This is a genomic window from Pseudoalteromonas sp. S3431 (assembly GCF_000690035.1).
GTDB lineage: Bacteria > Pseudomonadota > Gammaproteobacteria > Enterobacterales > Alteromonadaceae > Pseudoalteromonas > Pseudoalteromonas fuliginea.
In genome coordinates, this window is sequence record NZ_JJNY01000063.1 from 1 (window position 1) to 42,510 (window position 42,510).

Genomic DNA, 42,510 nt, shown 5'->3' on the forward strand with positions numbered 1-42,510 from the left:
AATTTAATTCGTTAAATTGATCAAAGATTTATGTAGGTTGGTATACGTCGTATGTAATTAACTTAGCCGTAAGAAAAAGAGCATCGCCACCCTTTACAAATAATGGCGAGGGTCACAGGTATCAAGCCAAGTAATCAACCATCACACATAAATCCCATTCGATAGTTTCTTTAAAAATATAAATTTTCATATCAAAACACTCATCATTTAATTATGTTATTTAGATCCTTGCTTTTATAGTTAGCAAAAACGTATTAGGAAAAGTTAAATACCTAATAAATACTGCTATCATTTGAATTTTCTTGTAAGCAGCTAAAGTGTTGATTATAGTCAGTACTAAACATAATAACTGTTAAGCCAATGCCAACTAAGATTTATTCAAAAGCAAAAATACTTATAGTCGAGGAGCAACCACTTGCTCAAAGCTATATGAAACAATCGTTAGAAAGGCTTGGCTTTCAGCAATTGCACTTCGCTGATCATGCAAACTCAGCAAAAGAGCAGTGTTTAAGTGAAGAATTTGATTTGATCGTTTGTTCATTTAATTTAAGCAAACAACAAGACGGCTACCAACTTTACGAAGAGTTACGTGTTAAGCACCTCATAAAAAGCTCTACAGGCTTCATTTTTATATCTGCTGAAACAAATGGCTCGCTAGTTCATAGTGTTCTTGAGTTACAACCTGATGATTTTTTAGTGAAACCTTTTACCGTTCAGGAACTACAAGTACGTATTGAGCGTATTTTAAGACGCAAACACGATTTGCAAACGGTTTATACTCTAATTGATGATGGTAACGATTCAAAAGCAATTAAATACATCGACACCGTTCTAAATAAAAAAAACAATAGTTATAGCCCTATCTTACTGCGTTTAAAAGGTGATGCTCTTCTTCGTTTAAATCGCAGCGAAAATGCAAAAGACTTTTTTAAATCTGTTCTCGATATACAAAAATTTGCTTGGGCAAAAGTAGGTTTAGTAGAAGCACTTACAGCAAATAATGAACATATTTTAGCTCAGCGTATGCTAAAAACGATGCTTGAACGACAAGAAACTCGATTAGTTGCGCTTGATTTACTCGGCCGTTTAGAAATAAAACTTAATCAGTTTGAACTAGCGCAAAGTTTTTTAAGCCAAGCAGCCGACATTGCACCGCGAAATATTTCACGCCAAAAATCACTAAGTAATGTGTCATTAATTAATCACGACTACGAAAAAAGCTACTTAACTCAAAAAGACATTGCAAGTTTTGCAAAGCACTCAATACATGACCACCCCGATGTGTATTTAAATGCTGCACGTGCCGGTATCGACTTTGCATTAACAACAGATCAAACAGATCAAATACAGAGAATATCTAGACAAACTAATCAATATATAAGCGATTTAAAAAAGCAGTTTCCTAACAATGCCAATCAAGCTCAAATTGATGTGCTTAACGCACGGCTTCATTATTTAAAAGATGAGCATAAAAAAGCGAAAAAACTCATTGAGCAACTCGAAGATGATGATACACATATTCGCTCTGTCGATGGTGCACTTGATAAAGCGAAAGCGTTCCATGAGTTGGGCTTTCATCAAAAAGCGCAAACTCTCTTCACTCAAATTATTGGACACTGTGAACGCCATCCAAGTGTTAGCGACACAACTTACTTACGTTATATCCAGCAACAGCAAAGTGAGCGACGCGATATTAAAATGGGGCCAAAGGAGCTCAACAACCATGCTGTTACTCAATTTAATAGAGGACAGTTAAACACTGCACTTGAAGCTTTTACGCAAGCATTTAGGGTTATGCCTCGTAATCAGAGTATTGCGCTTAATTTATTGCAGTGTTTATTTGATTCCACTAAGCAACACAATGGCTCATTTAACCTTGAACTTGCTAAAAAATGCTACGCCTTACTTACCAAAACTCAATTACCAGCAGATCAGACGCAGCGGTTAGATAAAATTTTGCACATAGCAAAAGAAATGAATTTAGATATTGGAAGTTAAAGCTTTTTCATTGATGCCGCATTAACGCAATAGCGTAGACCGGTCGGTAATGGACCATCAGGGAAAATATGGCCTAAATGTGAATCACACACGTTGCAAACCACCTCTATGCGCTCCATACCATGACTTGTATCACTTACGTAGCCAATTGCTTCAATTGTCGCCGGTTGTGTAAATGACGGCCAACCAGTGCCACTATCGAACTTTTCATCTGCATCAAACAATAAATTATCGCAGCAAATACACACATACTTACCAGGTTCCAATAATGTGCAACTACCAGAACTACTTGGACGTTCGGTTCCCTTTTTACGTGTTATGTAATACTCATCTTCTGATAGTTGCATCCGCCACTGCTCGTCCGTTTTGACTACTTTTTTACTTGGAGTAGGATTGCCATTGGTGGCAAAGTTAATAACATCATTCCACTTCAACATGATAACCTCATTGAATAGTTAATTAACCGTACTTAATAAAATTATAAAAAGTACGGTTAGTTATTACGTTATTGAATACACTAAAGATCAGCTAAAGAGTGTTGACCGTTTAAAACTAAAACTTGTTCAGTTTTAAGGTGATTTTCCTAGCTAAAGGTAATATTTTGTTTCTCTGAGTCGGTAAATATTCGTTTAATAAAACTATCTAGTTCTGCTTTTTTTGCAGGTAAGCTAACACTCATTTGGCGCTCGTTATTACTGTAAATTATTAGCTCGTCATCCTTCGTCGTTATGCGTTCAATACTCTCAATTACTAACCAATCTGGACCGTGCTTTTTATCAAAAAAACCCATTAAACTAAAAAGTAATAAGTGTTGGGCGTCTCGCTGAATAAAATCCTCTAACCGGTTTCTTGATTTAAATAGAGGCGTTAGCCTATAAACGCTTGAGCAAAAAACAAATACCCATAAACCAAATAACGCTTTAAACCACATAAATTCTAAAAGCTCAGTGCTAATCATTAAAATAATAAGTACTAACCCTATTAACGATATAGCTATCGCTATTTTTTTATTTACAGCGTCCACAACTAATCCCTTTTAAGTCGCTTTTTTTCTTCTGATGCTTTTTCTGTCGGCTCAGGCCAATCATTAAAAAAAACGGTTAAATAACGGCTTTTCACCAAATACCACAATACCCATAAAACAATCATCATTTGTACTGCTAAAAATGATGAAAATCGATAATGGCTATGCGCGGCTTGAATACTTAACCATGTTAAATCAACAACAGCACATAAAATAAGAGGCCAGCGCATATGTCGCCATACTTTTGCTAACCTGTCGCTCGCACTGTGGGAGTCTCGCGGCCGACGTAAACAAAATAAAATAGTCGGTATTATTGCAATACTTCCAATTGCTATTGCGATAAAAAAATCATTTTTATTTTTAAAAAATAACGACATTAAATCCAGTTCAGGCCTGCGGCTTAAAGCCGCAATAACCCAAATAAAATAGCCACGTAAAAGCACCAGCAAACTTAAATGAAATGCTATAGGTGTACGGTAACTTCCGTACTTATCCCAGTATTCTGGCCCATATCGGCTCATTGTCGTTTTCCTAGCCATTATGCTTTTTAAGCAGCTCAATTAATTCATCTTCCGTGAGTATGTCGATACCTAAATCTTGCGCTTTAGTTAGTTTTGAACCTGCTTTTTCACCTGCGACTAACGCATCTGTTTTAGCCGATACGCTACCCGAGACTTTAGCACCTAATTGCTGCAAGCGAGCTTTAGCATCATTACGGTTAAGTGTATTAAGCGTGCCGGTAAGTACATATGTAAGTCCTGCGAGTGGTTGCTCTTCCTCAGAAGGCGCACTTAACGCTGGCCAATTTACGCCTTGCTCTATTAATGCGTTTACTACCGCTAAATTATGCTCTTCAGCAAAAAAACCGCGAACATGCGCTGCAACTATTTCACCGACATCACTTACCTGCGTTAAACTATCAATGCTGGCATTAATTACATTTTCAAGGGTTAAAAAGTGATTAGCTAAATTTTGTGCTGTCGCTTCCCCCGCTTCACGAATACCTAGTGAGTATAAAAACTTAGCGAGCGTAGTGCCTTTAGCTTCATCAAGTGCTGTTACTAAGTTTTTAGCTGACTTAGGTCCCATACGTTCAAGTGATTCAAAATGCCCTTGTTTTAAAACGAATAAATCAGCGGGCGTTTTTATAAGCTCTCTATCTACAAGTTGATCAACAATCTTATCGCCAAGGCCATCTATGTCTAGCGCTTTTCGTGAAGCAAAATGTTTTATCGCTTGTTTGCGTTGTGCAGGACACACAAGCCCGCCAGTACAACGGGCTACAGCTTCACCTTCCACTTTTTCAATATGCGAATCACAAATCGGACAAGTCACTGGAAATTCAATATCTCTAGCATCATCAGGACGGCGTTCAAGTACAACTTGTGTTATTTGCGGGATTACATCTCCTGCGCGACGAATAATAACCGTGTCGCCTACTTTTACACCTAAACGTGCAATTTCATCGCTATTATGAAGTGTTGCATTTGATACGGTTACACCACCGACAAAAACAGGCTCTAAACGCGCAACTGGCGTAATTGCCCCTGTGCGCCCTACTTGAAAATCAACATCAAGTAATTGAGTTATTTCTTCTTGCGCCGGAAACTTATAAGCAATAGCCCAACGAGGAGCACGTGCTACAAAGCCTAAACGCTCTTGTAAGGCCTTTTGGTTTATTTTGATCACTACGCCATCAATTTCATATTTAAGCTCGCTACGGCGCGTTAAAATATCGCTGTAGTACTCAAGCGCGGCTTTAGGACCTTCAACTAATTTTGTTTCTGGGCACAGTGGCAACCCCCAGTCAGTCAGCTTTTCTAGTTGCTGATAGTGATCCTCTGGAATGCTGCCATCAGCAACAAGTCCAGTACTGTAAGCATAAAACATCAATGGGCGTTTAGCGGTAATTTTAGAGTCGAGTTGGCGTAAGCTACCTGCCGCTGCGTTACGCGGATTAACGAATACTTTGTCTCCACGTTTTTGCGCTTCCGAATTTAGTTTGTCAAAGCCGGCGCTGTTCATAAATACTTCGCCGCGCACTTCAAGCTCTTTTGGGTAATCACCACGTAACTTAAGTGGTACATTACGAATTGTTTTTACATTCTGAGTAATGTTTTCACCGGTAAAACCATCACCTCGCGTAGCCGCTTGTACAAGTACACCATCACGATAAATAATTGATACAGCTAAACCATCAAGTTTTGGCTCACAACAAAAAGTAAGCTCATCGGTACTCATTAAACGCTCTTTTATACGGCGATTAAACGCAGTGAACTCTTCTTCACTAAAGGCGTTATCAAGTGAAAGCATGGGTACTTGGTGCGCTACTTGCTCAAATTTACTCAGTGCTGCACCGCCTACTTTTTGTGTTGGGGAGTCGGCGGTTAAAAATTCAGGGTGCTCGGTTTCTAGTGCGCTTAGTTCGCGTAATAACCTATCGTATTCAGAGTCAGGAATACTGGGGGTGTCAAGCACATAATAGTTATAATTGTGTTGCTCTAATGTAGTACGAAGATGATTAACTTGCTCACTAATGCTGCTAGACATTTAAACCTCAATAAACATAAAAAAAGCCACTTTGATGAATAATCATCCAGTGGCTTATAAAAATATAATATGTGCGCTATTTACGCTGAAAAAGAACGGACCTGCTCAACATACTGCCTGACGCGTTCTACGGTCATTTCATTTCGCTCTGCATCTAAAATTTGCGCACCAAACTCGTCAGCTAACTTTTTAGCTGCACTGTGCAACATGTTAAATGCTGCTAGGCCGTCACCGTCGCACGGCAATGTCATAAATAAGCTAACCCCTGCGGTACTAAACTGTTCCATATTATCAATATCAAACGTACCTGGGTTGTACATATTTACTAATCTAAATAATACAGGGCCTTGGCCTGCCGGATCTAAGTGGCGATTAAAAAAGCCTTCCTCAGAATATTTAAAACCTAACGTGTTAACGGCTGGTAATAATTTACTGCCCTGCATGCTAAGCCCTTCTGGCATTTGAATATGCACAATAACAAAGTCAGGCATTTGCGCAGATGATTTTTCATCATTTTGCTCTTTTGCTTCTAGATCATCAACTACTTCTAGGTCATCTTCAATGGGCACTGCTGGTACGCTTGTATCAATTTGTGGCTCATTCTCATCAAAGTTAAGCTCACCGAATTGTGGTTCATCACGTTCTTCTACCACAGGCTCTTTTAGCTCTGCCTCTGTAGGAAATGATTTAGATGAAGCTGGTGCACTTTCTTGCAATGGTTCAACCCGTTCGTTATTTAACACTTCTGGGCGGTCTTTTTTTCTAACAGACCACAATCCATGTATTAATAAACCACCAATGACAACTACACTGATAATGATTAAAACCCATCTTAATTGTTCGGCCATCCCCTCACCTTTTCTTATTTGATATGCCTAAAGCCTGTATATTAATTGAAACTAATATACTTGTTATAAAAATTTATACATGTGCAAGTTGCACTGCTTGTTCTATATCTACAGCAACCATACGCGATACGCCAGGTTCTGCCATAGTTACACCTGTTAATCTACCCGCCATTTCCATCGCAATCTTATTATGGCTAATATAAATAAACTGTACTGATTGTGACATTTCTTCAACCAAACGGCAAAAGCGAACAACATTAGCATCATCTAATGGTGCATCTACTTCGTCCAGCATACAAAATGGGGCTGGATTGAGCCTGAATATAGAAAACACTAATGATAATGCGGTCAGCGCTTTTTCTCCACCACTTAACAAGTGAATTGTTGAATTTTTCTTACCCGGTGGTCGTGCCATTATACTAACACCACTTTCGAGTAAATCGTCACTGGTTAATTCTAAATACGCACTGCCACCACCAAAAACTTTAGGAAATAGCTCAGCAAAGTCTTCGTTAACTTGATCGAACGTCGCTTTAAAGCGTGTTTTGGTCTCAATATCAATTTTACGAATAGCACCTTCAAGGGTATTTAACGCTTTTGTTAAATCATCTAATTGATTATCAAGATAATCACTACGAGCTTTGGCTAAATCAAACTCTTCTATTGCCGCTAAGTTTACTGCACCTAATTTATCTAACTGATTAGTAAATCCGGTTAACTGATTTTGCGCTGCGCTCAAATTTAATGAATCTGGTAATTCATCAAGTATCGCTTTTAAGCTTTGTTTCAACTCTTCTAATGGTTCAAGCGCAGCTTGTGCTTTTATCAGTAAGCTTTGCTCTTCAATTGTTAGCTTTTGGTGCTGCTGTTGCAAGCCCACCAGCTCACCTTGTGAATTTTTAAGGCTTACTTGCTTAGTGTTTAAGCTCTCTTTCGCCTGAGCTAATTCTTTTTGTAGCAATACTAATGCCTGCTCACCTTTTTGATGCTGTGCTAAGAGCTGCGTAATTTTATCGCTAAGTTCTTGCTCTGGTATCAGCAGCTCTTCTATTTCACTAAGTAGTTCTTGCGCACCTTCAGATGCACTAACGTGCTCTTGCTCTGCATGGCTCAATTTGGTTTGGCTTAACTGCCATTCACTGCGTGCCTTTTGCTCTGATAGCGTTGCCTTATGTGCTTGTGTTTTATATTGCTCAAGTATGCTTAATGCTTCGCTATAACTTTTATCACTTTGTGAGCGCAAACTATTTGCAGCGTCTACTTCATCCGCTAAGTTAAGTTGCTGATCATTTAACACTTCAAATTGCGCAGTTTGCTCATCAAGCACGGTATTTAATTGTAAAAGCTGATTTGTTAATTGCTGTTTTTGTTGTTGTAGCTTTTCTAGTTGTAACTTAAAGTACGCTACTTGCTGTTTGAGCATATCGCTTCGCGTACCGGCTACCGCTATATTTTGCGCAAGCTCATGTATCGCTTCTTTTAGCTCGCTTTGTTCGTTAATTAATTTTATTTGCTCAGCTGCATGTTCGTCACGAGTGTGTGTTACTTGTTGTAACTCGCCCTCAGTATTAGTTAACTGCTTAGCTTTATCTTGCAATTGCTTATGCTTTAAAAGTAATGAGTTTTCTGCATTACATTCTGCACTTACATGCCAATTACGACCATATAGAGCACCGTTTTTATCCATAACAGCTGTATAAAAACTATCTTTTAGTATTGCTAAATCACCGCCCTCGCTATAAGCAATACGTGCTAAATGCTCTGGATAAACACCGCTTGTTATGAATGCAGCTAAGCTATTTGTTGGCATGCGTTTATTACTATTTGGCCATACACTGTTATTAGCTTGCTGCTCACTTACATTTAAATGCTCTAAAGATTTAAGTGCTTGCTCTATCAGAAGCTCAAAGCCCTCTTTAACACTTAGCTGATTAAACAAACCATTAGTACGTACACTTTTCTCATCAAGCCCTAATGTACTTTTAAGCCCCGTTATACTGGCTTTTAACTCGTTTATTGTTTGAGTGAGCGTCGAATATTGTGTTTGTGAGTTATTAACAAGCTCATTTTGCATTTCAAGCTTAGCAGTGCACTTCGTATGTGCTGTTTGTTTAGCGGCAAGTTCTTGAGTTAAGGTTTGTGTTTGCTGTGTTTGCTGTATTAACTGCTGCTCTACATCACTACTTTGTAGCTCGCTAAGCTGAACAGTTAACTGATCAATTTGCTCGTTAACATGATCAATTTGCTGCTGAGTTTGTTTAATGTGACTACTATGTAGTTGCACGTTATTATTAAGCTGTTGCTGTTGATCACACAAAGCTTGCCAATGAGTATGGTGGCGCTGCTTAAGTGCTAATAATTCCTCAAGTTCATGCGTTAACCCACTAACTTGCTCTTCACATATTAAGGCATTTTCACTTGCCTCTTGCAGGGCTTCGTTGAGTTGCTCGCACACAATTTGCTGCTGCGATTTCACCTCAGCACTTTGAATTTGGCGTTGCTGTAATTTAATTAAACTTTGTTTAAGCGTTTGGGTTTGCTGCTTTACATTGATTTGTTGTTGCTCAGCGCGAGTAAGCTCTGTGTGTATTACATGTTGCTGATGCTGTGCATCGCTTAGTTTATCTTGCTGGGCTTGTACTTGCCCTTCTAAGCTTGCAAGTACATCGTCATGCCCTGAGTTAGCGGTTTTAAAAAACGATATTTGATCGTTCAGTTTTTTAATTTGGGCACTTTTTTCAAGTTGCTGCTGATGCAACTTTTGCCATTTTAAAACCGCAATTTGGCCTTTTAATGTACGTTCTTGCGCTTTTAATTCGCGGTATTTTTTTGCATCAACCGACTGCACAGCCAATTTATCGAGCTGGCTTTGTAGTTCTTTACGCACATCTAACAAACGTTCAAGATTTTCGCGAGTGCTTTTTATACGAGTTTGTGTTTCGCGGCGACGCTCTTTGTATTTAGAAACGCCAGCGGCTTCTTCTAAAAATACGCGCAGCTCTTGTGGTTTACTTTCTATTAAGCGCGAGATCATCCCTTGCTCAATAATTGCGTAACTACGTGGACCAAGACCGGTGCCTAAAAATATATCGGTAATATCGCGCTTACGGCATTTACTGCCATTTAAAAAATACAGTGACTGTCCGTCGCGCGTTACTAAACGCTTAATAGCAATTTGGTTTCGATCGGCAAATGTGTTTGAAGGACTTCCTTTATCGTTATCAAAAACAAGCTCTACAGAGGCTTGTGATATGGCTTTTCGATTAGTTGAGCCATTAAAAATAACGTCGGTCATGGCATCGCCACGCAGGTTTTTAGCAGAGCTTTCACCTAGCACCCATCGTACTGCATCAATAACGTTAGATTTGCCACAGCCATTGGGGCCAACAACACACGTCATTTGATCAGGAAATGGAATTTTAGTGGGCTCTACAAACGATTTAAAGCCCGCTAATTTAATAGTGCTTAAGCGCATCTTATTGTTATTACCGATTATTATTGTTATTGATTACAAACAATTTAACTCATTAACAGTTAAATTGTTAAGCTTGTCGTTTAAAATTATCTAAAATAATACCGGTCGCCATTGCAACATTAAGCGATTCTGCACCACCAAAAGCGGGGATGGTGATTTTATTAGTTACTAATTTTGCACATGTCTCGCGTATTCCATGCGACTCACTGCCCATTAGTAAAACGCCTGAGCCCGTAAATTGGGTTTTATGCACGCTTTGCCCATCTAAAAAAGCACCGTAAACAGGTAAATTTAAAGACTGTAGGTAATCAGGTAAATCTACTTGGCTTACCGATACCCTTACAAATGAGCCCATCGTGGCGCTAATTGTTTTTGGGTTGTAAGCGTCTGCGCTGTCGGTGCTAGTTACTATATGTTTAATACCGTACCAGTCTGCCACTCTTATTATCGTGCCTAAATTACCAGGGTCTGATACGCCATCAAGTGCGAGTATTAAGCCACTTGCTTGTGGTAAAGCCGCCGTTGGCATATCAACAATAGCAATGGCTGCATTATTGCTAACTAGCGTGCTGGCTTTGGTGAGGGCTTCTTCATCCGCTTCAATAAAATTAGCGTGCGGATACTTACCTTGGTACGCATTTATAAATTCGTTTGTAGCAAAAATATTAACCACATTTAATGGGCTGTTTAATAACTCAAGTACGTTTTTCTCACCCTGTACAAGGTATTGATTATATTGCTTTCGGTACTTTTTTTGGCCAAGTTGGCGAATAAGTTTGAGTTGGTTTTTTGAAATCATAACAGCCCCATAAAATTATCCAGCAAGTATAACAGATTTCGTTATAACATCTGAACTCGAAAAGCAGCGAATGGGGCTAATTTATCTTACTCGCACTTCTTTCGAAGGTCAGATTAATTCGAATAAACATGCCTTTTATTGCCTCTAATTGATTTGAATCGTCAACCGTCTGAGCCAATTCCTCATAAAGATTATCTGACGCTTGCTTAAACTTATTATTAAACTTGCCCTTGGTTGCCAACATAAATGCATCGGCTAATGTACGCTGCCACTCATTTAAATACTTTAGCTTTGTATTACCAGCCAAATTTTCACAAATTGAGTTTAATCGAACCGACGCATGCCCTAAGTTTAGAGCGGTTAGTGCAAGGTCTGTAATAACGCGTGAGTGTGAACCTTGATCGTAATTAGTTAAGCGTATTAACCTATCGGCCATGCGGCGGTTATACCAAATACTTGGGGTTGGATGGTTATTTATTTCGAGTAAATCTTTATAAGTAGCCTTAAAAACACGATGAACAAGTAATTGTACACTCGGACCTGTAAATAACTGAAAAATCCAAAATAAAATACTCACCCCCGCAAAAATTGCCATTGCAGAGCTAAGTGTGTAATCGATTGAAAACGCAAGGCTCATATCGGTACTGGGTCTTACCAAAATCGTAAATGGGATACAAAACCCCAAGCCATATGGCAATGTTTGTTGATCAGCTAGCAGCAGTAAACCCAGAAAATAAGGCCCTGCTAATACAAGTAGTAATATTTCTAATTGCCCACCACTTTGTGATAATAAATTGAGTGCGTAAAAAATAGTTACAATAGCAGCAACCACCACGCCTACCAATAAACGCTTTATTACCACCTGTAAAATAGCTAACGGTATTCTCGCCAACATTATCGAAAATATGACCGGTAAAATCATAATTAATAATGCAGCAGAAGAGCCTGTATTAATCCAAATAAATGCGCCGATAGAAAACACCAAAGCAGTTCTAAATCCAACAATTATGCCAGCTAATGGGTCGCGATATGTAAGCATACTGGGTGCATTTAATAATGTTTTATCACGCTCTTCTAAAGCTCTGTATGCGCGTAGTAAAATTGTTAAGTCGGCTGCTACTTCTAAGCTCACATTGAGCATGTGAGATTCAAATGGCGAATCACACACCGTATTTGCTCTATAGTCGGTTAGCTCTTTACGCAGCGTTTTAACTTGTTCGGCGCAGTAATCAAAATCGTCAGACTCTTTAATTTGCGCAAATACCTGCTTAAGTTTACTTATTAATTTATCTAAAGTAGGTGTAATAAGATCTTCGTGGTTTCGCTGTAGACGGCCAATTATTTGAATTAAGGCCAATAAAGAAAGTACTTTTTGCGACAACTGATTTGCAGCACGCGAGCGCCCTGGACCTTTTGGTCCTTCGTACCTTACTGCGCTGGAATCTTCGTTTATTGATCCCAATGTTGCCATAATGCCATCTATTTGCTGATGGCGATTTTCGTGAGAGCCCTTAAAATCAAGCTCAGTTACTAAATAATGCAGCGTTTGATTTATAACCGACCGCGCTTGTGTTTGCAGTAAATGTTTAACCTTTACAGGCCAAAATAGATGACTCACAAGCCCAGCACATACAGAGCCAATTATTATTTCGCTTACTCGCGCTTGTGCAATATCAAATATACTTTGACTGCTTACCATTGCCGGAGTAACCATGACTAAAAGCACAATAATGGCGGCTGTTACACCGGCCATAGCAAACGCATACACAAAGTTTGCTTGGCGTACCATTGCCGATAACGCAGAGTTTACTCCCAACCATAATGCCAGTGCACCGAGCGCTAAATAAGGGTAGAGAATTAACTGAGTTAAAAGCAATATGCCAAATAAACCGCCCACTATGGTGCCTATTATTTGACAAATTGCTTTTTCAATAACCAATCCGCTTTGCGGGCGTAATTGCAAAAATATAGCCGAGACTAACGCCCAATAAGGCCTTTCAAGATTAAGCGACATAGCAATAGTGAGCGCCATCACCATGGCTATAACGCCCTTAGTCGCAAAAATAATTGCCTGTTTTTTAGGAAAAAACAAATTTTGTAATACTACGCCCACTGTATTCCCCTTAGCGCGTAGCGAGATGTATAGTGGCGGTCATCCCTGCGCTAAGCTGTGTATTTTCGGGCAATGAATCTAACTTAATATCAACAGGTATACGCTGTGATAAACGTACCCAATTAAATGTTTGTTGTACTTGTGGTAAAAGCTGACCGTTACTTTGTGTATTCGTATTTGCAATGGCTTTACCTACACTCACTACATGCCCTGTTAATTGCTTACCACCGCTTAGAAGGGCTATTTTAGCTTTTTGATCAGGATAAATAAGCGGTATTTTACTCTCTTCAAAGTAACCCGTTACATAAAACGAATCGGACTGAACAATAGCAAACACAGGTGTGCCTTGAGCTACATAGTTGCCTTGGCGTAAATTCAGATTAATTATTTGCCCCGATGCAGGCGCAAGTACTTGTGTTCTATCAACATTTAACTGCGCAATTGTTTGCTCTGTCTTAGCTAAGTTATAATTTGCTTCAGCAATTTTAGTATTAATACGAGTTGATTCTAGCGTTTCTTCACTAATTGCCTGTTGAGTGTTTAGCTCAACACGTCTTTCGTATTTGTGCTTGGCAAGTTCCCATGTATATAGCGCATTTTCTGTATTGGCTTTACTTTTATCAAGCGCTGCTTGATAACGCTTTTTATCAACATTAAAAAGTACTTCGCCTTTTTGTACATTTTGACCATCTTTAATATTTAAAACAGTTACCCAGCCCGACACGTCTGGAGCAACCGTGACAATATCGGCTCGAATACGCCCATCACGCGTCCAAGGAGTATGCATGTAGTCAGTCCATACCCAACGCCCAGCAAAAACCGCAGCTATAACAACCAAGATAGTAAAAGTAATACGCAGATATTTAATCATTCAATTTATCTTCCACTTAGTAATACCAATCCGCAATAATACTTGAGCAATTTGAGGGCTTAAACCAGACGCTAACTGTGTTAAAAATTTCTGATATAGAACAACTAAATAACGAAATTTTTGCCTTGTTATCGACACGGTTTTCTTACCTCAAAATAGCTCACTTAATTAAGCAAATTGGTATAAATAGACGGCCAGTGCCAAGTAACAAACAAATAGTGACACTTCAAACCAAGCCACTTTCCAAATACGGTCATGCCAATCTAATTGATGCAAAACAAAACGAGTCAGCGCTGTTAAAATAAACGCAATTGGGAAGTAAACAATCAGCGGACTAAATTCTAATCCCCCTAACACGACTGCTTGAAACATAATAAATATCCTAATGTTATTTAAAGCGGTGATAAAAGCTGTAAAACCTAAATAAATTTACATCCCCACTACTATTACAGTCTATTATTTTGGCATATAAATCAATTGCGTTTATTGTACGTAGGTGTGCTTAATACATAATTAATGCCATTACATTTAAGCAGCATTAACTATGTATAGTAGCTAAATCGCATATTAAAAAGCTAAAGTTCCCAGTTACCAGCCAAATAAATAAAACCAGCGAGGTTTATTTATAAAAAAGTATTAGAGTATTTAACTCAATACTTAAAACGCCTATTTATAGCTGTTTACAGAAGGGTGAGATAATTATAAACATTGAATTTTGCACTAAAAATAGGTAAATTAACAAAAAAAATATGGACATAATTTTAATGGAATCAATACACCCTACCCTCTCTGAAACAAGCCCACCAATAAATGAGCCTGCTGAACCAATTTTTAGCGGAAAAGTGCAATTTAGTGGTAAAGGCGGTGAGTTTTTTGGAATTTGGATTGTAAATATATTACTTAGCGTTATTACGCTTGGCATATATTCAGCGTGGGCTAAAGTACGTACGCATCGCTATTTTTACGGCCACACTCGTATAGATGGTCATAGCTTTGACTACCTAGCAACACCAATACAAATTTTAAAAGGTCGGATTTTAGCGGTTGTTGTATTTTTTATTTACACATTCTCTATTAGCTTTTTGCCTATTTTAGGGCTGTTTATTGCTCTTGGTTTTATCTTTTTAATGCCATGGATTATTAATCAAGGTTTACGTTTTAATCTGCGTATGACGCGCCATCGTAATGTTCGTTTTACTTTTAAAGGCAATTACGGCGAAGCCTTTATTAACTTTATACTTTTGCCTATCGCCAGCATATTTACACTTTATTTATTAATGCCTTATGTTATAAAACGTATTGATAGCTATATCCATAGCAATATTAGTTACGGTGACAAACCACTTACTGTAAACCTAAAAGGCGAAACCTATTACCTAACAGCGCTTATTTGTTTTGTAGTGAGCTCTATCACCATGGTGCTCTTTATGGGAATTTTAGGGTTATTTGGCCTCAACTTAATAGATGTTGAAAATCAACAAAATTTAGAAAACTCCGCTGCTATGGTTATGCTTCCTATCTTTATGATGATTGCCTATGTACTAATGATTGCCATTGTTTCTGCTGTATGGCACGCCGCTATTCGTAATCACATTTTTGATAACAGCCATTTTGAAGGCGTTGCCACATTTAAATCAGAGCTAAAACCAATTCCTTTCGCTGTTTTACTATTAACAAATATGTTGGCTATTGTATTTTCTTTAGGGCTTGCATACCCATGGACAAAAGTACGTACATCAAAAATGCTCGCTGATGTAACTAACGTCACTATTTATCCTGGTGCATTAAACCTAATCGATACCGCGCAAGAACAGCAATCATCATTTGCTGAGGAAGCTGCAAACGTATTTGATATTGACCTTTCTCTAACTTAAGAGCTCACTATGCATGTAAAGGGACATTTTTTCCCCATCGCATCGAGTAACTATCAAGTGTGTGTTGCAACTATTAGCGACACGCACATTGAAGTTATTAACGATGAACACGTTATAGCTCGCCACGCAATCTCAAGTCTAAAATTAAGTTCGGGGATGGCAGGACTTGCCGACGAACTAAACTTTGAAGATGGTAGTCGTTTTATTCCTCAAGATGTAAGTTACAGATGGCCATTTAAAGAAAATAACCATCACATAATGGAGCGCCTTGAAAAAAGTAAATGGGCAATTTTAGCCGCAGTCATATTTACACCACTTTTTATGTGGTTAGTACTTTATAAAGCGGTACCGGCCATTGCTGTTTACAGTGTTGATACCCTGCCACGTAATGTTGTGGAACAAATGGGGGAGCAAAGCTTTACACTTATTAAAAAGATTGCGCTTGACCCAAGTGAGCTCCCCGCAGAGCAGCAAGCTAAAGTACAAGCACATTTTACAAGTATGCTTAATGCGTTATCGCTTGATCAATCGGTTTATAGATTATCGTTTTATAAATCAGACAGCTTTGGTGCTAACGCGTTTGCACTACCCCATGGCCGTATCGTGGTCACAGATGATTTAGCAAATTTACTTGCCGATAAACCCAATGCACTAAAAGCGGTATTGCTACACGAGATGGGCCATGTAGTCCACCAGCATAGCGTACGTATTACAGCACAATCTGCCGCAAGTACGATTGTGCTAGCGGTTGTATTTGGTGATTTAGAAGGGGTTGCAGAGGTTGCATTAGGTACGGGTGCATCGTTTGCTCAGCAAGGGTTTTCACGAGATATGGAACGCGAGGCAGATACCTTTGCACTCATTCAATTAGAGTCGCTTGGGTATTCGAGTAATGACTTTGCTGATGCAATAGAGGCCCTACAAGAAAGCCATACCAGCAAAAACGAGCACCTCGAAAAAGTAAATGACTTTTTAGAGTACTTGTCTAGCCACCCAAGTGCACAAGAGCGTATTGACAATGCTAGGAAATAATCGCGGTTATATTCAACTTGCTCGCTACATAGTGAGTTTAAGTTGGATATATCATGGCTTTTTTCCAAAGCTTTATCATATTGCACCACTTGAAAAATTAATGACTGACAGTGCTGGTTTTTCAGCAGAAGTGTCTGACTTAATTACACGTTCGGCGGGTGTTGGCGAAATTATATTTGGATTGTGTTTATTTGTGTTTTATAAAAATAAACACCTAGTAATTTTAAATATTTTAGCATTAATTGGCCTTTTACTCGCTGTAGTTGCAATGCAGCCACAATTACTTATTGAAGCATTTAACCCTGTTACTACTAACCTGCCTCTTATTGGGCTAAGCGTTATTTGGTTAAAGGAAATTAAGCTGCTGAATAATCGATACCTCTAAATAAAAAAGGGTATGCCTGCGCATACCCTTTTTTGTAGTACTTAAGTTATATAATTAGTACTTGTTTTTATGCGTCCACAAATGCAGTAATTCGCTCGCAATGGTTGCTGCGGCAATAGCGGTAAGCTCACTTTGGTCGTACGAAGGTGATACTTCTACCACATCCATACCTACCATGTTTATGCCTTTTAGCGCACGCAGTACTTTAAGTACTTTATCTGACGTTAAACCACCGCACACAGGAGTGCCTGTACCAGGCGCAAACGCAGGGTCTAAACAATCAATATCAAACGTTAAGTAAACAGGTAGGTCACCTACTCGTTCAAGTATTTGCGCTGCAATATCATTTGCATGTAAATCGTTGGCTTGCATTGCATCAATCACAGCAAACTCATGTTTACTTTGATCAAAATCGGTACGAATACCTATTTGTATACTGTGCTCAACATCAATCAGCCCTTCCATTGGCGCATGATAAAACATAGTGCCGTGATCAAAACGCGAGCCATTGCTATAGGTATCGGTGTGCGCATCAAAATGTACTAACGCCATTTTGCCATGTATTTTTGCGTGAGCACGTAATAGCGGAAGCGTTACAAAGTGATCGCCCCCTAAACCTAATAGCGTTTTACCTTGACGGAGTATTTGATCAGCAGCCATTTCAAGTTGCGCAGTAAAATACTCAGAATCCCCGACAGGGTAAGTAAAGTCCCCTGCGTCTGCCACTTTTAGGCGCTCAAACAACGGGAACGTCCACGGGTACTTAGTGTCTTCCCATGCTAAATGAACCGATGCACGACGAATTGCATCAGGGCCTAAGCGCGCACCAGGGCGACCCGATGTCGCTAAATCAAACGGTAAGCCTAAAACGACTACGTCTGCATCAATTGCATTAATATTTTGCACCATAGGACGACGTAAAAACGTCATCCCATTTGAGTACAATGAGTGATCTGCGTGACCAAACAAAGTCGACATTGCTTATAACTCTTCTAAATAAGTGTAGCCATCAAGGCCGCTTTGCAACTCGTCTAAAACGCTTTGCTGTTCGTGTTTTTCAATTTTAGTGCTTACTAACTGCTCGTATGATTGCTGAAAACTTTCTACATCTAAATGTACATAGCGCATCATATCGGCAACAGTGTCACCTTGGTTTATCTCGGTAATACTTGCAACGCCTTGCTCATCCATATTGACAATTGCGCTGTGCGTATCGCCAAACAAGTTATGCATGTCACCTAAAATTTCTTGATAAGCACCCACCAAGAAAAAGCCCATTAAATAAGGTTTATCAGCACTAAACTCTGGTACAGGTAATGTGCTTTCAATACCTTGTCCATCTACGTAATGTTCAAGTGCGCCATCTGAATCACAGGTTATATCAAGTAATACAGCACGCTTTTTTGGTGCTTGCGTTAAGCCACTTAATGGCAATACCGGAAACACTTGATCAATGCCCCATGCATCTGGAAGCGATTGAAATAACGAAAAGTTTACAAAAAACTTATCGGCTAAACGAACGTTTAACTCGTCAATAATAGGACGATGAAAACGGTTTTTATTATCCATGTGCTTGTTAAGTTCATAACAAATACGAATATTAATTTGCTCAGCCCACGCACGCTGCGCTAAGTCTAATAAACCGAGTGCAAATTGATTATGCGCTTCAGCTAAATCACCTTGGCTGTCGTGATAAATTTCAATTAATGCACGGTCATCCGTTAAATCAGTTAACTGTACAAACGATGCCCACATGTTTTTTAATAACAGAGGTGCATCTGCCGCTGGCGCTACTAACTCTTCTGGCGTATAGCTTTCAGTACCAATAACATTAGAAATAAGCACAGCATGATGCGCCGTAAGCGCACGACCCGACTCAGAAATAATAGTCGGCATTGGTTGCTCATATTGCTTACATGTATCACCAATGGTGTACACGATGTTATTTGCATATTCAGCTAAGCTGTAATTCATAGAGTTATGCGATTGGCTACGCGTGCCGTCGTAATCAACAGCTAAACCACCGCCTACATCAAGGCAATCAATTTCTGCGCCTAATTTACGTAGCTCACAGTAAAAACGCGCCGCTTCGCTTACACCTAAACGTACGTCACGAATGTTCGCCATTTGTGACCCTAAGTGAAAATGTACTAGCTGAAGCAAATCAAGCTGGTTTGCGTCTTTTAAACGATTAACTACATGCAAAACTTGCGATGCAGATAAACCAAATTTTGATTTTTCGCCGCCACTCGCTTGCCATTTACCTTTACCTTGCGACGCTAAACGTACACGAATACCAATGCGTGGTTTTACGTTAAGCTCTTTTGCTTGGCTAAGTACCATGTCTAGCTCAGAAAGCTTTTCAAGTACGATATACACTTTATGACCTAGCTTTTCGCCAATAAGTGCTAAACGTACGTATTCTTTATCTTTGTAGCCATTACATACAATAACAGCGCTGGTTTTTTCAGCTAATGCTAATACTGTGAGTAGTTCAGGCTTGCTGCCTGCCTCTAAACCAAGTTGCTTTTTTTCTACTTGTGCTTGGCTTGCTACTATTTCTTCAACCACTTCACGTTGTTGGTTTACTTTTATTGGGTAAACTAATAGGTAGTCTTTAGGGTAACCATAGTTTTCAATCGCAGTATTAAATGCGCCGCATAAGCTGTGTACACGATGGTGTAAAATTTGCGGAAAACGAACTAAAGCAGGTAAGCTTAAACCTTTATCTTGTAGTTGCTTTGCGATATCTGTTAATGCAATGGTTTGCTCTGGTGCATGAGCCTTGGGTGCAACATACACATCACCTTGATCATTAATACCAAAAAAACCTTGGCTCCAATGACGAACATTGTAGCTCGTACGAGCTTGTTCTAGTGATGTTGTTTCTTTCATTTATCTTTCTCTTTTATTTAATTAATGCCGACTCGGCTAGTGCCGCGCATTAAAAGAAAAATAGAGATTTAAGTCCAACAAGTATTTTTACTCGTAACGAGTGATTTTTAATGTTGATAAAACAACCAATCACGTATTGCTCGCTAGCGTATATAAAATAGGACTTTGATGATTATTAAAGATAAGAAAAGTTGTAAAAAATGGCTGTTTTTAAATGACTCATTATAAATTTTATTAGCAAAATGAGTTAGCTCATTCACTAAAATTAATCTTGAGTTACTTTGCTTATTGAATTTACTTTTGATGGATTAGAGTAAGGTGTTCTCAACGCCTCAAATTACTGCTATTTAGCCAACGTGTTGTGACCAAGTAATACCTATGTATTCTGCAACATGAATAAAAACTACACGTCTAAAACGCGATGGATAACATCCACCAGCTTAAATCATTACTTGGCGCATATGTAGCGTTAGGTATTGCCTGTGGCATTGAAAGTAGGAAATTGCAGTAGTGTGCAGGCGAATTCGATTAATTGAGTATAAGCTAGCTATGCACTTTTTGGGGCGAACATAATTATTGCCATACCCAGCAGTGCAACTAAACCACCGATAATATCCCACATAGTAAGCTTTACGCCATCAACAACCCATAACCATAATAGCGCAACGCAAATATATACGCCGCCATAAGCTGCATACACACGCCCGGCAGCAGTAGGATGTAAAGAGAGCAACCATGCAAATAGTGCCAAACTTAAAGCCGCTGGAATTAAAAGTAAAATGCTTTTATCTTGCTTAAGCCAAAGGTAGGGCAAATAGCAACCCACTATTTCTGCTAAGGCTGTAATAGTAAAAAGTGCGATTGTTTTTAATTCAAACATAATGCTCCGCGCTAAGATAACAAGCATAACAATCTATATAAATTGTTATGCTTAGTATTCGTTATGAATCTGAGTTGTTATTCGCTAAGCGCCATAGTGGCAAGTTTCATTGTGCTTTCAAACGACTTAGTGCCCGCTATAAATAAACCATTGTGACAGAACACAGCGTCGTCAATACCTGTTTCATCTACAAACGCTTGGTCAGATAAACCAGACCATGCTTTAGGCAGCGATTTTCTATCTTCAAACGAACCTGGCTCAACGGGTACAGTTTGTAATATCCATTGTCCAGAATGCGATGGGTAAACCATGTATAGCGCATCGCTTGATAAAATATGCACCGTTTTTTTCCACGGTGTGTATTTTTCAAGTACGATTACTCTGGCATCTTCAGCATTTTCAATTGCTTTGGCGACAATCTCTTTTGCATTTACACTTCCGTGAGCCGAAGCGATAAAACGAATAAGCATGCGAGCTGCAAATTCAACGGCTTCGTCAAAACAAGTATCAAAGTTACTTTCTTCTTCCCACGTAGGGTTAAACATTGAGATTGTTTGGCTCAAGCTTATCCCTTTTGATACCCCTTCAACATGACCACAATCGATGGCGTCAATAGTTGAAACTAAGCCTGAATCCACTCTATCAGCAACGGCTTGGTTATCATCACACAACGCTAAGCCGTATTTTTTCCATATTAAACCAAACGACGAAAAAGGAATGCCATTTTCTCGCTCGCCTGCACCACCACGCTGGTGATGATCAAAGCGGTTCGTTTCAGGGTCGTATTCGCCACCTACATCAATTACAAAATCGGCATTTTCTATAAGCGCTTTATCGCGAGTACGTACCAGTTTAAACGCTGGCAACACGTGTTTAAGTACTGCAATACTAAAAACGTCATCCGCATGAAAATTACCGTTATGGGTTACTACTGTTATGTCTGTCATTGGTTTAGTGTCATTTTTAGAAAGGATAAGAAAGTCTCGCTATTTAAACGTTATGGTTTGAAGTATTTTAAGGAGCATAGTAAATGACGGATTTTATACGATTATAGCCAACAAAAACAGTATTCTGCTTTTGTTAATTTTAAGAGGGCATTTTTGAAATGATCTTTAACAGACAATATATAATAGTACTAATGAACTTTGGGTATATTTGAAAGTAGCAATTCATTATAGTTTAATTTATACACTATAAAAAACTATAATTAATCGCTACTTAAATAATTTAGTGTGGTCACTTAGAGTGAAGCTGTTAACCTTTATGCGCTTTGTTACTGGCTTAGGCCTAACTCCATAAATACACTTTGTGGATTCTCGAGGTAAGGCCCAAAACTAGCACATCGTTTGAAACCAAGATTTTCATATAGCTTAATCGATTGAATTTGCTTTGGCCCTGTTTCTAGCCTGATCAGTGGGATTTTCTCCTCACCTGCGTGATGTAAAAGTATCTGCATAATACGCCTAGATAACCCTTTACCACGATAACTAGGGCTTACATAAAGCCGTCTAATTTCACCATAGGGCGTTTTATCAAACTGCTTTACAATAGCGCCACACGCAATAATACCATCATCATTCTTTAAACCAATCGCATACACACTTGGCTCATTTAGTTCATTTAACGTAAGAGACTGTGCAGTGGCAACTGGATATAGAGAGTTTATTAGTCGGTCGATATCAGAAAAAACATTAATCACATCCTGGTCATTCGGTTTTAAATCAACTAACTGCATAGAACATCTCAATTTATATTAAAAATATGTGTTGGCAAACTATACCGAATTGTAAAAAATGAACAACCTCGTTCTACTTATTTAAACGTTTAAATAAACCCAGTAATTTACGCGAATAAAGAATGCCCTCATTATTAAATGCAATTACTTGCTAAATTCAGTGTAGGCCTCTAAAAATAGCATATGCTACCAGCTCAATCATTTTATTTAATTTGGTCGATGCAAAAAATTTTAATAACAGAAAAGTCATATTTCGTATTCACTTTAATGGGGTCAGCGAATAGTCAAAGTATTTTCTATGTTCTTTTCCAGCTAAATTAGAGTTAATTTTATTTGGGTGTTTATATTCTTTCCAGTTGGCGACTTGACGTCCTATATTTAATTTAGGGAAACAGGTATTTCCTTGTATCTCCACGCCTAAAAACTGTTTTAGTTTTAACAAACTATCAGGCTCACTAATATTTATTGCTAAAAAATTGTCACTATTTTTGAAATACGAAAAAACAGCTTGTTCATGCTTTAAATAACAACCAGCTAGCGCTGTCGATGATAAGGGTAATACATCAGAGAACGTACGATGAAAACTACGCTTTAAAATAGGATTAAACTTACCTGTATTTAAATCTAAATGAGGCGCCATTTTTTCGAGCAACATAGTAATTGAAGGCACCCATTTGTTTAGCTCTCGACTTAAGTATATAAATTTAGCATTTGGGAATAACTCGTCTAAATGCATGTAGTCACTAAAGCAAGGTGCGTCAGATATTGCATCAGACATTTCAAATGCTTGCTTTGTAAAAGCGGTATGCGCCACCGAAAAGCCCATTTCTAGTAGCGCAACACTTATGCTAGTAGTGCCAGTTCTGGGCAACCCAATCACAAAGATCTTAGCCATCTATAATTACTCGCTTTTAAAATAATGTCACTAAAACTGCATGCGTTAGGGAGCTGAACAGAATCAGCCTAAGCTCTCTATAAAAAAGTAACTTAATTCCCTGCCATAGATAAATCACCATTAAGTTAAGCCACTTTATAGCATTATTAGTGCCTGTTGGCCTTTCAGAATTAAAATTCATTCAATCTATGGGCTATTTAATCGCGGCGTGAGGTTTGTAACCTAGTGGGCTCGGTAACTGCTCCTGTATTACTCTACTGGCTTACATCCATGTAAGAATAAGTAAAAACCGAGCCAAGCTTCCGCGGGCAGCGCATGCTTGGCATTTATTCTACGTTATCGCCTATTTATGGGGAATAACCACACTACATAGGCTCTGCTTTGCCTAAATACCAAACACACTGCTGAAAACTTAACCTCGAAAGATAAACAAGCCTAGTATTTAAACACTTTGTTACCTAAAAACGCTGTTCAAAAAAATTCAGCTATTTATACTAGCTACAGTGGTAAACATTTATTGAGGTTACTGTGCAGATAGTACAAGGTATGGAATATTTTTTTTCAGGTTTTAAATTAATTACTCAAAAGGGGTTAAAACGTTTTGTTTTTATTCCATTATTAATTAATATTTTACTTTTTGGTAGCTCGCTATTTTTCTTATTCGGTTGGCTAAGTGACAGTTTTAGCTACATCAATGATATGTTGCCACAATGGTTAAGTTGGCTTGAATGGCTAATGTGGCCAATTGCTATATTAATGGTTTTATTTAGCTACAGTATGCTCTTTACAGTGATCACTAATTTTATCGCAGCCCCCTTCAACGCTTTGTTAAGCGAAAAAGTAGAACTTTATTTAACAGGCCAAAAGATTAACGATGATGGCTTTGCTGAATTAGTAAAAGACATACCTCGTATGCTAGCCCGCGAGTGGACAAAGTTATGCTATTACCTTCCTCGCGCTATAGGTTTTTTTATACTGCTTTGGATACTCCCCGTCATTGGTCAAATATTATGGGTCCTATTTACATGTTGGATGTTCGCAGTGCAATACGAAGACTATGCGTTCGATAACCATAAAATTGGGTTTAAACAGATGAAAGACGATTTAAAAAGTAAACAAGGTCTATCGTATGGGTTTGGCTTTGCCGTTATGCTATTAACAGCAATACCATTTATAAACTTAATAGTAATGCCTGTCGCTGTGTGTGGGGCTACGCGTTTATGGGTTGATAATTACAGGCCCAAATATCGAAGTTAAATATACAAAAAATGGGTCATCAGACCCATTTTTTATTACTAATAAAACTTAGCTGTATAGATTTTGTGGCACCTTAGTAACGTTTAAATGAACGGTTATTTCCTCACGATCATGATACAAATGCTTAGCTTGCAACTCGTAGTTAATACCTTGTTTATCTAGCTCTTTTCTAATCATCGAAAGGCATTCGTAGACACTGTCAAAACGTTTTTTCATTGGAAGTTTTAAGTTAAATATAAACTCTTTAGCGTAGGCACTCACAGCCCAATCAATCATTAAGGTCGTCACTTTAGTGGGTTTTTCCACCATATCACATACTAACCAGGTAACATTTCTTTTTTCAGGGCGATATTTAAAACCGTCAGCTCTAAAATGTTTAACCTGGCCTGTTTCCATCAAATCATCATTCATCGGACCATTGTCAATTGCACTTACAAACATACCACGGCGAACAAGCTGATATGTCCAGCCCCCAGGGCAAGCGCCTAAATCGACACTGCGCATACCTGCTGCAACACGAGATTCGCGCTGTTGTTCAGGAATAAATACATTAAACGCTTCATCAAGCTTTAATGTTGATCGACTCGGTGCATCGCTTGGCATGCGAAGACGTAAAATACCCATAAAAAATGGAGAATTATTAAAACTATATGAGTAACCTACATAAGCTGTGTTGTTTGTTAAAAACATGACATGCATTACAGGACGGTTTGCTTTGGGTTCGCGCAATACTGTATTTTGTTTTTCGAGGGCTTTTTTAAGTGGTGTTGATATTTTTTTACAAAACGTTAAAAGCTCTTTTCCTTCATTTGTGTCAGGGGTTTCTACACGTAGCTCTGAGCACAATGTAAACTCTTTTGCAGCTTCAACTACCGCGCCAACGCGATCTTCCACAGGCATGTTTTCAAGTAATGTACCGGCAAACCATTGGCGTGCAAACACCATATTTTTAAAATCAACTTTTTTGATTATTTCGTCGCTGTGATGCGCTTCAAAACATTCATAAACAACGTAACCCGTATTTGGCTTTGCTTTTACATAACCCGCAAAGCCTTGCTCTGCAGCGTGAAACGTTATTTCAGCAGCGGCATCGTTTTCAAACCCACTACGACAGTAAATCACAACACTAGACATATAAACCCTTAAACTCTTTAAAACTTAAATCGTGCAACTTGCACTAAAATAACTACCCAACCAATAATAAAGCACAGCCCACCAATTGGTGTTATTGGCCCCAGCCACTTCATACCAGTTAATGCGAGTAAATATAAACTGCCACTAAAAAGTAGTGTGCCTGTTATAAAAAAACCACCAGCCCAGCTCAGATTTATGCCCCACTTAATTAAAATAGCAACCGCAATAAGCGCAAGTCCATGCACCATTTGATATTCAGCAGCAGTTTTAAAAACCCCAAGCGAATACTCTGTTAAACGGCTTTTTAAACCATGTGCTGCAAATGCACCTAACATGACCGAAAGCATACAAAAAATACTGCCCATCATTAAAAATACTTTAATCATTAATTACCCTCTAAATTTAAATCCACACAGTTTTTAATAAATTCAACAGCCTCCAAAGCAGCTGTTTCTCTATTTTGTAGCTCAGTCATACTACTTTTTTTACGAGGTTTAAGTGAGTGGTCCCCATCTGTAAGCCATATGTATTGTGGCTGTTTCGACATAACCATTGTTGCAAGCTCTTGGCGAGTACCAAACGTATCTCGCTCACCTTGTAATACTAAAAAAGGGCAGACTATATCTGCGAAGTGATCGGTACGCAGCTTTTCAGGTTTGCCTGGTGGATGAAACGGATAGCCAAAAGCAAGAACACCTAAAACAGCTTGTTCTGTCGTACAAGCAAGCATGGATGCCATTCGTCCGCCCATTGATTTCCCGCCAATAAATAGCGGAACGTTTGGCTGTGTATGGTTAAGTATTTGCTCGTAATAACTAAGTAATTTAGGTGCTCGCTCAGGAGGCCTACGCTTATTCGTTTGTTTGGCTATTTGCATATACTCAAAATCAAATAGGCCAACATCAACACCCTGTTCACTGATTAGTTTTGCCACATGCTGCATAAAGTCTGAATCACTACCGGCACCAGCTCCATGGGCAAATATAAATTGCGCTATTACTGGCTGCTGACTACTTTTAACCCACTCAATCATATTAATACTCTTGCTCTTGCTCTACTAAGCTCAACATCCACTCTTTAAAGGATACTATTTTACCTAGCTCTGTTTGTGATTCTCTAAGGACTAAATAATAGGCGTTTTTACTTTCAAGACTGTGATTAAATGGGATCACTAAGCGCCCAGCGTCAATGTCAGGCTTTGCCAGCACGCTGTTACCAATTGCCACACCTTGGCCATGCACTGCTGCTTGCAGCACCATCGATGAATGACTAAATATAGGACCTTGGTTAACTTGAATATTGCGCACACCAGCCGTTTTCATCCATGTTTTCCAGTTTTTGCGGGTAGTGTCATGCAGTAAAGTGTGATGTGCTAAATCGCTTGGTTGGTCAAGCGGTTTTGGACCGCTTAACAACATCGGACTGCATAAAGGGACTAAATACTCGGTATGTAATTTATACGCTTGCACACCACTCCAATGACCTCGCCCGTAATAAATAGCCACATCAACATCATCTGTTAATGAGTTTTCGTCTTGGTCTTGCGCTTTGATCCGCACGTCAATCTCAGGATGTAACTCATTAAATAAGCTTAAACGAGGTACAAGCCATTGAATTGCAAAACTTGGTGTTAAGCTAACTGTTAATGAGCCCTTAGCACCACGCGCTAATAGTTTTTCGGTTGCATCAATTAGTTGCGTAAAAATCTCTTTAATATCGAGGAAGTAGCCTTGCCCTTCTTCGGTTAACAATAACGAACGATTTTTACGTAAAAACAATTTCAAACCTAAATGTTCTTCAAGTGTTTTTATTTGATGACTGACAGCCGCTTGAGTTACATAAAGCTCTTCCGCAGCTTTTGTAAAACTTAAATGGCGCGCAGCGGCTTCAAAAGCTTTTAATGCGTTTAATGGAGGTACTCGTCTTGACATGATGACCAAGCTTAGAATTAGTTTTTCTTATGCGGTGAATTATATACCTATGCTGAGAAAGAGTATATTTAAGGTGTAAAAAAAGCGACCTAAGTCGCTTTTCTAACATTTCACTTAATTGTTAAGCTTTTAATTATAAGTCATTTGCACTTGTATCAAGCGGTTCAAAGCTTTTAATTAAATCGTCTACCGCTTTCATTTGCGATAAGTAACCTTCTAACTTGCTAAGTGCTAGCGCGCAAGGGCCATCACATTTCGCTTCGTTAGGATTTGGGTGCGCTTCTATAAATAAACCAGCAATACCCAATGCCATACCACTTCGGGCAAGCTCAGCTGCTTGTGCACGACGACCATCAGCCGAATCTGTACGACCGCCAGGACGTTGTAGCGCATGTGTTGCATCAAAAATCACAGGAGCCATTGCTTTCATGTCATCCATGCCAAGCATATCAACCACTAGATTATTATACCCAAAGCTAGAGCCTCGTTCACAAAGTGCTACGTTGTTATTACCCGCTTCATTAAATTTAGTAATGATGTGACGCATTTCGTGTGGTGCTAAAAACTGTGGTTTTTTCACGTTAATGATCGCGCCTGTTTTTGCCATAGCAACCACTAAATCAGTTTGACGTGCTAGAAATGCAGGTAACTGAATAACATCGACAACTTCAGCAACAGGGGCCGCTTGATGTGGTTCATGTACATCGGTAATAAGCGGAATATTGAACGTTTTTTTAATCTCTTCAAATATTTTTAAACCTTCTTCCATACCTGGACCACGGTACGAATTGATTGAAGATCGATTAGCTTTATCAAATGACGCTTTAAATACATAAGGAATATTTAATTTAGCGGTTACTTCTACGTAATGCTCTGCAACACGCATAGCTAAATCGCGAGATTCTAATACGTTAATACCACCAAACAATACAAACGGTTTGTTGTTTGCTAGTTCAATTTCATTAATTTTAATAATTTGGTCTTTCATTTAAATTCCTTACGGTGCAACTGCTTGCATCATTAATCCACAAATATAAGCCATATACGTACCCACACCATAGCCCAGTACAGCTAACAGAACACCAACAGGCGCTAATGACGGATGAAACGCTGATGCTACAACAGGTGCAGACGCTGCACCGCCCACATTAGCCTGCGAGCCCACTGCCATATAAAATAACGGTGCTTTAATTAGTTTAGCAACTAGCAACATTAAACTTGCATGTACAAGCATCCAAATAGCACCCACTAAAAACAAGCCGGGATTATCAAAAATGGCGGTTACATTCATATGCAAACCAATCGATGCAACTAAAATATATAAAAAGCTAGAGGCCACTTTTGAAGCACCAAACGCCTCTATTTGTCTCACTTTAGTAAAAGATAAACTAATACCAATCGTAGTCGATATGACAATCAACCAAAAGAATTTGCTGTTTAGGCTGTACTCTTTTGCCCACTCATAAGTAGTGCCAAAATAAGGACCTAGAAAATCAGCACAAAAATGTGCTAAACCAGTAATACCAAATGCAATAGCAAGTAATGTCATGTAGTCGTTAAGAGTAGGCATGCGAGCATGTTCTGCGTGATATGTTTCTACTCGGCGTTTTAAATCTTCAATTGCGCTAGTATCGGCACCTGTTGCCGCATCAATTTTCTTATGATTTGCTGCCATTAACAATAAAACAGCCATCCAAATATTAGCGACTATTACATCAACAGTAACCATCACCGAAAATATATCGCCGCCAACTTCAAACATCTCTTTCATTGAAGCTTGGTTTGCACCGCCACCAATCCAGCTACCCGCAACAGTTGTCATACCGCGCCATACCGCATCAGGACCATGGCCACCAACAATACTAGGGTCAACAGCACTGACGACTAAAATAGCCAAAGGTCCACCAATAACAATACCCAATGTACCCACTAAAAACATAATAAGTGCTTTAGGGCCTAAATTAAGTATGGCTCTTAAATCAATACTAATGGTAAGAAGTATTAAACAAGCTGGCAGTAAGTAGCGCGAAGCTACGTAATAAACATTGGACTTATTGCCATCAACTATACCAAATGTATTCAGTAGTGACGGTAAAAAGTAACAAAGTAACAAGGCCGGTACGTATTTATAAAATCTTTTTAGTGCTGGGCGTTCACTGTTTGAGGTTTTAAATATAAACCCCAAAATAACAGCAAGTAAACCAAGTACAACGGCATCATTGGTTATTAATGCACTTTGAGTTTCAACCATAATTTTTCCTATTCTTAATGGTGAGTTTTATTATTATCTTCTAATTCTTCTATCTGATGTTGAATAATCTCAATAGCAGGATCGTCAGGACATTCATCGACAAAAAATTGTAAATCATCTCGTGCCATTTTAGGACAATCGAGTTGATTTAATAAGTAGCCTCTGTCGCGTCTTTCATACGGGTCGTCGCCAATTAATTCCATCAACATTTCTACACACGTTAAAGCATGGCCAAATTTATTTTCGCTTATAAAAGACCATTTTTGTTGAGCTAAGAACAATTTATATACTTCATCATCAAAAATAAGTTCTAGTGGTTCCTGTTCTTGCCCATCATCTTCATCCGCATTTTCAGGGATAATATACCAACTTTGTTGACCGCTACTTGGTTCAATTATGTAGCCTTCCTCATCGCTAATAGCGACATGCACACCAATATCGCCTTGGTTTAAGCTCATGCTAGCATCGAGTTTAGCGTGTTGTAAAAAGTGGCACAGTAAAATAGCTAATGTAGTTGGGGAGCCACTGCGCATGGTTAAGGTATAACTTAAACTATTTAGTTTATGCTCAGGCACTTTTAAGCTTGAGGCACTAAATAGCCAGGTACTATAAAAAGTATCTAATAATTTTTCTAAGCGATCGTGATCGTCGCTGACTTTTAAGCACAAAACATTTATTTGTTGCTCAAAGTCGGTGAGAATGTCAAAACTTGCTGTTAAATCTAATTGAGGATCCCATTTAGACTCAGCTTTAATACAACGATAAATTGCCGCTGGGGTAAATTCATCAAAAGCATCATCAACATAAGATTCATCGTGTTCATCAAACCCGAGGGTGGTCATCAATACTGCAACATTTTAGAAAACGAAGGCGTAGTTTACCTAACTTTAAAGCTATATACCAATATAGTGATGTTTTTGAATACTTGCAGCGAGGTGGAAGAACGAGCTTTACAGACAATACCGTAAAGCTCAAATTATTAAGGTTGACTTTAGAACAACAAAGCTGATTTAGACGTCGCTAAATAACCTATCGCTAAAACAACAACGGTATTAATTACAATGTAAATAATTTTAGCTAGGGTGTTAGTTTGCTTTGAACTTTTAACCCCTATCGCAATATACACAACAACTAAAATTATCTTTTCTAACAACCATAGCTGCTCAAAAGGGTTAATTTTAGCCATAAAAACAAGTGTAAGAGCAGAAACCAACAGTAGTGTATCTATGCTATGACTACCAATAAGTACCAACTTATTCTTAGCTATTTTGCCACTACCAATTCGCGAAAAAGAGCGAACATAAAATAAAATAACACTGAGCATAGCAATTGCCATGTGTGAGTGCTTTACTGCTAAATAATCCATATGCCCCTGTACTTCTATATTTTTGATATTAATCTGGAAAACGAGTTAATACTATTTCTATTTCATTAAGCTTATCGTTAAGCACTTCAACAAGTTTAGGCTCAAAATGCGATCCTTTTTGTGAATTGATTTCATCAACCACTCGTTGCAGTGACCAAGGCTCTTTATAACAGCGTTTATGGCGAAGTGCATCATAAACGTCAGCAAGAGAGACTATTCGGCCAAATACATTTATTTCTTCACCTTTCAATCCATTCGGATAGCCAGAGCCATCCCATTTTTCATGGTGTTCTTTTGCTATAATTGCACCAGCACTAACAATTTCCCTCGGTGAATCTTTTAAAATGCTATAACCTTTATCTGTGTGGGTTTTCATCACTTCCCACTCTTGGCCGTCGAGCTTTCCTGGTTTATTTAAAATAGCATCCGGTATACCTACTTTTCCAACATCATGCAAAGGCGATGCTAATCGAACTAAATCGGCTTCTCGCTTAGATAAGCCATAACCCTCAGCCAATATATGACAAATATTAGCCACACGCTTAACATGATTACCTGTTTCACTTGAGCGCTGCTCTACCGCTTCACTCAATCTATAAACTAATTCCTGCTGAGTTGCTTCTATTTCTGATTGTAACTGCACATTTTCAAATGCTAATTGCACATTTTGCGAAAAAATCTCAATTAAATGACGTTGCGTATCCGTTAATAATTTTGGGATACCTGATATAAATAACATTGAGTTATGATTATATTGACTACTGCAGTAAGCAAATAGGTAATTATCTTTATATACGATTGTTTTGTCACTTAATGCTTGTTGACACGCCGTAAGTTGTTCACTTTTAAGAACCAGCTCTAACTCTTTTCCTTCACTTTGTTCAAAGTCCCCTGTACCTGAACGAACAATAAGCTTTTTGTTATTGTTTTCTTCTGGATTTTGAGCAACTAATGTAGTGGCGTACATTGCTTGATCTGCAATACCTAATAACGAGGTAAGTTGCTGCATTACGCCCTCAGTGAAACTATCTATTGAATGAGCCGAAAATATATCCCTTGAGGCTTTTATTATTTTCTCTAGCCCTTCGCGTGATTGTTCAATAGAAATAATATCGCGATATGAACGAAGACTAGACATAATAACAGTGAATAGTTTTTGCGCCGTTAATTCCGTTTTCGATTTATAATCATTAATATCATAATCAACAATAACTTGTCTTTCAGGTGCTTGACCCGGTTGACCCGTTCGTAAAATAATTCGAATATGATTGTTTTTAGCTGTTTCACGAATGTATTTAGCGACTTGCAAACCCGCATCATCCGTTTCCATTACTACATCAAGCAAAACTATGGCGGCATCAGAGTGCTCGTCTATTAACTTTTTCGCTTCTGCACCAGAGTATGCACTTACAAACTCCAATCGTTTATTTTGAAAATCAAAATCGCTTAATGCCAATTTTGTTACAGCATGAACCTCAGGTTCGTCGTCAACGATTAATACTTTCCAGGTGCCCTGTTCTATTTTACTAACAGGCTCTTGAGGCTCATCTGAAAATAAGAAATCATCCATCATAGCTAAAATTTCCTCGCAGCATTTTTTAATACACAAGTAGACAATTTTTACTATTTAAGGCCACTGTGCGAGCGTTACACGGTCATTATTACCAAGGTCTTTCACTGTTTTAATATTAACAAACGCCATTTTTTCAAAGAAATGACGAACAGCTTCACCTTGCTCAAAACCGTGTTCTATTAAAAGATAGCCATTAGATAGCAAATAGTCACGTGATTGTGTAATTATTTGTTTAATATCAGACATTCCGCAATCATCAGCCACTAATGCCGATAAAGGCTCAAAACGCACATCGCCCTGATTTAAATGTATATCGTTGCTTTCGATGTAAGGTGGGTTTGTGGCTATTAGATTAAACTTTTCACCGTGCAACTCACTAAACCAGTTGCTTTGTTTAACGTGCACGTTATTAATTGCCAATCGCTGCTGGTTACGTGTAGCAAGTGCAACGGCATCACTTACTCTATCTACTGCAATAATTTGCCAATCAGGCATTTCACTACCCAGTGCCAACGCAATTGCACCAGTACCCGTGCCTAAATCAAGTACTTTAGCTGTAGCAGGAACAGCCACTTCAAGTGCTTGTTCTACTAATGTTTCAGTATCAGGGCGAGGTATTAAGGTTGTTGCGTTAACTTCAAGCGATAAACTCCAAAACTCACGTTGCCCTGTAATATGTGCAACAGGTTCACCGTTTAAACGTCGTTGGCAAAATGTATTAAATTGCTGTTGTTGCTTAGCGTTAAGTTCATGCTCTGGCCAAGTAAAAAGGTAACTGCGAGGTTTTTGAAGAATATGTAGAAGTAAAACTTGTGCGTCTAATTTAGCACTTTCGCTGCTAGGTGCTAATAAATTAGCGCCTGCAGCAATTGCTTGTTCAAGAGTTTGGCTCACGATTACTCGTCGCCCATAGCCGCTAATAAGTCAGCTTGATACTCTTGCATTAATGGGTCAATAACGCAGCTTAAATCACCCGCTACCACTTCGTTTAAACGATAAAGTGTTAAGTTAATGCGGTGATCGGTAATACGACCTTGCGGGTAGTTATAAGTACGGATACGTTCAGAACGATCGCCACTACCAACTAAGTCACGACGTTCAGATGCTTCTGCCGCATGGCGCTTTTCATCTTCAGCTTGTTGCAAACGTGCTGCAAGTACTGACATCGCTTTAGCGCGGTTTTTATGCTGCGAACGCTGATCCTGACACTCAACCACAACACCGGTAGGTATATGTGTAAGTCGAATAGCAGAATCGGTTTTGTTAACGTGCTGACCACCAGCGCCTGATGCACGAAATGTATCAACTTTTAAATCTGCGGTATTAATTTGTATCGCTTCGGCCTCTGGTACTTCCGCCATTACCGCAACAGTACACGCAGAGGTATGCACTCGCCCTTGTGATTCAGTTTCTGGCACACGTTGTACACGGTGTACACCTGATTCAAACTTTAATTGACCGTAGACGCCTTCGCCACTGATATTCGCAATCACTTCTTTGTAACCACCGTGCTCACCTTCATTGGTGCTCACAACTTCTACTTTCCATTTTTTAGTTTCTGCATAGCGGCTGTACATACGGAATAAATCGCCAGCAAAAATAGCCGCTTCATCACCGCCTGTTCCAGCGCGTACTTCAACAAACACATTATTGTTATCTCGCGGATCTTTTGGCAACATTAATACTTGAATTTGATCCTCAATTACCAAAATTTGTGCTTTAGCTTCTTTATATTCTTCTTGCGCCATTTCACGCATTTCAGGGTCAGAATCTTTAAGCATCTCTTCTGCACTGGCTAAATTGTCTTGCGTTTCTTTATAAGTTAAAAACGTTTTTACAATCTCTTCAAGCTCGGAGTATTCTTTTGAAAGCCCACGAAAACGATTTTGATCACTAATGACCGACGGGTCGCTTAGCAGCGCTTGTACTTCTTCGTAACGCTCTACTAAGGTTTCTAATTTATTATAAACAGACTCTTTCATTTAACGGTTATTCCTGATCAATACCTAACATTTTTTTCAACTGGTTTAGCTGCGCCACTTCACCTTTTTTCGCTGCATCTTGTATTGCACGGGTAGGCGCGTGCATTAAGCGATTGGTTAATTTATTGGCCAACTCTAAAATTACTTTTTCTGCGTCTTTACCACTAGAGAGCTGACTAACGGCTCTTTCCACTAATTCCGACTTTATTGTTTGTACATCATTTCGATAATGGCGAATTAAATCTACCGAATCGAGTGAGCGCATCCACATTGCAAATTCTTTGGTGCGTTCAGTGATAATTATTTGTGCTTGTTCAGCCGCTTGTTCTCGTGCCGCCATATTCTCGCTTACAATGGTTTGTAAGTCATCAACGGAATATAAATAGGCTGCATCAAGTTCTCCTACCTGGCTTTCTATATCGCGTGGAACCGCAATATCAATAAATAGCATAGGTTTATGGCGTCGCTGTTTAAGCGCTTGCTCAACAACCCCTTTACCAATAATTGGTAATGTACTGGCGGTAGAACTAATCACGATATCCGCTTTATATAAACGTTCAGGCAGTTGCGCTAATGCAATAACATCCGCAGACACTTCATCAGCTAAGCTACGCGCTCGTTCAATTGTTCTATTGGCAACGGTGATATTTTGCGGCTCATTTTGGTATAAGTGTTTAGCTACCAGTTCAATTGTTTCGCCTGCACCAATTAATAAAACATTGGTTTTGTCGAGTTTGCCATAAATATGTTTTGCCAAGTTAACGGCGGCAAACGCCACTGAAACAGCGCTTGCACCAATATTGGTTTCTGTACGAACTTCTTTAGCAACCGAAAATGTTTTTTGAAACAACCTATCAAATGTAACACCTACAGCATCATGCGTTTTGGCGCTATTGTAGGCTTGCTTAATTTGCCCTAAAATTTGCGGTTCACCCAAAACTAAAGAGTCTAACCCGCAAGCAACACGCATTAAGTGCTTTATTGCCTCGTTATTTTCATAGCAATATATATTCTTAATCAGTTCAAGTTCATCCAAACCATGGAAACTGGCAAGCCAACTCAACAGTGTTTGGGAATTTTGCTGAGCAAGGCTACAATAGACTTCAGTTCGATTACAGGTAGAAACAATTACAGCTTCATTAAAGTCGGCGTGGCCACTTAATTGTTGCAACGCCTCTGAAATTTGCTCAGGCGAAAAAGCCACTTTCTCACGTAATTCTACGGAAGCGGTTTTGTGATTAATACCGAGTGCTATTATGGTCATATGTGCCAAATATTGCTGAGCCCTACTTCAAAGGCGGCAATTTTATCAAAAATCAGCGGAATATGGAAAGTAAGGAACAACATTTGATTCGACAATATTTTATTTTACTCATGTTTTTTTTATTTTTAGGCGGTTGCGCCCAACAAATAACATCTAAAACAATACTTTATGACAATTGGAAAGCTCACCTAGCAGATCAAAAAACTTGGCATGTAAAAGGTAAATTGGCTTTTATAAGCCCAGATGAGCGCCAATCTGCAAATTTAAATTGGCAACAAACCAAAAACAATAACAATTTAGTGCTTACCTCATTTATTGGTACGCGTATTTTGCAACTCAGACAAACAAGCGAAGGCGCAGAACTAGAATTTGATGACGATAAGTATTACGACACAAATGCCGCACAACTTCTTAAGCGTTTAACTGGTTTTACTCTCCCTGTTAATAATGCTGAAAATTGGTTAAAAGGCACAATTGACGCGCAAAGTTTAAAAGTCGATGAACTTGGTCGTGCCACACAAGTACTGTGGTTCGATGACATAGGTAAAAAGTGGCAAATAGAGTATGCCAGCTATATACAAAGTGCAGGATATTGGCTGCCAACAAAAATAACATTAAAACACCAAAAAATTAAAATCAAAATTCAACTCTACGATTGGCAATTTAATTAAATATGAATAACACGACGTCTTTTACACTTATTGCTCCGGCAAAACTCAACTTATTTTTACACATTAATGGTCGCCGTGAAGATGGCTATCATGAGTTAGAAACGTTATTTACTTTTTTAAATTTTGGTGACGAACTGACTTTTGAGCTGATAGATACACCCGACATTTTTATAACAGGTGATACTAAAGGCATACCATTAACCGATAATCTAATCTATAAAGCCGCTTTATTATTAAAAACTCAGAGTAAAACACGACTGGGTGTAAAAATAAATTTAATAAAACGTTTACCAATGGGTGGCGGTGTTGGCGGTGGTTCGTCTGATGCTGCGACCACGTTATTGGCCTTAAATAAACTCTGGAAAATTGATCGTAGTTTAGATGAATTAGCACGTTTAGGGTTACAACTAGGGGCTGATGTTCCTGTATTTGTTCGAGGTCAAAGCGCCATAGCACATGGGATTGGCGAAGAATTACACCAAGTAGAACTTGAGCAAAAATGGTACTGCGTCGTACACCCAAATCAACATGTAAGTACAGCTACAATATTTACGCATCCGGATTTAAAACGCGATACACCAAAAATTTTAGGCGATTGGAAACACCATACTTTGACCAACGATTGTGAGCCTTTAGTTAAAAAGCTCTGTCCCGAGGTTGAAAAGACCCTCCAGTGGTTGCTAAAATACGCTCCGTCGAAGATGACCGGAACAGGTTCATGTTGTTTTGTAGAATTTGCGAGTCAAGTTCAAGCACAAGATGTACTTGCTAATCTCCCCCATACTTGGCAGGGATTTATCGCCTCAAGCGTTAATATCTCCCCTGCTCATACGGAGTTAGCCGCCATATTCGATCAATGAAGTAACGTACAAGTAATAATAAGTTAACTCGCAGTGGTATTTATCATTGCCCGTTAGTCCAAAATTTCAGTGCCTGAGGAACCCAACCGTGCCTGACATGAAGCTCTTCGCTGGTAACGCAACACCTGAGTTAGCTCAAAAAGTTGCAAAACGTTTATATATTGAATTAGGCGATGCTGTTGTTGGCCGTTTTAGCGACGGTGAGATCAGTGTTCAAATAAATGAAAATGTTCGTGGCTCGGATGTTTTTATATTGCAATCAACCTGTGCCCCTACAAACGATAACCTTATGGAACTTATCGTTATGGTTGATGCACTACGTCGTGCATCTGCAGGTCGTATTACTGCCGTCATTCCTTATTTTGGTTATGCCCGTCAAGATCGTCGTGTACGTTCTGCCCGTGTACCAATTACTGCTAAAGTTGTTGCAGATTTCTTATCAAGCGTTGGTGTTGACCGTGTTCTTACGGTTGATTTACACGCAGAGCAAATCCAAGGCTTCTTTGATGTTCCAGTGGATAACGTATTCGGTAGCCCTGTATTACTTGAAGATATGAAAGAGCGTCATTTTGATGATGTTGTGATTGTATCTCCAGATATTGGTGGTGTTGTACGAGCTCGCGCTATTGCAAAATTACTAAATGATACTGATTTAGCTATTATTGATAAACGCCGCCCACAAGCAAACGTTTCTCAAGTAATGCATATTATTGGTGACGTTGAAGGCCGTGATTGTATTATCGTCGATGATATGATTGATACCGGTGGTACCTTGTGTAAAGCAGCTGAAGCACTTAAAGAACATGGTGCAAAGCGTGTATTTGCTTATGCTACCCACCCGATTCTTTCAGGTAAAGCAGCAGAAAATTTACGTGACTCAGTAATTGATGAAGTTATTGTAACTGACTCAATTCCATTATCTGAGGAACTTAAAGCCCTTGATAAAATTAAGGTATTAACGCTTGCAGATATGTTAGCGGAAACTATTCGTCGTATTAGTAACGAGGAATCTATTTCAGCGATGTTCGAGCACTAAAATCAAACATTTCTGAATATAAAAGCGCCTTTAGGCGCTTTTTTTGTAAGCGATGTATATTTTAAAATCGTGTGGTGGTATGATAGCGCGCCTTTTGGCTGGGGTCCTTGGTCGCAAAGGCCCTACACATTTAATTATTGGAGACATCATGTCTAACAAAACTTACACTTATAACGCTGAACTTCGCGTAGAAACTGGTACTGGTGCGAGCCGCCGCCTACGTCGCGAAGACAAAGTTCCAGCAATCCTTTACGGAGCTGATAAAGAAGCTTTATCACTTACTTTTGCTCATAAAGATATGATCAAAGCACAAGAAGACGAAGGCTTTTACACGCATATCCTTACGCTTAACGTAGATGGCGAAGCTGTTGAAGTAATCTTAAAAGATATCCAACGTCACCCATTCAAGCCTAAGCTTACTCACCTTGATTTCCAACGTGTAGATGCAACTCATAAATTTCAAACTAAAGTTCCTCTACACTTCATCGGTGAAGAGATTGTAACTAAAGCTGGCGCAACTGTTGTTCACCAGTTAACTGAAGTTGAAATTACGTGTCTTCCAAAAGCACTTCCAGAATTCATTGAAGTAGATGTTTCTAAGTTTGTTGTTGGCGATTCTGTTCATATTTCTGACCTTACTTTCCCTAAAGGCGTTAGCTCTGTAGATTTAGGTAAAGGCGAAGGCCATGATCAGTCTATCCTGACTATCAAAGCAAACAAAGCAGCTCCAGTTGAAGACGACGCTGCAGCAGCAGAATAATTTTTAAGGTCTCGCAACCTTGAATTCTATTCAAATGCTTGTGGGCCTGGCTAATCCAGGCCCCGAATACGCAAACACACGCCACAATGCAGGTGCTTGGTTTATCGAGCAAATCGCTGCACGCTATAACTGCACTCTAAAACACGATCCTAAGTATCACGGCCTTACAGGCAAAGTGATAATTCAAGGCCAAGAATTCAAATTATTGATCCCCACTACTTACATGAATTTAAGTGGTAAAGCGGTCAGTAGTTTAGCTAATTTTTTCAAAATCCCTGTCGAGGACATTTTAGTTGCCCATGACGAATTGGATTTAGACCCAGGCGTTGCCAAATTAAAAAAAGGCGGCGGGCATGGCGGTCATAATGGTTTAAAAGACATTATTGCAAAAATGGCAAATCAAAAAGACTTTATGCGCTTGCGCATTGGTGTAGGTCATCCGGGGCATCGTGAAATGGTAACTGGTTGGGTGCTTGGAAAAGCGGCCAAAGAAGACCAAGAAAAAATGGATGCTGCTGTTGATGAAGCAGTTCGTTGCATGGAAATACTTGCAAAAGATGGTGTGTTAAAAGCACAAAACAGACTACATTCGTTTAAACCCTAGTAACTTGGGTCCAAGTACACCGTTTAAACGAATTCTAAACAAGGTATCTTACTATGGGTTTTAAATGTGGCATCGTTGGCTTGCCTAACGTTGGTAAATCAACGCTTTTCAATGCACTAACTAAAGCGGGTATTGAAGCCGCTAACTTTCCTTTTTGTACCATTGAGCCTAATACAGGTGTGGTACCTGTGCCAGATCCTCGTCTAGACGAACTTGCTAAAATTGTTAATCCTCAACGAATTCTTACCACTAGTATGGAATTTGTAGACATTGCAGGATTAGTAAAAGGCGCATCTAAAGGTGAAGGCCTTGGTAACCAGTTTTTAGCTAATATTCGTGAAACCGATGCAATTGGCCACGTAGTTCGCTGTTTTGAAGATGAAAACATCATCCACGTAGCTGGTACTATTGACCCTGCTGACGATATTGACGTAATCAACACTGAGTTAGTACTTGCTGATATGGATAGCGCTGAAAAAGCCCTTTTCCGTAATGCAAAAAAAGCAAAAGGTGGCGATAAAGACGCTAAAGAGCAAAATGCTGTCCTTGAAAAAGTAAAAGTACATCTTGATGAAGGCTTAACTTTACGTGGTCTAGCACTTACTAAAGAAGAAAAAGCAGCAATCAGCTCTATTAACTTCTTAACGATTAAACCAACAATGTATATTGCAAACGTTGCTGAAGATGGTTTTGAAAATAACCCATACCTTGATCGTGTACGCGCTATTGCTGCAGCTGAAGATGCGATTGTTGTTCCTGTATGTGCCGCTATCGAGTCTGAACTTTCAGAGCTAGATGACGAAGACAAGCTTGAGTTTATGGCTGATCTTGGTCTAGAAGAGCCAGGTCTTAACCTTGTTATTCGTGGTGGTTATGAATTACTACAGTTACAAACTTATTTCACAGCTGGCGTAAAAGAAGTGCGTGCATGGACAATCCCTGTAGGTGCGACAGCGCCACAAGCAGCGGGTAAAATCCATACTGACTTCGAGCGTGGCTTTATTCGTGCGCAAACTATTGCTTTTGACGACTTTGTTGCCTTTAAAGGTGAGAGTGGCGCAAAAGAAGCAGGCAAGATGCGTCAAGAAGGTAAAGAGTACATTGTTAAAGATGGCGATGTAATGAACTTCTTGTTCAACGTATAAGTACAAATTAAACCAATTTAGATTGGTAATAATTTTTAAAGGCTCGTTTTTACGAGCCTTTTTTGTACCCTCAGCTTTATAAACTTATAAAATTGATGTAATCACAAGCTAAAAGCCAGCGTTTAATCTAAAAAAGACACTGCGGCGAAGATTTAACCTCAATAAAAAATACCTCATCGACAAGTTAATGCTTAGCTCCCAATAATTTGTTTGATTATCAAACAGTTTTAAATTACAGGCTTTTGCTCTTTTTTATTTGACGGTAAATTTTGTATGTGAATTGTAGTCAAAAAATCATCATTTTTATTAAAAGTTAGCCGCTTAGCTTAATTTTCCTGCAAACAAACACTGTTAAGTGTTTTTTTGCAAAAAAGGTGTTGACGAATTTGGGTCATATCAGCATAATACGCCCCGCACTCAGCGATGAAGTGCTAACAAAAAAAGATGGCTAAGTAGCTCAGCTGGTTAGAGCACATCACTCATAATGATGGGGTCACAGGTTCAAATCCCGTCTTAGCCACCATTATTTTTTTGTTGCTCAATGAAGAGTTTAAAATAACTACCTTGTGTGCGGGAGTGGCGGAATTGGTAGACGCGCTGGATTTAGGTTCCAGTATCTTAGGATGTGAGAGTTCAAGTCTCTCCTTCCGCACCATAATTCTTGATAAGAATTAAAACTATCAATTGTTATTGTTGGGATATCGCCAAGCGGTAAGGCACCAGGTTTTGATCCTGGCATTCCCAGGTTCAAATCCTGGTATCCCAGCCAACAATGGCTAAGTAGCTCAGCTGGTTAGAGCACATCACTCATAATGATGGGGTCACAGGTTCAAATCCCGTCTTAGCCACCATTTCTTATTTTAGAAGTGGCTCTGCAAGAGTTAAATTGCACTCAATGAAGAGTTTAAAATAACTACCTGTGTTTTATTACACAAACGATGCGGGAGTGGCGGAATTGGTAGACGCGCTGGATTTAGGTTCCAGTAACTTAGGTTGTGAGAGTTCAAGTCTCTCTTTCCGCACCATTTCTTGATAAGAACTAAACCTATCAAATAATTCTTTGTTGGGATATCGCCAAGCGGTAAGGCACCAGGTTTTGATCCTGGCATTCCCAGGTTCAAATCCTGGTATCCCAGCCAACTTCTTCTACCAAGGAAAGTTGGATAAAAGAATAGCTCTCGCTTAGAGTTTAAATGAGCAAATTAGTGATGCGGGAGTGGCGGAATTGGTAGACGCGCTGGATTTAGGTTCCAGTAACTTAGGTTGTGAGAGTTCAAGTCTCTCCTTCCGCACCATGTTCTT

Annotated in this window: 39 protein-coding genes and 7 tRNA genes; 18 read left to right on the forward strand and 28 right to left on the reverse strand. The window is 39.0% G+C overall.

Going from position 1 to position 42,510, the window contains the following annotated elements:
• Positions 1–360 precede the first annotated feature (360 nt).
• Positions 361–1,998: a response regulator gene (locus tag DO88_RS04415; RefSeq protein ID WP_033040366.1), complete on the forward strand. Its 1,638-nt coding sequence runs from the start codon at positions 361–363 to the stop codon at positions 1,996–1,998.
• On the opposite strand, the gene msrB is transcribed toward DO88_RS04415, so the two are convergent.
• From msrB to DO88_RS04365, 10 genes are all read right to left on the reverse strand, one after another.
• On the reverse strand, positions 1,995–2,435 hold the full coding sequence (gene msrB / locus DO88_RS04410) for a peptide-methionine (R)-S-oxide reductase MsrB (protein ID WP_007378087.1): 441 nt from the start codon (positions 2,433–2,435) through the stop codon (positions 1,995–1,997). The genes DO88_RS04415 and msrB overlap by 4 nt on opposite strands.
• Positions 2,436–2,581: 146 nt before the next feature.
• Complete coding sequence (locus DO88_RS04405; protein WP_007378088.1) at positions 2,582–3,022, reverse strand: hypothetical protein; 441 nt, start codon at positions 3,020–3,022, stop codon at positions 2,582–2,584.
• Between the two features lie 2 nt (positions 3,023–3,024).
• Positions 3,025–3,543 (reverse strand): DUF2919 domain-containing protein, encoded by a 519-nt coding sequence (locus tag DO88_RS04400; RefSeq protein ID WP_008138231.1) that lies wholly within the window; start codon positions 3,541–3,543, stop codon positions 3,025–3,027.
• A 10-nt stretch (positions 3,544–3,553) separates the two neighbouring features.
• Positions 3,554–5,572, reverse strand: coding sequence for an NAD-dependent DNA ligase LigA (gene ligA, locus DO88_RS04395; protein ID WP_033040369.1), 2,019 nt, complete (start codon positions 5,570–5,572; stop codon positions 3,554–3,556).
• An 80-nt stretch (positions 5,573–5,652) separates the two neighbouring features.
• A complete protein-coding gene (gene zipA / locus DO88_RS04390; RefSeq protein WP_008138233.1) occupies positions 5,653–6,420 on the reverse strand; it encodes a cell division protein ZipA in 768 nt (255 codons plus the stop codon).
• 73 nt (positions 6,421–6,493) lie between these two features.
• Positions 6,494–9,895, reverse strand: coding sequence for a chromosome segregation SMC family protein (locus DO88_RS04385; protein WP_033040371.1), 3,402 nt, complete (start codon positions 9,893–9,895; stop codon positions 6,494–6,496).
• A 67-nt stretch (positions 9,896–9,962) separates the two neighbouring features.
• A complete protein-coding gene (locus tag DO88_RS04380) occupies positions 9,963–10,694 on the reverse strand; it encodes an RNA methyltransferase (protein WP_033040373.1) in 732 nt (243 codons plus the stop codon).
• 76 nt (positions 10,695–10,770) lie between these two features.
• Positions 10,771–12,807 (reverse strand): FUSC family protein, encoded by a 2,037-nt coding sequence (locus tag DO88_RS04375; protein ID WP_033040374.1) that lies wholly within the window; start codon positions 12,805–12,807, stop codon positions 10,771–10,773.
• Positions 12,808–12,817: 10 nt separating this feature from the next.
• Positions 12,818–13,678, reverse strand: a complete 861-nt coding sequence (locus tag DO88_RS04370; RefSeq protein ID WP_007378095.1) for an efflux RND transporter periplasmic adaptor subunit — start codon at positions 13,676–13,678, stop codon at positions 12,818–12,820.
• Between the two features lie 168 nt (positions 13,679–13,846).
• Positions 13,847–14,050, reverse strand: coding sequence for a DUF1656 domain-containing protein (locus DO88_RS04365; protein WP_007378096.1), 204 nt, complete (start codon positions 14,048–14,050; stop codon positions 13,847–13,849).
• A gap of 392 nt (positions 14,051–14,442) precedes the next feature.
• Here DO88_RS04365 and DO88_RS04360 point away from each other — a divergent pair, with 392 nt between their 5' ends.
• From DO88_RS04360 to DO88_RS04350, 3 genes are read left to right on the forward strand one after another with little or no spacing between them, the layout of a single operon-like run.
• On the forward strand, positions 14,443–15,552 hold the full coding sequence (locus DO88_RS04360) for a YjgN family protein (RefSeq protein WP_008138245.1): 1,110 nt from the start codon (positions 14,443–14,445) through the stop codon (positions 15,550–15,552).
• 9 nt (positions 15,553–15,561) lie between these two features.
• Positions 15,562–16,584 carry a M48 family metallopeptidase gene (locus DO88_RS04355; protein WP_033029046.1) on the forward strand — a complete coding sequence of 341 codons (1,023 nt, stop codon included), beginning with the start codon at positions 15,562–15,564 and terminating at the stop codon, positions 16,582–16,584.
• A complete protein-coding gene (locus DO88_RS04350; RefSeq protein WP_033040378.1) occupies positions 16,571–16,969 on the forward strand; it encodes a DoxX-like family protein in 399 nt (132 codons plus the stop codon). Before DO88_RS04355 ends, DO88_RS04350 begins: the two co-directional genes overlap by 14 nt.
• Before the next feature lie 54 nt (positions 16,970–17,023).
• On the opposite strand, the gene speB is transcribed toward DO88_RS04350, so the two are convergent.
• From speB to DO88_RS04320, 6 genes are all read right to left on the reverse strand, one after another.
• Positions 17,024–17,947: an agmatinase gene (gene speB / locus DO88_RS04345; protein ID WP_033040379.1), complete on the reverse strand. Its 924-nt coding sequence runs from the start codon at positions 17,945–17,947 to the stop codon at positions 17,024–17,026.
• A 3-nt stretch (positions 17,948–17,950) separates the two neighbouring features.
• The gene (speA, locus tag DO88_RS04340; protein ID WP_033040381.1) at positions 17,951–19,864 is read right to left on the reverse strand and encodes a biosynthetic arginine decarboxylase; all 1,914 of its coding nucleotides are present in this window, start codon (positions 19,862–19,864) and stop codon (positions 17,951–17,953) included.
• A gap of 547 nt (positions 19,865–20,411) precedes the next feature.
• A complete protein-coding gene (locus DO88_RS04335; protein ID WP_007378102.1) occupies positions 20,412–20,744 on the reverse strand; it encodes a YnfA family protein in 333 nt (110 codons plus the stop codon).
• A gap of 77 nt (positions 20,745–20,821) precedes the next feature.
• Entirely contained in the window at positions 20,822–21,691 is an 870-nt protein-coding gene (locus DO88_RS04330; RefSeq protein ID WP_008138255.1) for an MYG1 family protein, read from the reverse strand.
• 326 nt (positions 21,692–22,017) lie between these two features.
• A complete protein-coding gene (locus DO88_RS04325; protein ID WP_007378104.1) occupies positions 22,018–22,479 on the reverse strand; it encodes a GNAT family N-acetyltransferase in 462 nt (153 codons plus the stop codon).
• A 259-nt stretch (positions 22,480–22,738) separates the two neighbouring features.
• Positions 22,739–23,374: a sulfotransferase gene (locus DO88_RS04320; protein WP_157847572.1), complete on the reverse strand. Its 636-nt coding sequence runs from the start codon at positions 23,372–23,374 to the stop codon at positions 22,739–22,741.
• Positions 23,375–23,920: 546 nt separating this feature from the next.
• Between DO88_RS04320 and cysZ the strand changes: the two genes are divergently transcribed.
• Positions 23,921–24,631, forward strand: coding sequence for a sulfate transporter CysZ (gene cysZ, locus DO88_RS04315; protein WP_188085232.1), 711 nt, complete (start codon positions 23,921–23,923; stop codon positions 24,629–24,631).
• Positions 24,632–24,679: 48 nt separating this feature from the next.
• Here cysZ and rlmM read toward each other — a convergent pair whose 3' ends face one another.
• The 12 genes from rlmM to hemA form a co-directional block, all read right to left on the reverse strand.
• Positions 24,680–25,765, reverse strand: a complete 1,086-nt coding sequence (rlmM, locus tag DO88_RS04310) for a 23S rRNA (cytidine(2498)-2'-O)-methyltransferase RlmM (protein WP_007378107.1) — start codon at positions 25,763–25,765, stop codon at positions 24,680–24,682.
• Positions 25,766–25,782: 17 nt separating this feature from the next.
• Entirely contained in the window at positions 25,783–26,151 is a 369-nt protein-coding gene (locus DO88_RS04305; protein WP_033029060.1) for a DUF423 domain-containing protein, read from the reverse strand.
• Positions 26,151–26,798 carry an alpha/beta family hydrolase gene (locus DO88_RS04300; RefSeq protein ID WP_033040384.1) on the reverse strand — a complete coding sequence of 216 codons (648 nt, stop codon included), beginning with the start codon at positions 26,796–26,798 and terminating at the stop codon, positions 26,151–26,153. The genes DO88_RS04305 and DO88_RS04300 overlap by 1 nt, the downstream gene beginning before the upstream one ends.
• A 1-nt stretch (position 26,799) precedes the next feature.
• Complete coding sequence (locus tag DO88_RS04295; protein ID WP_033029067.1) at positions 26,800–27,696, reverse strand: transcriptional regulator GcvA; 897 nt, start codon at positions 27,694–27,696, stop codon at positions 26,800–26,802.
• Positions 27,697–27,829: 133 nt separating this feature from the next.
• Complete coding sequence (kdsA, locus tag DO88_RS04290) at positions 27,830–28,684, reverse strand: 3-deoxy-8-phosphooctulonate synthase (RefSeq protein ID WP_007378111.1); 855 nt, start codon at positions 28,682–28,684, stop codon at positions 27,830–27,832.
• Between the two features lie 9 nt (positions 28,685–28,693).
• Positions 28,694–29,947 carry a DUF819 family protein gene (locus tag DO88_RS04285; protein WP_007378112.1) on the reverse strand — a complete coding sequence of 418 codons (1,254 nt, stop codon included), beginning with the start codon at positions 29,945–29,947 and terminating at the stop codon, positions 28,694–28,696.
• 14 nt (positions 29,948–29,961) lie between these two features.
• Positions 29,962–30,789, reverse strand: coding sequence for a tetratricopeptide repeat protein (locus tag DO88_RS04280; RefSeq protein ID WP_007378113.1), 828 nt, complete (start codon positions 30,787–30,789; stop codon positions 29,962–29,964).
• Between the two features lie 149 nt (positions 30,790–30,938).
• Positions 30,939–31,313, reverse strand: a complete 375-nt coding sequence (locus tag DO88_RS04275) for a SirB2 family protein (protein ID WP_007378114.1) — start codon at positions 31,311–31,313, stop codon at positions 30,939–30,941.
• A 28-nt stretch (positions 31,314–31,341) separates the two neighbouring features.
• The gene (locus DO88_RS04270) at positions 31,342–32,886 is read right to left on the reverse strand and encodes a DUF3369 domain-containing protein (protein WP_007378115.1); all 1,545 of its coding nucleotides are present in this window, start codon (positions 32,884–32,886) and stop codon (positions 31,342–31,344) included.
• 54 nt (positions 32,887–32,940) lie between these two features.
• Entirely contained in the window at positions 32,941–33,780 is an 840-nt protein-coding gene (prmC, locus tag DO88_RS04265) for a peptide chain release factor N(5)-glutamine methyltransferase (RefSeq protein WP_033040388.1), read from the reverse strand.
• Between the two features lie 2 nt (positions 33,781–33,782).
• Positions 33,783–34,868, reverse strand: a complete 1,086-nt coding sequence (prfA, locus tag DO88_RS04260) for a peptide chain release factor 1 (protein WP_007378117.1) — start codon at positions 34,866–34,868, stop codon at positions 33,783–33,785.
• A gap of 7 nt (positions 34,869–34,875) precedes the next feature.
• Positions 34,876–36,132 carry a glutamyl-tRNA reductase gene (hemA, locus tag DO88_RS04255; protein WP_007378118.1) on the reverse strand — a complete coding sequence of 419 codons (1,257 nt, stop codon included), beginning with the start codon at positions 36,130–36,132 and terminating at the stop codon, positions 34,876–34,878.
• 83 nt (positions 36,133–36,215) lie between these two features.
• On the opposite strand from hemA, the gene lolB reads away from it, so the two are divergent.
• From lolB to DO88_RS04190, 13 genes are all read left to right on the forward strand, one after another.
• The gene (gene lolB, locus DO88_RS04250; protein ID WP_007378119.1) at positions 36,216–36,803 is read left to right on the forward strand and encodes a lipoprotein insertase outer membrane protein LolB; all 588 of its coding nucleotides are present in this window, start codon (positions 36,216–36,218) and stop codon (positions 36,801–36,803) included.
• Between the two features lie 2 nt (positions 36,804–36,805).
• Positions 36,806–37,663, forward strand: a complete 858-nt coding sequence (ispE, locus tag DO88_RS04245) for a 4-(cytidine 5'-diphospho)-2-C-methyl-D-erythritol kinase (protein WP_007378120.1) — start codon at positions 36,806–36,808, stop codon at positions 37,661–37,663.
• Positions 37,664–37,751: 88 nt separating this feature from the next.
• Positions 37,752–38,699, forward strand: coding sequence for a ribose-phosphate pyrophosphokinase (locus DO88_RS04240; protein WP_007378121.1), 948 nt, complete (start codon positions 37,752–37,754; stop codon positions 38,697–38,699).
• A gap of 148 nt (positions 38,700–38,847) precedes the next feature.
• Complete coding sequence (locus DO88_RS04235; protein WP_033029113.1) at positions 38,848–39,459, forward strand: 50S ribosomal protein L25/general stress protein Ctc; 612 nt, start codon at positions 38,848–38,850, stop codon at positions 39,457–39,459.
• A 19-nt stretch (positions 39,460–39,478) separates the two neighbouring features.
• Entirely contained in the window at positions 39,479–40,063 is a 585-nt protein-coding gene (gene pth / locus DO88_RS04230; RefSeq protein WP_002958548.1) for an aminoacyl-tRNA hydrolase, read from the forward strand.
• A gap of 53 nt (positions 40,064–40,116) precedes the next feature.
• The gene (ychF, locus tag DO88_RS04225) at positions 40,117–41,208 is read left to right on the forward strand and encodes a redox-regulated ATPase YchF (protein ID WP_007378123.1); all 1,092 of its coding nucleotides are present in this window, start codon (positions 40,117–40,119) and stop codon (positions 41,206–41,208) included.
• A gap of 446 nt (positions 41,209–41,654) precedes the next feature.
• Positions 41,655–41,731 (forward strand) — tRNA-Met (locus tag DO88_RS04220).
• 47 nt (positions 41,732–41,778) lie between these two features.
• Positions 41,779–41,863: transfer RNA gene (locus DO88_RS04215), tRNA-Leu, on the forward strand.
• A gap of 39 nt (positions 41,864–41,902) precedes the next feature.
• A tRNA-Gln gene (locus DO88_RS04210) sits at positions 41,903–41,977 on the forward strand.
• A gap of 5 nt (positions 41,978–41,982) precedes the next feature.
• Positions 41,983–42,059 (forward strand) — tRNA-Met (locus DO88_RS04205).
• 89 nt (positions 42,060–42,148) lie between these two features.
• Positions 42,149–42,233, forward strand: a tRNA-Leu gene (locus tag DO88_RS04200).
• Positions 42,234–42,272: 39 nt separating this feature from the next.
• A tRNA-Gln gene (locus DO88_RS04195) sits at positions 42,273–42,347 on the forward strand.
• Positions 42,348–42,418: 71 nt separating this feature from the next.
• Positions 42,419–42,503: transfer RNA gene (locus DO88_RS04190), tRNA-Leu, on the forward strand.
• Positions 42,504–42,510 lie beyond the last annotated feature (7 nt).

What these genes read in the sequence shown, in the direction of transcription:
- DO88_RS04415 (WP_033040366.1), top strand. Translation starts at nt 361, where the DNA reads ATGCCAACTAAGATTTATTCAAAAGCAAAAATACTTATAGTCGAGGAG.
- msrB (WP_007378087.1), bottom strand. Translation starts at nt 2,435, where the DNA reads ATGTTGAAGTGGAATGATGTTATTAACTTTGCCACCAATGGCAATCCT.
- DO88_RS04400 (WP_008138231.1), bottom strand. Translation starts at nt 3,543, where the DNA reads ATGAGCCGATATGGGCCAGAATACTGGGATAAGTACGGAAGTTACCGT.
- ligA (WP_033040369.1), bottom strand. Translation starts at nt 5,572, where the DNA reads ATGTCTAGCAGCATTAGTGAGCAAGTTAATCATCTTCGTACTACATTA.
- zipA (WP_008138233.1), bottom strand. Translation starts at nt 6,420, where the DNA reads ATGGCCGAACAATTAAGATGGGTTTTAATCATTATCAGTGTAGTTGTC.
- DO88_RS04385 (WP_033040371.1), bottom strand. Translation starts at nt 9,895, where the DNA reads ATGCGCTTAAGCACTATTAAATTAGCGGGCTTTAAATCGTTTGTAGAG.
- DO88_RS04380 (WP_033040373.1), bottom strand. Translation starts at nt 10,694, where the DNA reads ATGATTTCAAAAAACCAACTCAAACTTATTCGCCAACTTGGCCAAAAA.
- DO88_RS04370 (WP_007378095.1), bottom strand. Translation starts at nt 13,678, where the DNA reads ATGATTAAATATCTGCGTATTACTTTTACTATCTTGGTTGTTATAGCT.
- DO88_RS04365 (WP_007378096.1), bottom strand. Translation starts at nt 14,050, where the DNA reads ATGTTTCAAGCAGTCGTGTTAGGGGGATTAGAATTTAGTCCGCTGATT.
- DO88_RS04360 (WP_008138245.1), top strand. Translation starts at nt 14,443, where the DNA reads ATGGAATCAATACACCCTACCCTCTCTGAAACAAGCCCACCAATAAAT.
- DO88_RS04355 (WP_033029046.1), top strand. Translation starts at nt 15,562, where the DNA reads ATGCATGTAAAGGGACATTTTTTCCCCATCGCATCGAGTAACTATCAA.
- DO88_RS04350 (WP_033040378.1), top strand. Translation starts at nt 16,571, where the DNA reads ATGCTAGGAAATAATCGCGGTTATATTCAACTTGCTCGCTACATAGTG.
- speB (WP_033040379.1), bottom strand. Translation starts at nt 17,947, where the DNA reads ATGTCGACTTTGTTTGGTCACGCAGATCACTCATTGTACTCAAATGGG.
- speA (WP_033040381.1), bottom strand. Translation starts at nt 19,864, where the DNA reads ATGAAAGAAACAACATCACTAGAACAAGCTCGTACGAGCTACAATGTT.
- DO88_RS04335 (WP_007378102.1), bottom strand. Translation starts at nt 20,744, where the DNA reads ATGTTTGAATTAAAAACAATCGCACTTTTTACTATTACAGCCTTAGCA.
- DO88_RS04330 (WP_008138255.1), bottom strand. Translation starts at nt 21,691, where the DNA reads ATGACAGACATAACAGTAGTAACCCATAACGGTAATTTTCATGCGGAT.
- DO88_RS04325 (WP_007378104.1), bottom strand. Translation starts at nt 22,479, where the DNA reads ATGCAGTTAGTTGATTTAAAACCGAATGACCAGGATGTGATTAATGTT.
- DO88_RS04320 (WP_157847572.1), bottom strand. Translation starts at nt 23,374, where the DNA reads ATGGCTAAGATCTTTGTGATTGGGTTGCCCAGAACTGGCACTACTAGC.
- cysZ (WP_188085232.1), top strand. Translation starts at nt 23,921, where the DNA reads ATGGAATATTTTTTTTCAGGTTTTAAATTAATTACTCAAAAGGGGTTA.
- rlmM (WP_007378107.1), bottom strand. Translation starts at nt 25,765, where the DNA reads ATGTCTAGTGTTGTGATTTACTGTCGTAGTGGGTTTGAAAACGATGCC.
- DO88_RS04305 (WP_033029060.1), bottom strand. Translation starts at nt 26,151, where the DNA reads ATGATTAAAGTATTTTTAATGATGGGCAGTATTTTTTGTATGCTTTCG.
- DO88_RS04300 (WP_033040384.1), bottom strand. Translation starts at nt 26,798, where the DNA reads ATGATTGAGTGGGTTAAAAGTAGTCAGCAGCCAGTAATAGCGCAATTT.
- DO88_RS04295 (WP_033029067.1), bottom strand. Translation starts at nt 27,696, where the DNA reads ATGTCAAGACGAGTACCTCCATTAAACGCATTAAAAGCTTTTGAAGCC.
- kdsA (WP_007378111.1), bottom strand. Translation starts at nt 28,684, where the DNA reads ATGAAAGACCAAATTATTAAAATTAATGAAATTGAACTAGCAAACAAC.
- DO88_RS04285 (WP_007378112.1), bottom strand. Translation starts at nt 29,947, where the DNA reads ATGGTTGAAACTCAAAGTGCATTAATAACCAATGATGCCGTTGTACTT.
- DO88_RS04280 (WP_007378113.1), bottom strand. Translation starts at nt 30,789, where the DNA reads ATGACCACCCTCGGGTTTGATGAACACGATGAATCTTATGTTGATGAT.
- DO88_RS04275 (WP_007378114.1), bottom strand. Translation starts at nt 31,313, where the DNA reads ATGGATTATTTAGCAGTAAAGCACTCACACATGGCAATTGCTATGCTC.
- DO88_RS04270 (WP_007378115.1), bottom strand. Translation starts at nt 32,886, where the DNA reads ATGATGGATGATTTCTTATTTTCAGATGAGCCTCAAGAGCCTGTTAGT.
- prfA (WP_007378117.1), bottom strand. Translation starts at nt 34,868, where the DNA reads ATGAAAGAGTCTGTTTATAATAAATTAGAAACCTTAGTAGAGCGTTAC.
- hemA (WP_007378118.1), bottom strand. Translation starts at nt 36,132, where the DNA reads ATGACCATAATAGCACTCGGTATTAATCACAAAACCGCTTCCGTAGAA.
- ispE (WP_007378120.1), top strand. Translation starts at nt 36,806, where the DNA reads ATGAATAACACGACGTCTTTTACACTTATTGCTCCGGCAAAACTCAAC.
- DO88_RS04235 (WP_033029113.1), top strand. Translation starts at nt 38,848, where the DNA reads ATGTCTAACAAAACTTACACTTATAACGCTGAACTTCGCGTAGAAACT.
- ychF (WP_007378123.1), top strand. Translation starts at nt 40,117, where the DNA reads ATGGGTTTTAAATGTGGCATCGTTGGCTTGCCTAACGTTGGTAAATCA.